This window comes from Clostridium sp. AM43-3BH (genome assembly GCF_003479985.1).
Taxonomy (GTDB): Bacteria; Bacillota; Clostridia; order Lachnospirales; family Lachnospiraceae; genus Otoolea; species Otoolea fessa.
On the sequence record NZ_QUIH01000002.1, the window covers coordinates 345,877 to 403,547 of the forward strand.

Genomic DNA, 57,671 nt, shown 5'->3' on the forward strand with positions numbered 1-57,671 from the left:
ACCGGTCCCGGCGAAGTCGCCTTTATAAGAATCGCCGTCACCAGCATCACCGGTGAAAACAGGATGAGCGCCATCATGCCGCCGACCAGATCCATCGTCCGCTTCATCGTTGCGTTGAGCAGATTCGTGAGCGGCACATGGCGGATGTGGATCACCGGAAGTCCCTGCAGATCCTCCATAAACGGACGGGTCGGGATAAAGTTATAATAATCCGGGATAAATTTCGTATGCACACCCGATTTTTCACAGCCTGCCACGATTTTTTCCAGTTTTCCATACTCCTGGATGCTCAGGGTGATCGCGATCTCATCCAGCGTATTGAGCGCCAGAATCGTATCCAGATCGTCAATTTTGCCGATCACGCGCACTCCCTTATATTCTTTGCCCCACTCCTCATGGTCATCCAGAATACCGCGGATTTTATAGCCCCACTCCGGGTTGACATTCACACGGTCAATAAATCCTTCCGCTGCCCGGCTGTAACCGACCAGAAGCAGATGCTTCTGGTTATATCCCTTCGACCGCATCGACCGAAGCGCTATCCGCAGGATATTCCGCATCAGAATCTCAGCAAAGAGATTGATGCCAAAAAACAAAAATACCATCGGACGGGAGAAGTTGTGGAAATACTCATTTTTACCGCCCAGGTAAAGCATCAGTGAGATCACCAAAAGACCGATGATGTTCGCCTTAAAAATATTGGCTAACTCCACCCGTCTTCCCTGAACCCGTTTGGGCGTGTAAAGATGAAAAAATGCGTATAAAATCAAATAAAACGGTACAATAAGAACGCCAGCCGCCAGATAGACGACTGCCATTGCGCTCTTATTATGCCCTGTTACATTAAACCACGACGTTCCATTGACGATAAACCACGCAAGTGCGTAGGCGCATGCAATGACACATGCGTCCAGCACTACGTGGAAATGGTTCAGCCGTTTCTGGTTATCTTTTATCATAGTATATCACCTGAATTCAGATTAAGCTCCCGGACCTGCCGGACCGCCGGGGCCTGCTGCATCGCTGTTTCCGGAATTCCCCGGATCCTGAATCTCTGTGACCGGGCTTTTCACACCGGAATTATCTGATGCACCCGGAGAAGTCTTTTCACTGGATGCCGCTGTCTCTGCCGCTGTCGTGGTTGTAGATCCCGGTTTTGCAACGGAAGACTTCGTCTCCGATGTGCTGCCTGGTCCGGATAAAGAATCATCCGCCTCGGTTGTCTTATCCGTATGATTTTTCTTGCCGGGAGTCGTCGTTGTTCCTGGTCCCTTACTGCTGTTGCTCTTCGACTCTTCTTCCTCCCAGTCAATCCAGTCTTCATCCGGATCAAAGATCTCGTCCAATCCGATCGAGCTCTCGCTCTCGCCCTTCTTGGTCTCATCCCCGCTCTCGTCATCCGACTCGTCCGAAGCACTCGTCGATGACTTCTTAGCGGCATCCTTCGCCGCTGCCTGCGCGGCAATACGGCTCGCCCGTTTCTTGATAAACGTCTGGGCGCTGACACCCTGATCGACCGGAACATGACCAATCAGCTTCGCATTCGTCGTAAGCCCCGTTACCTGCGCGATATGGCTGCTGTACTCCTTAACATTAGACGGAACCTGATAATCTTCCTCATCAAACAGGAACTTATGAAGCTCTTTTACGTTGTACTCCAGTGTCTGCGGGATAACGCAGTCACCGATCTTTCCAACATCCTGCTCACCTCTGGCTGCCGGGAATCCGGCGGTCTCACCAATATGGAACTTCGCGATATTGCGTGCCAGCGGAATCAAATCCGTAATATCAACATTGGTTGCAAGCTGCGGCATGATCGTCTGAATCAGACAGTTGAGTGTCGCCCAGTCTGCATTTTTTGCCTTATCAAAGGCTTTCTGAAGAATAATTCTCTGACGCTCGGTACGCGCATAGTCCGTATCTGAATAACGGATACGTCCGTATGCAACTGCCTGGATACCATCCAGATGTACATTGCCCGCATGGGTCAGCTGATGAGAACCGATACCAGTCTCCTTTACGGTCTCCGTGATGAAGGCATTGATCCAGGAGAACTCTGCATCACTCAGCTCGACATCTACACCGCCCAGAATGTTGATGGCATCCGCAACCGCTTTCCAGTTGAACGTCGCATACTGGGTAATGTTAAGACCCAGGTTCTTATTCAGCGCCTTAACTGCCTGCTCCGGACCGCCCTGTGCGTAAGCGGCGTTGATCTTATTATAAGAGTTTTTATCGTTGATATTCAGATAACTGTCCCGGAATACCGATACAAGGCGGATCTCACCCGTCTCCAGATTGATATTGGCAATCATGTTGACATCCGCGTTCGTACCTTTTCCGACATTCATCTGCCCGTGCTCACTTCGCGAATCGACACCGAAGCACGCCACGGTCATGTAGCCCTTCATATCATCGATCTGTTCCTGGGACAGATTGACGTTCTTAACCTGGTCCTCGTTGAAATCAATCTTCTGCATAGAACCGAAGGTTCTGTGATACATATACCAGAACGCACCGCCCAGAATCATCAATATAATCACGACAATCTCCGCCGCAATGATCATATGCTTTCTGTGGCGCGCCGATTTACGGTAATGGCTGCCGCGGCGTCCCGAACTCTTTTTTCCACTTCCAGCGCTCTTAGGACCGCTGTAGCCGGAACGTACTGAACTGCTGCCCGCCTCACCTTTTCTCTGGCTATTTTCGACTGTACTGCTGACTCTTCTGCGGCTGGTGCCGGAAGCAGAACTGCCGCGCGAAGAATACCCTGCCTGACTGGCACGGCTGCTTCTGCCCTCGCGGCGCGCCCTCATGCGCTCCAGCTCATCATCCTCATAATTCATAAGCTACCTCATCTTTCACTTGCTTGCTGCCGCTCAGACATTGTCTGATAAGCAGCCTTTCTCCGTGTTGCATCTGCTAAACCATGACCGTTCACACATCGCGCAAACTCTAAGTTACTGTCCACACATACGCGCCCAGTAACAACTCTAACCTTTTCCTCACGATTTATCAGATGCTGCTTTTTTCTCGATCTGTCTCACAGCAAATTCATAGACATAGAGAAATGTCCCAGCTAAAAGTTCCAGCTCTATTGCCAGATAATTTTTAAGCCGTTCCGGGCGGTACGCCACTTTTTTACACTTCTTTGCCGTCCGTATGCCTTCTTTCAGACCTTCCAGATAATCTTTTCCAAACCCGAGTTTCCTGAAAAATGAATATTTCACGAAAATCCCCGCTGCGATCGGAATCGCATTTATGATAAGCTGTAAGCACGGCATATTTTTATAATTCAGATACACATTGTTGCGTGCCGCCAGCTTAACCTTGAATGAATTGTACTTGGAACCGCTGGTTCCGCTTCCGACGTGCCATACCAGCGCCGCCGGGCAGTATATATTGTCATAACCCGCAATCCGGGCTCTATAGCCCACATCAATATCTTCCAGATAGGCAAAATGCATCTCATCGAAATAGCCTATCTCCTCAAATACCTCTCTCCTGTAGATCGCTGCGCCCGCGCACGCCGAGAATACCCGGCTTGAACGGCGGTAATGCGTAAGATCCCGTCCCACGCCGCGCTGGTACGCCCAGCCAAGCAGGGAATACATATCGCCTGCATCATCCAGCCTGTCTGGATGGTACATCTGGATCATCCGGCTGCTGACGGAAAAGATGCGCTCCGACTGACCGATCGCACGCACCATCTCCGCCACGAAATACTCGTCCACCCGGACGTCATTATTTAAAAGCAGCACATACGGTGTGTCTGCCGCCTTGATTCCGACGTTGACTGCACCGGAAAATCCCGTGTTTTCCGGCAGGAAAATCGTATCGATCTGATGTTCCTTCAGCCACTCCACACTTCCGTCCGTCGAACCGTTGTCCACCACCAGTGTCCGGAAATTCGGATACGTCTGTGCATTCAGTGAACGGATGCATTCGTCCATAAATTTCAACCCATTATAATTGGGAATAATAATTGTCGTTGTAATCTCCATCCCGGGTTATACCTCCAGATGATACGGTTCTCCGATTTTCTCTTTTTTCAGATCCCTGAGGGCGAAATTGGACTTCCGCAGCGTCAGGTTCGGATTGTAGTAAGGATCTCCATCTTTAAGGATCTCCGGCCAGCGCTCCGAGAAAATCTTGATCTCCCTGTTAAAACGTGCCACCTTCTCCGGCGTATCCTCCAGTCCTCTTGACTTCGACTCATAATGATACAGCAATGCGTACGGATTGTAAACCACTAAATGATTTGATGCCCGCACTTTCATGCAATAATCGATATCGTTAAATGCGACCGCCAGCTTCTCCGTAAAGCCGCCGACCTCATCAAAGAGTGCTTTCTTTGTCATCAGGCACGCCGCCGTCACAGCGCTGTAATCCTGTGTACTCATCGCACGGTGGAAATAGCTGTTTTCCGCCTTATGAAGCCCTATAAACGTATGCCCTGCGATGCCGCCGAAACCAATCACGACGCCCGCATGCTGGATCGTATCATCCTGATAGAGCAGTCTCGCGCCAACTGCGCCGACGTCCTCACGCTGGCACAGTCCCAGCATCTCCTCGATGAAATTCTCCGCAATCAGCTCGGTATCATTATTTAAAAACAGCAGATATTCGCCCTTTGCGAAGGTCACGCCGAAGTTGTTGATCGCCGAATAGTTAAACTCGCGCTCCCAGGTTACCACATGGACATTGGAAAATTCCTTCTGAATCTTTTCATAGTATTCAAAGGTTTCCTTCTCCGTGCTGTTGTTCTCTACAATGATAAACTCAACATTGCGGTACGTTGCCCGCGTCTCAATCGCCCGCAGGCATAGATCCAGATCCGTATGGTGATCCTTGTTCGGAATGATGATCGATACCAGCGGTTCCCCCTGAATTTTATATACAGAGTGATAAATGCCGTAGTCCACACCTTTTTCCACGCGCTCCGCCTCGATACCGACGCGTTTATAATGATCCATGATCGCGCGCGCACCCGCATCAAATGCGTACAGCTTGCTCTCCGGGTTGCTCGCTGTCGAATCCTTGTGGCAGCGCCAGTGATACAGCACCTTCGGGATATGGCGAATCTCCTTCGCCTTCTCCGTACAACGGAAAATAAAGTCATAATCCTGCGCTCCGTCGTATTCCTGACGGAAGCCGCCCACCTGCGCTGCCAGATCGTGGCTGACGACAAACAGATGGCAGATATAGTTGACGCTGCAGAGCAGATCGATATTGAAATCCGGCTTAAAATGCGGATCAAACAAAGCGCCGCCGTCCATATCCAGCTTATCCTCATCCGAATAGAAGCAGTCGCATCCCGGATGTTCCTGTAACAGTTTCGCACACTCATAGAGAGCATTCGGTGTCAGCTTATCGTCATGGTCCGCCAGCACAATATAATCGCCGGTCGCCATATCCATTGCTGCATTCGTATTGCCGGAAATGCCCTTATTTTCGCCTAAAATTACGTATTTAAAGCGGCTGTCCTTCTTCGCATACTGCTCCAGCACCCGCTCGCAGCTTTGTCCTGCCGGACTGCCGTCCGCCACGCAGACCTCCCAGTTTGCGTATGTCTGTTCCGCGATCGAATCCAGCATTTCTCGCAGGAATCGCTCCGGTGTCTTAAATGCCGGAATCACGATCGAGAATTTAACCGGCGCGTCAAACACCTTTTTCCTCTGCTCCTCCAGCTCCTCCGCCGTCGGCTTCGTCAGTGAATACCACTCGCCGTAATCGTAGTCATTGTCAATTCCCTGCAGTTTGTGCTTGGATTTTACCAGCAGGGCTTTCAGACCATTTTCCTTCCAGAAATCCAGACAGACCCGCACAGTCTCCATGTTCATCAGATCGCGGATCTTCTGCATCCGCTTGTGCGCCACACTGCTGCGCTTGCGGATCAGTTCTTCATTATATTTAATGCGGATTTTGCGGCCCTCGCCTTTTGCGATCAGATAATAATCTTTTCCGCGCTCATACGGGAACTGGATATCAAATCCAAGCTCTTTTTCTACCGTTCGCCCAAAATAAATCTGGCTGACGTCGTCGCGGCGGGTCGCCACATACTGAAACCGGATCGGCTGATGTGCCCCATCTTCAACCTGATAGGTGATCTCCGTTTCCGGCGTCTTTCCGATCGCCCAGCCATTGAGCTGAATCGAATTTTCACGAATCCGAACTACATCGACATTACATTTCATGCTGTTTGCCCCCAACTTTTTTTACCGGTGTATCAAAATTCAGCCGCTCTTCCTCCACTACCAGTGGACGCTTCATGACTCTCGAATTGATCGATAAAATATACTCTCCCACCAGACCGATGAAAAAGATCTGAACCGACCCTAAAAAGCACATTCCAATCAGAACCGGCGCCATACCAGCCGGAAAATCATACCAGTGAAGCAGTTTCATCACCAGATATACAATCGCCACGATCATACTGATCGCCGCGCAGATACTTCCAAATATCGTCGCCAGGCGCAGACCGACCTTCGTATAGGAGGTCACACTGAGCATCGCAGCATCGTAGAGCCGGTAAAAATTGTTGTGTGTCTTGCCTGCGCGGCGCTGCGGCTGGATATATGGGATCTCCTTGCGCTTATAACCAAGCTCCGCCACGATTCCGCGCAGAAACGGCGTCGGATCGTCAAGCTCCCGCAGAATCTCAATAAAATCGCGGTCATACAGACCCGAACCGGTAAAATGCTCAATCTGCTCGACATCGGAGAGTTTCTTTATCATCTTGTAATAGCAGCTCCTCAGCGCATACATGATCGGGTTTTCCTTGCTTCCCGTCTTGATGCCGATGACAATCTTGTAGCCATTTTCCCACTCATGGACATATTTCGGGATCATATCGACCGGATCCTGAAAATCTGCCACCATGCTGATCACGCAGTCGCCGGTACACTGTAACATTCCATAATACGGGGAATTGAACTGTCCAAAGTTTTTGGCATTAAAAATTGCCTTGATCCGTGGATTCTCGCTGCAGATCTTCCGAAGAATCGGGCGCGTCTGGTCCGTCGAATCATTGTCGATAAAGACAAGCTCATAGTCATATTCCGGCAGATCGCGCTCCAGCGTCTCCACAACCGCCTCGCTGATCGGACCTACATTCTCTTCCTCGTTGTAGCAGGGAATTAATATACTGATTTTTTTCATACTTTTCTGATTCCTATTAATTTGCTTTTTGTTTAAACTCTTCTGTTTCGTTCCACCAAATTTCGAACACAAAAAAAAGAGAAAGCCGCTTCGGCTATACTGCCTTTATTTTAAACGTCTTTCTCTCTTTTGACAACCTACAATTTTCTTAACGATTTTTGGCTGCTTCGCTATTTACTTGGCATAAACTGATAAAATATGTCCAAATATTTACCATTCTCTCCCGTCACTCTGCACAGAGGGCAGAAAAATCATTTCTGAAAAGCTAGAATTCTCTTCATTCCTTCTTCAAAATATACCTGTGGCTTCCAGCCAACCACCCGCTCCATCTTGCGGATATCCGGGATCAGATTGACGATTCCCTCTGCATTCGGCGGGCGGACGCCAAATTCCATGCTGCCCTGCCTGCCGCACAGCTCATAGACCGTCTCGACAAACCCGCGCAGCGGTCCTGTCTCATCCATCGGACCGCCCAGATTGTAGACACATCCGTGATCCGTGAGATTTCCCGCATATTCTGCCAGATCCGCCAGAGCGCGCCCCGCATCGTCAATATACATGAAGTTCCAGAGCTGCGTGCAGGCGGTCATCGTCATCTTCTCCCCTGCCCGGAAGGCCCGGACACAGGAGGAAAGAAGCGACCACGGATGATCGCCCGGTCCATACGTGCTGAAAATCCGTGCATGCCCGTAATCCAGTCCCAGTTCCCGGCAGAGCACTTCCGCCTGCTGCCGGACTGCCAGTTTCGCGCGTCCATACGGGGAGGTCGGCTCGCAGACCGCCTCCTCGTCTGTCAGCTCACTCTTGATGCCATACTCCGCCTGCGAACCTGTAAAGAGAAACCGCCGGCACCCGAGGTCTTTCGCCACGCGGACGGCATTCAGCGCGTCCTGCACGCTCTCCTCCTGGACTGACTCATTTTTCCGTGAATCACTCCCTGCACCGCGCCAGCCCATATGGAGAAACACATCGCATCCGCCCGGAATCCGTTCCGGCAGTTTCGAGAGATTCCCCAGATCCTCCTCCAAAATCGTGAGTCCCTGCGGAAATTTTCCATTTTCCCGCAGCAGATCCGCTTTCGTCGAATGCTCCCGCAGTACGGCGTATACCTGATGTCCGCGATGTAACAGCTCGCGCACCGCCCCCAGACCTACAAAGCTGGTGGCGCCTGTGACAACTATCTTCATTCTATCGTTTCCTTTACTATTTTTTAATACGCGGAATCAGCATGATACGGTCCATCTCCTCGTCCGGCAGGAATGGGGACAGATCCTCCAGCGGCGGCGATACAAGCGTTCCGTCCGGCAGTCTCTTCGCCGCGGACTTTGGCTCAAAGTTCTGATCCAGCGTTACAAATACCTCGCAGATCACCGGACCGTCCATCGCCAGCGTTTCTTCTACCTTCTCGCCCAGCTCCTTGTTTCCATGAATCGCTACATATGGGAATCCATACGCCCACGCCAGCTTTTCCATACTCGGGAATCCAAGATCGCCGCTGTCCACGCCGATACCGATGAGCGGCTCGCCGAAGAAATTCTTCTGGGTCTGGCGGATGGAATGGTAACCGCCGTTATTGATAATGAAGATCTTGATCGGCATCCGGTGGCTGACAACTGTCTCAAGCTCCTGTAAATTCATCTGAATACTGCCGTCTCCGGTGATCAGGATAATATCCTGGCTGTGATCTGCCACGCACGCGCCGATCGATGCCGGAAGTCCGTAGCCCATCGAAGCGATGCCGGAGTTCGAGATAAATCTCTGTCCCTTTTTCACAATATTTGCGTGTCCACACACAACATTTGCAGATCCATTCCCCACAACCACGATCTGGTTCTCATTTAAACGGCGGCTCATCTCATACGCAAATGCATATACGTTTGCCTCTGTCTCCGTGCCGCCGTTCATGTGCTTCGGCAGAACCACCGGATAATCATGCTTCCAGCCCTGGCAGATACGCAGCCACTCTGCCTGCGCGTCCTTGTACTCCTGCGTCATCGAAGCCGCGCCGTCCGCTTTTCCTTCCTCCGAAAGAACCTCGTCCATCACGGTCAGAAGATCCTTCACATCCGCGTGAACCGGCATGTCCACATGCAGAGTAGGCTTTTTCAGCTCTTCTGCATCGATATCATTCACAATCACATACGCCTCGCGCGCCCAGGTAGTAAAACGGTAACCGACCTGGCGAAAACTCAGACGGCTTCCGAGCGACAGCACCAGATCGCTATTCTGGATCGCGAAGTTGCCCGGGCGATCGCCGACGTTACCGCCTTTTCCGATGTACAGCGGGTGTTCGTCATAAATACAGTCGATGCTGTCCGCGCCGGTCACAACCGGGATTCCCAGCTTTTCAACCACGCGCATGAAAACATCGTGCGCCGCGCCGATACGGATACCATTTCCGGCATTGATCACCGGACGTTTGGAGGTGCGGACTTTCTCGATGATCGCACGCGCCGTCTCCTTCGTCACACGTGCCGGAAGTTTTGCACGAAATTCACCTTTTCCGGCGGTATCCTCCGGAATCTCGGACGCGCTCTCTGCCGCCCAGCCGGTTCCGCCCGCCTCATAATCCTCCGGATCAAAGCCGATCAGATCGTCTGTCTCGATCATTGCCGCCTGCACATTCAGCGGAATATCCAGCCAGGTAGGACCCGGACGACCGTTGTAAGCCAGATACAGGGCTTTTTCCACACAGAAGCGGATACGCATCGGATCGATCACCATCTCACAGTATTTTGTCATATTGGCAACCGATTTGGTGATATCATACTCCTGATCGCCCATCGCGCGCAGGTGAAGTCCCGTGCTGCGCGCTGTCGTGTCATAACGCACCTGTCCGGAAATGACAAACATCGGGATTGAATCCAGAAATCCGCCCGCAACGCCGTTCATCGCATTGATGCCGCCAGGTCCCGTCGTCACGCACACTGCCGCAATCTTGTTGTGGATGCGGGCATACGCCTCCGCTGCCATCGCACATGCCTGCTCATGATGATTGTAGAGGCAGTGAAGTCCTTCCTGATGCCCCAGCGCGTCATCCAGATGCATCGCGCCGCCGCCCGTGATCATAAACACATCCGTGATGCCGGATGCGAGAAGCTTTTCTGCTATATAATTAGAAAGTTTCTGTTTCATTTTGATTTCCTCCTGAAAATACCTTGTCAAGTGGTCATATTATACCACACATATTTCTTTTTTCATAGCCGACACGGCATTTTCCCAACTCCTTACATTTTTCTTATGCTATCTTGTATTTCTCCTATTTCTTTTCTATAATAAAGGTCAGCATCCGGTTCACATCGGTATGCCTGAATCGTTACGGTTCAGTTTACTTTATGTAACTGCTTTATCATACAGAGGAACGTCTTATGAATCGATTAGCACAGGAAAAAAAGGTCTGCGCGCTGATTCCGGCGCGGCTTAATTCGGTTCGCTTTCCGGGAAAGGCATTGAAACAGATTGATGGGATTCCAATGGTTGTGCGGGTTCTCGCGGCGGCGCGGAACAGCGGTGTATTTGATGCCGTTTACGCTGCGACCGACAGCCCTGAGATTGCTGCTGTTTGCCAGACATATGGATTTGAGGCGGTTTTCACCTCCCATTCCCATCAGAATCCGACCTCCCGCATTCAGGAGGCGGTGACGATTCTGGAAGATTCCAAGTCTGCTTCTTCGCAAAAATTTGATTTTTATGCGATGATCGGCGGGGATGAACCGCTTCTGACACCGGAGATTCTGCAAAATTTTATGGAGCAGGCGCTTACTGTTATTACCTCAAAAGAAAATGTACAGCGTCCATTTCTCATCAATGCCATGGCAGATATCCCGAACGATGCCGAGACAGCCGATCCATCCAACATAAAAGTAGTCTGCCGCCCGGACGGCACAGGGCTTTACATTTCCCGTGCGCCAATTCCATTCCGCAAGGGGACGCTTGACGAACCTTCCCGGAAATTTGTGAGTATCGGGCTTTATACGCGGGAATCGCTCGATTTCTTCTGCCAGAGCAGACCGGGCATTCTGGAACAGATCGAGGGCGTGGATTTGCTGCGTTTCCTCGAATATGGGAAAACGATCCTATTTCTTCCCATCTGCGGATATACGCTTTCCGTAGACACCCCCGCCGACCTTGAAACAGTACAGGCGATTTTACACAGGAGGACTAGCACCCTATGAATAAGAAAACATACCGCGGCGTGATCTTCGACCTCGACGGCACGCTGCTCGATACATCCGAAGGCGTCTTTGCGAGCGTGCGTCACACGGTAGAAGCACTTGGAAAACCTGCCCTCGACGAGGCGACACTCCGCACCTTTATCGGACCGCCCGTCAAGCTGTCGCTCATCCGCCTCTATGGACTGGACGAGGACGCCGCGAACCACGCAACCGAGATTTTCCGCACCCAGTACAAGGATCACGACCTGCTGAAAGCCGAGCCATACGCCGGTATCAAAGACCTGATCCGCGCACTCCGCGCACAGGGCTGCAAGATCGGGGTTGCCACCCTGAAACGTGAAGATTATGCGCTGACTCTGCTGGAACATTACCATTTCACAGAACTCTGTGACTCCATCTGCGGCAGCGATTTTGCCAGCAAAATGACGAAGGCTGACGTTCTGCACAAGTGCTTAAAAGCTTTGGAGTTGTCTCCATCCGAGGCAGTTCTTATCGGTGATACCTCTTCCGACGGAAAAGGTGCCAAAGAGGCAGCTGTCGATTTTATGGCAGTCACCTACGGCTTCGGACCAGATACCGCGGAGGCATGGCAGGAATATGCGCCAGTTTATACGGCAAAGGATACGCATGATATCGGGGCGTTTCTGGGAGTCAATTTTTAAAATTACAAACATAACAAGAGGACAAACATCATGAAACAAGTCAAATTACTCGACTGCACTCTCCGCGACGGCGGCTACGTCAACGACTGGGAGTTCGGTCACGACAATATTGTTACTATTTTTGAACGTCTGATCAGCGCGGGCGTGGACATTCTGGAAGTTGGTTTCCTGGATGACCGCCGCTCCTTCGACCGCAACCGCACGATCATGCCGACAACCCAGTGTGCCGATCAGATTTTCGGCAAGCTGGACAAGGGAAATACAATGATCGTCGCCATGATCGACTACGGAACCTGCGATATTTCTAATTTAAGCCCGTGTTCTGATTCCTACATCGACGGCATCCGCGTCATTTTCAAAAAACATGTGATGCATGAGGCGATCCAGTTCTGCCACGAAGTCAAAAAACTGGGCTACAAAGTGTTTGCACAGGCGGTTTCGATCACCAGCTACTCCGACCGTGAGCTTCTGGATCTGGTTGACCTTGTCAACGATCTGGAACCGTATGCGATGTCCCTTGTAGACACCTACGGTCTGCTGCATCAGGATAACCTGCTGCACTATTTCCAGCTCTTAAACTACAACTTAAAACCATCGATCGCGATCGGCTACCACTCCCACAATAACTTCCAGCTCGCATACTCGAACAGCATGGAAGTCTTACGCGAACCGGCAGACCGCACCGTTTTAGTTGATGCCACCCTGTACGGCATGGGAAAAAGCGCCGGAAATCTTCCGATCGAACTCATTTCCATGTACATGAACACCGTATTCGGACGCAATTTCAATGTCAGCCAGATGCTCGAGGCGATCGACATCAGCATCATGCCGTTCTTCCGCAAGAGCCCATGGGGATATAACCTGTTCTTCTATATTTCCGCCTCCAACAACTGCCATCCGAACTACGTCCGCTTCCTGATGGATAAGCACACCCTGTCGCTTAAATCCATCAATACGATTCTGGATGCGATTGAGCCGGAGAAAAAACTGCTCTACGACAAAGATTACATTGAAACACTGTACCGCAGGTATCAGAGCACAGAATGCAATGACGAAGCCGATATTCAGGCATTGAGTGCTTCCTGGAGCGAGCGCCCGCTTCTGCTGCTCGGTCCGGGAAAGAATCTGGAACTGGAAAAGGAGGCAATTCTTTCCTATATTAAGGCGCACAATCCGATCACAATCTCCGTCAATTTTATCCCGGAGGGAATTCCTATCGATTATGCGTTCTTAAGCAATTCCAGGCGGTATGTCCAGCTCAACAACCGCCTGCTCGAGCACGCCGACGCCCAGGGACGCCCGGTGCGCGTCATCGCGACCTCGAACGTGACAAATGTCAAAGATACACATTTTGATTATACCTTAAACTATAATTCCCTGATTGACCAGAATGCAGAGATCATCGATAATTCCTTTGTCATGCTGCTGAACGTCCTGACCAAAACAAGCGTCCACCACGCCGCCTGCGCGGGATTCGACGGATATACGGTCGATGGAGACAACTACTATAATTCCGCGATGGACTACCGGATCGCGCGGGAAAAATCACAGAGTATTAACCAGTATGTGATAGATACGCTGGAGAGGCTGGCAGGAACGCTGACGCTGGAGTTCCTGACGGATTCGAAATACGTAAAATAAAAAATTATATTTTCATATAGAAAAAGGGGTGTTCCAGCTGGTTCACCCCTTTTTCCACATCTCTCCACCCTTTCCAGCAACGCACACTATCTTTTTACGCATAATCCCCGTATAATAAGCCCCGTAATGCAGCGATGGATTTTCGCATTTTCAAAAAGGAGAGATTATACCATGCGTAAGCAAACTAAAACTTTAGCTGTTTTATCCGCTGCGGCTTTGTTCGCGGCTGCTGCACCTATAATGACAAATACGGGAACTTACAGAGTTCTGGCGGCTCAGAGCGGCTGGACAGAGGAAGATGGTCGTCTTTATTACTACGATGAGGACGGCTATAAAGAGACAAACACATGGAAAAAGCGGAATGGCGACTGGTTTTATCTCGATGAGGAAGGCGAGATTGCTACCAATCAGAGAGTCGATGACTATTTCGTCAACGATGAGGGGCACATGGCAAAGAACCAATGGGTTTCGGCTGAAAATGAGATCGGCTACGACAGCCCGGATTCTCCGGACGGCGGCTCCTGGCTCTATTTTGGCAAGGACGGCAAGATTGTAACTGCCAAATGGATGAGCATCAACGGAAAAACCTACTATTTCGACGAGGACGGACTGATGCAGACCGGGCTTCTGGAGCTGGACGGACAGACCTACTACCTCGGCGAGGAAGATGACGGCGCCAGAAAAACCGGATGGATTCTGCTGGAAACCATCACGAAAGACACCGACGATGAAGATATCTGGTGCTATTTTGACACCGAAGGACGCATGATCGTAAGCCAGATGGACCGCAAAATCGACAATGGCTACTACACATTCATCGACGGCCAGATGCAGACAGGCTGGATCAATGTCGCGGAAGCTGGCTTTGTAAGCTCCAGCACACCTTCAAACGAAGCAGCAACAACGGACAACTCTGCCACAGACACTGTCAGCTTAAACGATTTCCGCTATTACGATCCGGAAAATGGCGGACGCCGGGCAAGCGGCTGGTACACCATTGAAGGGGCACCGGGCATCAGCGAAGAAGAAGAGCCATTTTCCTTCTTCTTTAAAAACGGAACTGCTTACTTTGCCGAGAAGGATCTTGCTATTTTCACCATCAATTCCGAGCGCTACTGCTTCAACGAGCGCGGTGAAATGCAGACCGGGCTTCAGAGCCTGAAACAGGCGGATGGCAGCTTCGCCTCCTACTACTTCGGCGACGACGGCGTGATGCGTACCGGCAAGCAGACTATTTACAATGATGATTTAGAAGAAAACCAGATCTGGTATTTCCAGACCAAAGGTTCCCTCAAAGGACAGGGCTACCATGGAGAGCGCGATAACCAGGTTTATGTAAACGGTCTTTTAAAGAAGGCGGATCCGGAACTCCGCTATGAGCCGGTTTCCATCGGTGAAAAACGCTACCTGGTAAACACCAGCGGCACCATCCAGAAAGCAACCTCTTCCTCCTCTTCCGCTTCCCGTCCGGAACTCGGAAAAGGGTTCAAGGATATCAAAGACAGCAATGATACTGCCTGGACAGTTGACACATCTGGAATCATCCAGTAAAATATAATATTGCATCCGTTCAAATACCGCAGGACACTTTTGTGACACCGCGGTATTTTTTCTGAAAGATGTCTTTTTTTATCGTTTTAAAAATTTTTTTGGAAATTTTTAAATTTTTTTCTAAAAACCAGTTATAATGTTCCCGATTAAAACGTATTATAATAAAGGGGATGTTTTCATTTTTCTCCCAATGACTCAACTCTTACTTCTACGGAGGCAACTCTATGCGTGGTTTAAATGTTTATTGCTGTCCAAACTGTGGACATTATGGATTCTTTCAGCTCGTTGCCAATGCGGTGTGTCCGCATTGCTCAATCGCCATGACTCCTCTTCCCATTCCGTATCAGGATTTCATGGACTTAGACTATCCACAACGGCAGATCCTGATTTCCAGACACATGATTAATGCGGCAAGCCCTTTGGATTCTAAAGCCAAACAGGCGAACAAGGCTAAGGCACCAGGGCAGACAAAGCCATCCGGCCGGAGCATATCACCGGATGATGCAAAATCGTCGGATCAAAATGCAGCACCTGATAACACCAAATTGATGACAGATCATTCTGCAGCACCGGGTAAAACAAAATCATCTTCCACTTCCTCGAATCTCCATCCGGATATCTCAAAAGATTCCGACAAGGAAACTCTCTATCAGGAAGTATTGGCGCTAAGAGAGAAAAACGAGCAGCTGGAGCAGACTGTCTCCTGGATGCATGATTTAATCTGGGAATTGACGCGCCGACTACATATTACACAGAGTAGATAAAAAATGCCGCATGATTCATTCTGGTTTGATAACATACCTTCTGAATCATGCGGCTTTCATATTCGATCTACTATTTAATTTTTGATTTGATTTTTCACCTGCTCCATCTGGTATAAATGAGCCTCTTCTTTTCCATCTTATCCAGGCTCTCCGCTTATCCCGCCTTCTCCGTCTTACAGAGTATGTAGTGGTCAATCATCCGGTTTAAGCTTTGATTCATCTGATCCAGAGTTTTAAATAACTCCCTCAGCTCACGCTTTAATTCTTCATTTTCCTGCTCTAAAACGACCAATTTTTTAGCTTCATCCATAAACTCTCCTCCTTTTGACTGCCTGTTCTTCCATTCAGATGACCACACTGCATAACGCAGCTCTGCCAGGCGATCCTATCGTTTTTTCTTTTCATATTATTTATAAACCGATTTTAAGAAAAATAAAAGAGTCTATCGATCGCAAATTTCGACACGGGTTACTGTGCACACATTACTTTAAATTCTAAATCGACAAAGTTCGTCATTTCGGCTTTTCCGCCGAATCTGCCCGGATTTGCTGTCTATTTAATCCGTTCTGTCTATTTGAGCTATTCTGCCTGTTCTGCTTTCTCTCTTGTGAGTGCAAGCCCAATCGCCAGCATAGCCCACATAATCGGTGTCGCGATCGGGAGGTTGATATTAACAACTGCCTGTGCTCCATAGCAGAGCACCGCCAGAACAGGCGCCAGGATCCAGGCGCACTCTTTCCATTTTTTGCACATCTGCACGCAGGTGCCGCCCAGAAACGCAAGATAAGATACAAGCGCAAGCGGTCCCATTGTAACAAGGTACTGGAAATATTCGTTGTGGGCGCTCTCATAGAAAACTCCATACCGATCCAGCGCATCCTGCCTGAAATCCCAAGTCAGAATTCCATATGTGTCTGGTCCAAAACCAAACAACTGATGCAGGAACGGCAGCTCGCGATAGGACTGCCAGCCAATTCTCCAGCAATATCCCCGGTTCGTCCCCCAGTCATCATCAAAAACAAGATACTGGGACAACGCGCTGTACCGTTCCGCATGTCCTCCCAGATTTGCATCATAGAGGACAAATGCCACTGCCAGGCATCCAAGAATCAAAACGGCACACCAGCCACGCCAAATCCATCGTCCCGGTTTGCTCTCTGGATTCGTCTGTTCCATCTTCCGTTTCCAAACACAGAGAATCCCCGCCAGAATCCAGAATAAAACGACGATTCCCTCCAGATAACGATAGCGCACCAACACGCCAAACACACCGCCCAGACCGATGACCTGATCGGCATATACTTTATTGACCGTATCTACTACCTTGATCACGGTCATAAACGTAGCCGCCAGAATACCATAATCTGCGATGCCCCGCCATGTCGTAAATAAAAACAGCGGCATCACCGCAAACAGCATTCCAAGTGATAAATATGCATTATCACTCTGTCCGGTAATCAATGCAAAAAAGACCAGCGCCGAAACCAGATAATACCAGATACGGCGTCCCACTTTTCTCTCACTTACAAAACAGCCGCAGGCAACCGCCATCGTAAGCGCCACAAACGCCGTATACGTGTTGATATTTCCCAATGTAGATACAAACAGGTTTCCCTGTTCATTGCTCACGCCCTTTTTCCATCCCAATAAATCCATCTGGAAATAATCTGTGATTCCAAACAGGCAGACCAGAACGGACGATGCCAAAAACACATCCAGGTACCATTTTCTCATCCGACCATACTTGCTGCTCACAATCGTTCCCAGCACATACAGCGTAATCAAAAAAAATCCGCTGAATCGTCCTTCATTGCCCCAGAACGACTCATACACATAATCCGACAGCACCGTCGATATCAGTGCCAGTCCCCAGAAAACTGCCAGTGCCTTATAGGCAAATGGCTGCTTTTTTAATTCAGTCAGTCGAAACGCTCCCAAAAAGCGCCGCACATGCGCCCCGCCAAACCGCTTTAAGTCCATGCACGCAAATACTATCGCTGCGATCAGGCATGACGCCAGCATCGCAACCGTGCTGAGCCAGTAAAACTGATATTTCGATACCAGAATATCATAATAATAATTATGGAAATATAGCGGAAATGCCCCAAACACCACACACAGATACACCGACACAATCCATGAAAAAACCTTTCGGACTTTTCCCTCCCATGCCTGCTCTGCCAAAATGGATGCAGTCGGAGCTCCCTGCTCTCTTGCAATCTCTGTCTGTTCCATCACATTCTTCTCCTTTTCTTATTCGTAAAACCAGAGAAACGGCTTGTATCAGTATAGCATTTCGTTTTGTGGATAGCAAGGAAGGAAATCTTAAATTTCCCCTATTATCTCGTTACTGTTCACGCATACGTGCCCAGTAACGGAATTTGCCGTGGCTTCGCATTTAAATACGGCAAATTCCTGCTGCCACCACGTTTTCTTACGGCACTTTCGGTTCCAAAAGTGCCTACCTGTGAACAGTAACATTATCTCTCCCTTTTTTTGCAACTTGCGATACTTTTCCATATCCGAAGTATAATGACCTGGTAATGCAGTTAGGATTTCGAGAAAAATATTTCAAAAAGTAAAAGGAGAGTGCATTAATTATGAGAAAGCAGACTAAATTAGTTGCAGTACTTTCTGCAGCAGCTTTACTCGCTATGGGTGCTTCCATGACTTCTTTCGCAGCTGGTTGGCAGAAAGATGACGCTGGTGTTTGGCACTACTATGACAGCGACGATGATATGGTAACAGGCGAGTGGAAAAAAGATGGTGGTAAGTGGTTCTACCTTGACGAAGACGGCGATATGGCTGTTGACCAGTGGATCGATGATGAGTACTATGTAGGCGATGACGGCGCTATGCTGACAAACGCTTGGAAGTACACCATGTCTGATGATGATCAGGATGATCCGGACGAGGATGGCGAGAACTGGTACTACTTCAATAACAAAGGTAAAAAAGTTGCTGACGAGACCAAGAAAATCAATGGTAAAACATATCTCTTCGATTCCGATGGTAAGATGCAGTATGGCTGGCAGTATGAAGGCGGCAATATGTACTACTACGGTGACGAGATGGACGGCGCTAGAACAGAGTCTCAGTGGTTATGGTTGTCTAAGTCTGGATCTTTAGACAGCGATGAGACTGATGATCAGGATATCTTTCCAGGTTGCAACGACAACAACGGTGAGATGTGTGATGATGAAGGTTGGTACTGGTTCCAGTCTTCTGGTAAGATGTATACCGGCACTGCAAAGAAGAAAATCAACGGCAAATTCTACATGTTCAATGAACATGGTCAGATGCTGTACGAGTGGATCAATAATACAAATACTGTAAAATATGGTTCCAACGCTGAACTTGATGGAAGCCATAAGAAACAGGCTACTGCAAGCAATATGTTCTACTACAATGCTGTAGAAGAAGGTTGGAGAGGCGATGGCTGGTATGAGATGGATGGTTCCGAGGATATGGGAACTGACAGCGATACCGACTGGTACCTGATCGATGACGGTGAAATCACTTACGCTAAAGCTAGTGACTTCGCTGGTGTAACAGATAACGATAACAAGAAGATTTATGTCATGAGAAAGAAAGTAAAAGTAAGCGGAAATAAATACTTTGCTTTCAATGAAAAAGGTCAGATGCAGGATGGTCTTCAGTTCATCAAGAATGATGGTGGATTCTTCTACTTTGATGAAAATGGCTACATGAAGACTGGTAAAGTTGCTTCTGTAGAGTGTGACGATGATGACTACACATTCTTCTTCACTACCAAGAATGGTAAGAACGGTATTGGTTACACTGGTGAGAAAGATGGTTACCTGTACTACAATGGTAAGAGACTGGAAGCAGATGATGATTACAGATTCTTCTATGTAGAAGGTAAAGTATATCTTGTAAACAGCAAGGGTAAAGTTCAGAAAGCTACCGGTACAAAGGGTAGAGACTTCGACGATATTGAGAACAAGAGCTTTGTAAACGTTGATGACGTTACTGTAATGACTAACAAGAACGGTGTTGTATCCAGCATTGATGGTAAAGCCGTTAAAGTTTATACAGATGCTGTAGAAGCTGCTGTAGCTAAAAGTAATAATTTTGATGCTGAAAAGCAGAACTTAGATGTTACCGTTCCGTTTATCTCTCTGTACGATAACGTATACACATATGAGTCTACTACAGATGCAGCTGGAAAGGTTACTGTAACTTCCACTTGGAGATAGTATTAATTCTTTAGAGTTAGTTTATAATTTCTCTGAATAAAATGAAAAGGGTTGTGCGCCATATGGTGTAACAACCCTTTTTTGTTAGGGCAACAAAGTTCCTTTCTTGTAGCGACAAGCAACCTTCAATTTTTATTCATAAAGTTCTGCCAATGTGTATCAGCGAAAAATTTTGGATGCGAAGATAACAAGAAAATCGTGCCTCTGTATGCTGTTTTTTGTATATAAAATACTTTTTACAAAGATAACCAGAAATTTTATGTATTTTTCACAAAAGGAACACATCTTTGCGTTACACTAAAGCCATCAATTCAATTTGAAGGAGGCAATCGAGTATGACAGCTAATACAAAAACAACCTGGAGTGTCTGGGGAATCCTTTTTGGCATGGCGATTGTGCTGGGAATCGGAGTGGCATTTTTAGCATTTACTTTAACCAGAGATCCACAGATTCTGGCATTTTTATATGATAAAATCACAGTTCCGCAGAGCCTGCACTTCATTACCAATTTTAAATGGCTTTTTAATCTGCTGGTTGTCTGTGTAACAGCAATTCCGGCCGCAGCCGTACTTTATGTAAGCGAGTGGGGATTCAGCCGCTGTGTGCAGCCAAAAGAAAAATAAAGACAGATAAACAAGAAGAGGTGTCGCTTAATCATTATGATTGAGGACACCTCTTTTTCAGATAAATTATTTTCTTTAATACAGAATTTTTCAGATGATTGATTCGCTATTCCGTTACTCTCCTGTATAATAAACATTTTTTCCAGAACCATTTATATGCAATTTTCCAGCACTGGATAATTCCTTTAAGATCCTATACGCTTTTGTTGTACCTATATTTAAAAGCGCTTCGGTTTCTTTTCTTGTTATTTTTTTATGCTCTGCTACATATGAGAGAATTTCAGCTTTTTCAGAAGATAGCGGCTGTCGGTAAACTGCTACCAGACGTTTCCTTGGTTTTGACAGCTTTTGTATTCCTTCGTTTCTATTTGGAAGTGTAACACGGAAAACACCTTTTGCTGTTTCAAAAAAAGGCTTTTTTTCGTTATCTCCATAGGCTCGTTGAATTTTTCCAATTCCTGTACCATAACTTTCTATTAACATCATGCGATAAAAAATAGCTGCCAAATTAGGATTCCTTGGCTGCGATACACCCAGAAAAATAGAATTTAATTCCAGTCCGGAAACCAATCCTCCCAATGAGACAATTTCTATACGATCGTCATAAATATTTATAATATTACTTCCACTAAACGAATAATCTCGATGAACGATACTATTTAAAAGCGCTTCTCTGATTGCCTCTTCTGGGTAATCTTTTTTATCAATACGGATTAAACCCGAAAAACTGGCTTGCGTTTTATTGTTTAAATCAATAAACTGATAAACGTCTTCCAATTGTTTTAAAATAGAACCAGAAAATTCCTTTCTATCTCTGAAAACCGCTTTATCTGTTCCTTGAAAAAGAGCCACTTTTGTTGTTACTTCACATTGATCCGATAATAGCAATGCAAGATTTGTGTATAAATGATCATCACCTATCAGTTTTAATGTTTGCATCTGTGATCTTCCAAACGCAATTTTTCGTTTGTGCATCTCATTTTCAAAATACTCAAATGTCAAATCCTGATTCATGCTTCGGCTTGTTTCATAGGAACATCTGCCGCTTTGAATGATCATTTCCCGGATGCCCTCATCTGTCATGGGTTGTGAAGAACTTCCTTTTCGAACATATACACCACTGGGCTTTAGACCTTTTTCCCGAATATAATATGGACGATTCGTTCCTGTTGCAATATTAATTTCAACGACCGTTTTTCCGTCAATTTCCACAGTTTTTATATTGACAAAAGGCATAATATCAGGTGCGATAGAATCTTTTAAAGAACCTGCAACCTGAAGCATGATTGCATCTGGATCATCTACGCCAATAATTGCTCCATCTTTTCTAACACCAATCAAAATAGTACCTCCAGAAGCATTTGCAAAGGCAATTACTTCTTTTCGAATCTCAGGTACATATTCTTGCTTAAATTCCACCTCTTGATTCTCAAACGAAAGCATACTATTCACCTTTCTTTCTTTCTTTCTTTCTTTCTTTCTTTCTTTCTTTCTTTCTTTCTTTCTTTCTTTCTTTCTTTCTTTCTTCTATTGTATTTGGGAAAGAAAGAAAAGTCAACGAAAAAAAGAAACGAAAAATCGACAAATCCCACCTCCCGATACTTTTCTATATCCGAAGTATAATGACCTGGTAATGCAGTTAGGATTTCGAGAAAAATATTTCAAAAAGTAAAAAGGAGAGTGCATTAATTATGAGAAAGCAGACTAAATTAGTTGCAGTACTTTCTGCAGCAGCTTTACTCGCTATGGGTGCTTCCATGACTTCTTTCGCAGCTGGTTGGGAGAAAGATGACGCTGGTGTTTGGCACTACTATGACAGCGACGATGAGATGGTAACAGGCGAGTGGAAAAAAGACGGTGGTAAGTGGTTCTATCTGGATGATGACGGCAACATGCTGACAGATTCTTGGGTAGACGATGACTACTATGTAGCTGAAGATGGTCATATGCTGACTAACGAGTGGAAGAAGACCGTGTCCGATGACGATCAGGATGATCCGGACGAGGATGGCGAAAGCTGGTACTACTTCGGCAGCAAGGGTAAAAAGACCACTTCTGATGATAAAAAGATCAATGGCAAGACTTACTTCTTCGATGAAGATGGAAAAATGCAGTATGGTTGGTATGCTGATTCTAACAACAACGTATACTACTTAGGCGAAGAGGATGACGGTGCTAGAACCAACTCTTCTTGGCTGTGGTTAGCTGCTCCGGATTCCGAAGATGATGATGAGAAAGATGCAGCAGATGCCGTAAGCCATGATTCTCAGAATGATGATGATCCGTGTGATGAAGAAGGTTGGTACTGGTTCGGTAGCGACGGTAAGATGTACAAAGACGCTAAGCAGAAAAAGATCAACGGTAAATACTACTACTTCAACAATCATGGTCAGATGCTGTATGAGTGGATCAATGGTGTTAAAGCAAACGTGGCTTCCAATGCAAAACTGGATAGCGATTCCATCGAAGCTACCGCTTCTGAAGTACGTTACATGAACGTAGTTGAAGAGGGCTGGAGAGCTGATGGCTGGTATCAGATCGATGGTGCTGATGCACTTAAGGCAGGCGATGATACCGATTGGTATTACTTCAAAGACGGTAAGGCTAAGAAAGCTGATGACGGTGAGAAGAACAATACTGACTTAACTGATGACGGTGCTAAAGTATATACCAAGAAGATCAAGATCAATGGCAAGAACTTCTGCTTCAATGAAATTGGTCAGATGCAGACTGGTTTACAGATGATCGATAAGAAATTCTACTACTTCGACAATGATGGTTATATGAAGACCGGCAAGATTGCTAATGTTGAAGAAGAGGATGATAACTACACCTACTACTTCGAGACCAAGAATGGTAAGAATGGTCAGGGTTATACAGGTGAGAAATCCGGTTACCTTTACTGGAATGGCAAGAGACTGGAAGCAGATGATGATTACAGAATCTATGTTGTAGATAAGAAATACTATCTGGTAAACAACAAAGGTAAACTTCAGAAATCTACTTCTAAAGAGTATGATGTAGAAAATTTTGGTGATGACGTTAAGTTTACGTTCAGAAACACATACGAGATTGCCTCTTCTACTAAAGATGGTTCTGAGGGCACCTATAAGAACGCCGCTACATTACCGAAGATTGAGCTGTTCGACAATGCAATTTATCAGGATGCACTGGGCGTTACACACTACGAGAATACAGATGCTTACGAGGCAGCACAGAACGCTGTAGCTAATAAATAATCTATATCTCAAATAACATTTAAAGAAGAGCTGTTACACAAACGTGTGGCAGATCTGAATAAAATGAAAAGGGTTGTGCACTTATATGGTGTAACAACCCTTTTTTGTTAGGGCGATTCCCAGGGGACTTTTTCTATCTTTTCAATCTCTTTCTCCACCTTGTTTCCCCCAGCCTTTCATGATATGATAATAAAAACAGCCTGATTTTTCGAAAGGAGCGATGATTCTATGACGAATCTTAATATTCCGGTTGGCGTCTCGGATTTTTCTCAGATACGTGAAAATGAATATTACTATGTGGATAAAACGGGACTCATTTCGGAATTATTAAAGAAAAGCACAGCAAACGTCACGCTGATTACTCGCCCCAGACGATTTGGAAAGACGCTGGCTATGAGTATGCTGGAACATTTTTTCGATATTCGACATGATAACCATTCGTTATTTCAAGATTTGGAAATCAGTCATGAATCAGCTATTTGTCAAACATGGATGAATCAGCGTCCGACTCTTTTTATTACCTTTAAGGATGTAGATGGGATTACATTTGACAGTGCTTTTGATATGCTGAAATTTGTCATATCCCAGATATGCATCGAATACTCTTATTTGGAGCAAAGCGATGCCGTCAGCGATGCATATAAAGAGATTTTTAAACGACTAAAAAATCAGACTGCATCTGCAACAGATGTAAAGGGTTCTATCCTGATTTTGATGAAAATGATGCAGGCTTATTATGGGAAGACAGTTATTCTTTTGTTGGATGAATACGATGTTCCCGTTGCGAAAGCAAGCAGCAATGGGTATTATCAGGAAATGCTGGAAATCATGAAAGCAATGATGAGTACCTCATTAAAAGATAATTCCAGCCTCTGCTTTGCGGTTGTGACAGGATGCTTGAAAATTGCTAAAGAAAGTATCTTCACTGGAACCAATAATTTTGTTTCGGATACCATCACAGATTCTCGATTAAATGAATATTTTGGCTTTACACAAAACGATGTAAATCAGATTTTAAAGGAATCCAATACTGCCGAATATTCGGATGAAATTAAAGCCTGGTATGACGGTTATCATTTCGGATGCTTTGATGTATATTGCCCGTGGGATGTGATGAATTATCTTCGGGATCTTCAGCATAATCCTTCCATGAAGCCTGAGAGTTATTGGAAGAATACAAGCGATAATGCAATTATTCGCTCTTTCATTGATTATGCTGGAAGCAGTATCACAATGAAATTGGAAAAATTATTGTCCGGCGGATATATTTTCCAAAAGATTGAAGAAAATTTAACCTATGATTATCTTCATTCTTCCGAGGATAACTTATGGAGTATTTTATATTTAACCGGTTATCTGACGCGCGTTCGAGAGATGGATATTCAAGAAACTATTCCAGATGGAACAACCGCGTTGATGATTCCGAATAGGGAAATCAAAGATATTTTTGAGTCAACAATTATAAAATGGTTTAACGAATCAACGAAGCATTGGAACCGCACAGAATTATTTCATGCGGTATGGGATGGAAACAGCGACAGGATGACGGATGAGATGAATAAACTTTTAAGAAAAACCATCAGTTATCATGATTACCGAGAAGACTTTTACCATGCATTTCTGGCAGGTATTTTTACTGGTGCCGGTTATGTGGTGGAGTCGAATAAAGAGCATGGAGAAGGACGAAGCGATGTGATTGTCTACGACTCTGAAAATGGACAATTGGCCCTTTTTGAAGTGAAATATTCCAGCACGCTTGACCAGATGAAACAATCCTGCCAAAAAGCACTTGCCCAGATCGATGAAAAAATGTATGCAAAAGAATTTGAGGATTCCTATGATAAAATTTTGTGTTATGGAATTGCTTTTTTTAAGAAACGCTGCCTGGTATATTTGAAAGATTGAATTAGTAAACGGTACAACGTTCGACCTTGACAAAAAGAGGACTCCGCCACCTCAGACTTCTCTGAAGTGACGGAGTCCTCTTATATCAAGCTATCAGCTTAATGATTCAGATTTGAATTGGATGTCAAATCACATCGGCCGCAAAAAGAGGATTTCTCAATCAACATCTCTTTTTACTGCCGCCGTGACAAATAACTTGCTTTTCATTTTTTAAATTCTAAAATTTTACATTCATGTTTTCGCGTCTTTAAATCATAATTGATTCCAACCAGCAGCATATTTCCTGAATAATCTTCCAGATTCTGGAAATATTGTTTTTTTAATATCTGGTGAATTGCGCCTTCGGCCGATTTGTTCCATTTTAGTTCGACAATCAAAGCTGGCTTATCCGGAAATTCTTTTCGCGGTAAATAAACTATATCTGCAAATCCAGATCCCGATGGAAATTCACGATAAACCTGATAAAAGTTTCTGGCAGCGTAGAGTGCCAGTGATACAGTATAACTCAGTGCATTTTCATTATTATACTGTAAATGGGATGTTTCAAAATGAGCCTGTTCCATATAGACAGCTACTTTTTCTTCATCTTTTCTCCAGATAGCATTAAGTAAATCAGCTGAGTTTTTCAATGCTTTCGAGACCTCTCCCCATTGAGAAACCGAAACCGCATTTACAAACTCTCCACGGATTTCATTATTCGGAATAAAAACTGATTTATGGCTGAAATCGTATCCAAGATATCCCAGATGAATCAGCAAAGTCAGGACATCATCCTCGCTGTGAAATGTCGTCATATCATTGCTGAAACTGCCTGTATTGACCGGTACCATTTCTCCGGCCATCATGCTGAGAACATCGTCTTTCAGCCCATCAAAATTCATGTCAATATATCCGCGCAGTGCCTCAAATGTTTCGGTCTGGTTCCAATAAGAATCGCAGATACCAGAAGTCATAGCAGCCACAACCGAACGCGGACTGTAAATAGAAGAGGCTTTTTCAAAGCGATATCCATCATACCATTCTTTGATTTCTGCCAAATCCATTTGATAATCTGAGCAGAGGCAGCGCACCTCATTTTCTGTGAAACCGACATATTGCGCCAGAACACCTGGATTTGCCATCGAGAATTCATCAAACATATTGAGCGCAGAATGGGTACCGTATTTTTTTATTGGCAATATTCCTGTCATATATGCCAGATGTATATGTGCCTTATCCTTTAGAAAATCACGAAGAAAATCCAGATATCGTTCCTGAGCCGCTTTATCTTCTGCGTATTCCCTAAAAATACAATCCCATTCATCAATGATTATAATAAATGGCTCATTTGTTTCAGCATAAATTTCCTTCATATTTTCCGTCAGATCTAATTCATCATAAAAATCAATCGTTGGATATTCACGGCGAATTTCTCTCATGAGTGAACGCCGGATCCGCTGAATCAATTCTTCTACATTAGAGCTTCGACTTAAAAATTCCTGGATATTTAAAAATATAGTTGTGTAAGTGTTTAAATATTTTTTATAATCTTTTGAACAGCTGATTTTTCGGTCTTTAAATAAAGTATCAGACTGACATCCCTTACTATAATAAGCAGCCAGCATATTGGCTGTAATGGATTTTCCAAATCTCCTTGGGCGGCTGACGCAGATATTTTTCTGGTTTGTTGCCAGCACACTGTTGGTATAAGAAATCAGCTCTGTTTTATCTACATAGATCTGAGAATGCACCGCTTCTGAAAAAGCTGCGTTTCCGGGATTTAAATATATACCCATATGGCTCCCTCTCTTTTTAATAAAACTGCACGTTTATCACACATCATGATAATTTGTTGTTTTTATTATCATATCATGAAAGAATCAGTGAAACAAGACTTGGAAGATATGCTTAAACTCAAAATGATAGTACTGCAGAGAGTTTTGCATATTCTATTCTTTAACTGACAGAGGGCAAATGCAGTCATACAGACAGGCTTCATTTACATTGCGACCACATAAAAAACTCCGCCATCTCGAAACACTTCGAGGTATCGGAGCTCTTTTTACTAAAAAAGAAGCGGCATTCCAGGAAATATCCTGAAATACCGCTTCTCAATTATCCTAGGTCAAATGACTAATCGAATAAAATTCAGATTAATTATTTGTTTAATCCTAACCAACCTTCAACAGCCTTAGTACCAGCCAGATTTGTGTAGGTATAAATATCGTCATCATACAGCTGGATGAACGGTACAGATACGATCTGATCCTCTGTAACAACATCTTTACCAAACTGAGCTTCTGCATCAGCAATCAGATCCTCAGCTTTGATTGTCTTACCGCTAGCTAAAGTAACGGATACAACTTTCTTGCCGCTGATCTCTACTTTTACATCATCCTCAGCGATGCCCTTGTTCTCGATGTCATACTTCTTGGAGGTCTTCTGAACTTTACCCTTGGTATTGGTCAGATAGATGTCTCCATCATAGTAGTACAGTCTGTAGTCATCATCTGCATCCAGTCTCTTACCGTTGAAGTACAGATAATCATCTTTCAGACCATTGTAGCCAAGACCATTCTTACCATTCTTGGTGTTGAAGTAGAATGTGTAATCATCATCGTCGTTCTCTACAGATGTTACGCGACCAGTCTTCTGATAGCCGTTGGCATCGAAGTAGTAGAATCCGCCGTCAGCCTGGCAGTACTGTAAGCCATCCTGCATCTGACCTTTTTCGTTGAAGGAGAAGTATTTACCTTCAATTTTGATTCTCTGAACGTATACAGCTCCGTCATCATCGTAAGTAGCGAAGTCTTTGGAACCGCCATCAGCGTATTTAACTTCACCGTCATCGATGTAGTACCAGTCTGTATCACCATCAGCATCCAGATCCTCAGCGCCGTCGATCTGATACCAGCCGTTACCTCTGGAACCATCTTCAACTTCGTTGTAGTATCTCATTACGCTGGTTGTAGCTAATTCGCCCTTAGCAAGGTTACCATCAAGCTGTGCGTTGGAACCCTGTTCAACAGCCTTACCATCAATCCACTCGTACAGCATCTGACCGTGCTCGTTGAACATATAGTATTTGCCGTTGATTTTCTTCTTGCCTGTGTCATGATATGCTTTACCAGAAGACTGGAACCAGTACCAACCCTCATCATCACAGTTGTCATCTTCAGAACAATCAAGAACTACTTCCAGATCATCATCATCATCCAGATCGTTCTCATTGTTACCGGATTTCTCAAGCCACAGCCACTTAGACTCAGCTCTCCAACCTTCGTCCTCAGTACCTAAGTAGTATGCGTTGCCGTCTTCCTCGTGCCAGCCATACTGCATCTCACCATCTTCGTTGAAGTAGTAGGTCTTGCCATTGATCTTCTTATCTGTATCGGTAACTTTTTTACCTTTGTTGTTGAAGTAGTACCAATGCTCGCCGCCGTCTTCCGGATCATCTTCATCCTCATCAGCCATGGTCTTTTTCCACTCGTTGGTCAGCATATGACCATCTTCAGCTACATAGTAGTCATCATCTACCCATGTATCTGTCTCCATCTCACCATCTTCGTCAAGATGGAACCATTTGCCGCCATCTTTCTTCCACTCGTCGGTTACCATCTCATCATCGCTGTCATAGTAGTGCCAAACTCCAGCGTCATCTTTCTCCCAACCAGCTGCGAAAGAAGTCATGGAAGCACCCATAGCAAGTAAAGCTGCTGCAGAAAGTACTGCAACTAATTTAGTCTGCTTTCTCATAATTAATGCACTCTCCTTTTTACTTTTTGAAATATTTTTCTCGAAATCCTAACTGCATTACTAGGTCATTATACTTCGGATATGGAAAATTATCAATAGTTTTTTTACAGAATTTCCAACTTTTTATTTTGAAGTGGAATATTGTCTGTATTTCCTATGTTTCTCTTCCCTGTGAAGTACTGCCTTTCTCCGATACATTCACATTATAATACACGTTTTTCCAAAATACCATAACATTTATCTGTGCATTTTCTTACGGATTTTTTACGAAAATTCTTTATGGTTTCGTAATTGTATTTATATTTGTACAATCCTGTTTTAACCGCCAAAATGCCTGTATTTCCAGTATTTTTTACATTTCTTATTTCCCACAGACCACCTTATCAAGCCTTTCGTCACTATTCACGCATACGTGCCCAGTAACAGTCTTTATTCTCCCCCCGCAGCATTGCTTTTTCCGTTTACTTTCTCTGTGTTTATGCTATAATGTTCATATATCACTTTTAATTTTATTTTTTGAACACACAACAGCTAGAACCTATTTTCACTCTTATCCATCTATAATGATGACGAAATACGTGAATATATAAGAGAAAAATAAAAGAATTTAATAATTCAGGAGGTTTTATATGGATCGCTATGGACTGATCTGCCGGAGTTTCTATGAGAATCCGGATGTAACCCAGCGGGAGCTTGCTTCGATTTTGAATCTTTCCCTGGGGACTGTGAATAAATTGCTTGGGGACTGCCTGGAGAAGGCATTTCTCATGACGGATATGGATACGGGGAAATATCTGCTGACCGAACAGGGGCTTAAGTATCTGGAACAATTTAAAGTGGATGGCGCCGTCATTACCGCCGCCGGGTTTGGCTCCCGGTTTGTGCCGCTGACGTTTGAGACACCGAAGGGGCTTCTGGAAGTGTTTGGCGAGCGGATGATTGAGCGCCAGATCAAGCAGCTCCATGAAGCGGGGATCACGGATATCGCAATTATCGTCGGTTATTTAAAGGAAAAGTTTGAATATCTGATCGACAAATATCAGGTCAAACTCCTCTATAACCCGGAGTACGCCACCAAAAATAATCTGGCTACGATCTACCATGCCCGCGAGCTGTTCCGCGGCCGCAATATGTATCTGCTTGTCTCGGACAACTGGATTCGAAATAATATGTACCATAAGTATGAGTGCGGCGCGTGGTACTCTTCCGTTTACATGGAAGGTGAAACGTCAGAGTGGTGTCTTTCTTCTAATAAAAAGGGGCGTATCACATCGGTGCAGGTCGGTGGGCATGATTCCTGGGTCATGTATGGACCTGCGTTCCTCTCGCGTGATTTTTCCAACCAGCTCATTCCGCTCATTGAGGAAGCCTATCATCAGCCTGGCACAGAACAATGGTACTGGGAACAGGTTGTCGTCGATCATATCAAAGAACTGGATTTTTCGATGAACTGCCAGCCGGCGGATCAGGTCTATGAGTTTGAAAACCTGGAAGAACTGCGCCTGTTTGATCCGAAATATCAGAATCATTCGGACAATGCCGCCATGCAGCTGGTCGCACGCGTTTTCAATGTAAAAGAGGAAGCGATACACAACATCCGCTGTCTCAAATCCGGCATGACAAACCAGTCGTTCCTGTTTGAACTGGATGGAAAACATTATATCTGCCGCATTCCGGGTCCGGGAACAGAATTTCTGATTAACCGGAAAGAGGAGGAGGCTGTTTACAAGGCGGTCACACCGCTTGGCATTACCGAACATATTTTGTATTTTGACGGAAAAACCGGCTACAAGATCGCCCAGTATTATGAGGGCGCTCGGAATGCGGATGCAAAGAACCCGCAGGAGATGGCCGCCTGCATGGAGATGCTGCGGAAGCTGCATCTTTCCGGCGTGACGGTTCCGCACACGTTCCGCATCCGGGAACGGATTGATTTTTATGAGAGGATCTGCCGCGGACATGAGGAAATACTGTTCGAGGACTACCCGGCGGTCCGCACTCGGATGAATGAACTGATGGATCGGCTGGATACACTGGAACGTCCTTGCTGCCTCTCCCACATTGACTCGGTTGCAGACAATTTCCTGTTTCTGCCGGACGGCTCCCTGCGTCTGATCGACTGGGAGTATGCAGGCATGTGCGATCCGCTCATTGATATTGCGATGTGCAGTATTTATTCATATTATTCACAGGAAGAGCTTGACCACCTTCTGGAAGAATACCTCCAGCACGCCCCATCAGACGAGGAACGCTTTGTCACGTATGCCTATGCGGCGCTGGGCGGTTTCCTGTGGGCGCTCTGGGCGGTCTTCAAGAGTATGGAAGGACGCGAATTTGGCGATTACACGATCGTGATGTACCGGTATGCGAAAAATTATTATCGAAAAATTGTTTCCGAGGGCTTGTTAAAATTGTAATATTTCCGTTAGGTATTTTACATTTTTCTATGTTATACTTATAAAGTAATTTGATATGATACCAGGGTCAAAAGGTCAGAAGTTCGACACAAGCTTGCTTGCAGGAGAATTTTTGACCTTGGGACCCGCCAAAAACATGAGTAAGTAGCCATTTTTCAAAGAAAAATGAGCGAATTACGAATGTTTTTGAAGATTGCGGGAGCATATAGTGCGGAGCAATCTGGTATCAGAGGGGTCAAAATGCCTTTTGACCCCAACATCTTTGATATTAATTTCTACTGTAATCATAGATAACGATAAATCACATTGCAAGGGGGATACGCGATGCGGAAAAGATATGCAAAACTGCTTGGGCTTGCCTGCCTGATCGGTGCCATGGGGCTGCTTCCTTCTTCCCAGAGCCGTGCGGCCGGATGGCTGAAGGACGGAAACTACTGGTACTACATGACCGACGACGGTCAGAAGCATACCGGATGGGTACATATCGGAGAGAAATATTATTATATGGATGACTCGACCGGCAAGATGGTGACTGGATGGCGTCAGGATTCATCCACTTCCGCCTGGTATTATTTCAACCAGAGCGGCGAGATGATGACCAAATGGCAGAAAATCAACAACTACTGGTACTATTTTAACCAGTATGGTGTGATGCAGAAGGGCTGGCTCCAGCTTGATACGGTCTGGTATTACCTGGGTGAGGATGGACGGATGTTTACCAACTGGCAGAAGATGGACAACGGCACCTGGTACTATTTCGGCACGGACGGGGCGATGCGGACTGGCTGGCAGAAGGTAAACAGCACCTGGTATTATCTCGACGAAAATGGAAAACTGCTGACCGGTTGGCAGCTCATCAAAAATGAATACTACTATCTCCATGAGGGCAAGATGCTGACCGGCTGGCTCAATGACAGCAACGGAAACACCTACTACATGGATAAGACAGACGGCAATATGAGCCGCGGCTGGAAGCAGATCGACGGCACCTGGTACTATTTCAATGAGTACGGACACCGCCAGAAAGGCTGGATTAAGGTATCCGGCACCTACTATTATCTGGATGAGAACGGTAAGATGGCTTCGAACACAACCCTGACGATTGATTCGGTGAAATACACCTTTGCCAAGAGCGGTGCGTGCCAGAATCCACCGTCCAGCCTCTCCGGCATGAGCGACAGCTATTTTGACCCAAGTGCTTCACAGGGAACAGGGACTTCGTCTGGCAGTTCTTCTCCAAGCAGCACTTCGGGGCCAAGCGGAACGGCTTCGAACAATTCCAATTCAGGGACCTCCAGTTCAGGTAACACCAACAACTCGAATAGTTCCGATCATTCGACCAGTTTTACTGCACCGGGAAGTTCCAACAGCTCCAGCTCGTCAAATGGTTCTTCGTCGGGCACAACCGTTCCGATTCCTGGAAGCGGCTACAGCAGTTCCACTTCCACGCCGGGCGGGACTTCCAGTTCGTCAGGCTCTTCGAATAACCAGACAAGCAGCAGTTCCACCAGCAATACCGGCAATGTACCAAGCCGCATCTACAGCAACGGCACGACTTACACCGCACCGACGACATCAAGCTCCAGCTCGTCAGGCTCTTCGTCAAATTCGTCCGATAAACGGATTAACGGATTTACCTCCAATCAGGGCGATACGATTCAGGAGGGACAGACGCAGGGTCCTGGACGGAAATAAACCGTATTTGCAAAATATATAAGTGTTGTTAAAAAAAGATTTTGACCAACGATTCATAGCCTATATCGATGGTCAAAATCTTTTTAATTAAAATCATACCTTCTAAAAGCTGCCTACACCTCAAACACCAAATCCCCATAACTCGGGAACGGCCATAACTCTTTATCTACCAGCATTTCCAGCTCGTCTGCCGGTTTACGGAGAGCTGCCATCGCCGGGCATACCTCATGCAGATAGGCGAATGCTTTTTCTTTGTTATCCTTAATCGCAGATGCCTTTGCCAGGATATCTTTGAGTGCCGCCAATGCCACCTTCATCTCTGAAAGTTTATCAGAGGTCTCTAAAAGCAGTTCTTTCTGGACACTGACATCGGCCTCCTCACAGGCAGTCCGGACGGCTGTCAGGGAGGAAGCAAGCTGAGTCGTATATTTGACAACCGCCGGGATGATCTGCTTGCCTGCCATGTCGATCATCGTCTTCGCCTCGATGTTAACAGTCTTGGAATATGCCTCATACTCGATCTCGGCACGGGATTCCAGCTCGGTCCGGGTGTACACGCCAAATTCTTCAAAGAGCTTGATCGCTTTCTCGGTCCGGATTGCCTCGACAGAATCGATACCCGCTTTCAGGTTCGGGAGTCCACGGCGCTCTGCCTCTTTAACCCATTCCTCAGAATAACCATTTCCGCTGAAAATGATACGGCGGTGCTCTGCAAACAAACGCTTGATGATATCATGGACTGCGCTGTCAAAATCATCGCTGTTTTCCAATTCGTCCGCAGCCTCTTTAAACGCTTCTGCCACGATCGTGTTGAGCACGACGTTCGGGGATGAAACAGAATCCGAAGAACCAACCATACGGAACTCGAATTTGTTACCGGTAAACGCAAACGGTGAAGTACGGTTGCGGTCGGTTGCATCCTTGACGAAATCCGGAAGTGTCGCTACTCCCGTCTGAAGTACCTCGCCTTTCTTAGAATGTGCGGCTTCGCCCGTGCTGCACAGCTGATCGATAACATCCTCCAGCTGCTCGCCCAGGAAAATAGAGATGATCGCTGGCGGCGCCTCTGCCGCACCCAGACGATGATCGTTGCCCGGAATCGCGGTGGACTCGCGCAGCAGATCCGCGTGTCTGTCAACTGCTTTCATGATGCACGCCAGAACCAGAAGAAACTGTACATTTTCGTGCGGCGTCTCGCCCGGATTCATCATGTTGATGCCGTCGTCGCTCGTCAGGGACCAGTTGTTGTGCTTACCGGAACCATTGATTCCGTCAAATGGTTTCTCATGCAGCAGACAGGTCAGACCGTGATGTCCTGCGACACGCTTCATCGCCTCCATGACCATCTGGTTGTGATCGACTGCCAGATTGACCTGACAATAGGTTGGCGCTAATTCATGCTGTGCTGGTGCAACTTCGTTGTGCTGTGTCTTTGCACTGACCCCCAGACGCCACAATGTCTCATTTAACTCTTTCATGAACGCACCGACTCTCGGACGGATGCTTCCAAAATAGTGATCATCCATCTCCTGCCCTTTCGGCGGCATCGCGCCAAACAGGGTACGACCGGTGTAGATCAGGTCTTTTCTCTGTAAATATTTGTTCTTATCAACCAGAAAATACTCCTGCTCCGGTCCCACATACGGAATCACACGGTGGGAAGTCGTATTTCCAAACAGGCGGAGAATCCGGAGTGCCTGCTCGTTGATTGCCTGCATGGAACGCAGCAGCGGCGTCTTCTTATCCAGTGCTTCGCCGCGGTACGAACAGAATGCAGTCGGTATGTAGAGTGTCACGCCCAGCGTATCTTCCCGCAGAAATGCCGGGGAAGTACAATCCCAGGTTGTATAGCCGCGTGCCTCAAAGGTGGAACGAAGTCCGCCCGACGGAAACGAGGATGCATCCGGCTCGCCCTTAATCAGCTCTTTACCGGAAAACTCCATGATAACGCGTCCGTTGGAATCCGGTACGGAGATAAACGCATCATGTTTTTCTGCCGTGATGCCGGTCAGCGGCTGGAACCAATGGGAATAATGCGTCGCACCGCGCTCGATCGCCCAGTCTTTCATCGCGTGTGCGACAACATCTGCGATGGACGGATCCAGCTCAGCTCCGTCTTCAATGGTTTTCTTCAGTTTTTTGTAAACACTTTTCGGAAGGCGTTCCTGCATCGCCTTGTCATTAAACACATTTTTTCCGAAAATTTCCGGTACATTGATAATCTCGCTCATTCAATCCCTCACATTAATATGAAAACAGACCGGACCGCCGGTATGTATATCCGCGTTGCGAAATGTACATTCCTGCAGTCCGGTCATGAACCTTACTTATTCATCAGGCTTTTCCGATAGAACCGAACAGTTCCATCTTTGTCTTAACCGTCTCTTTGATCGCCTCAAAACCAGGTGCAAGAAGTTTACGCGGGTCAAATCCTTTGCCCTGCTGATCCTTACCAGCCTCGATATACTGGCGGGTTGCCTCTGCAAATGCCAGCTGGCACTCAGTATTTACATTAATCTTCGCTACACCTAAAGAAATGGCTTTCTTGATCATATCTTCCGGAATACCGGTACCACCGTGAAGAACCAGCGGCATATCGCCTACTTTTTCTTTTACGGCTGCCAGCGTCTCAAAGCTTAAGCCTGGCCAGTTTGCCGGATATTTGCCGTGGATATTGCCGATACCTGCTGCCAGCATATCAACTCCGAGGTCTGCAATCGCCTTGCACTCGTTCGGATCTGCACATTCGCCCATACCGATCACGCCGTCTTCCTCGCCGCCGATGGAACCAACCTCAGCCTCCAGGGAAATACCTTTCTCCGCGCAGACTTTGACTAATTCTTTGGTTTTCTCTACGTTCTCGGCGATCGGATAATGGGAGCCGTCAAACATGATGGAAGAAAATCCAGCATCGATACATTTGTAGCAGCCCTCGTAGGTGCCGTGATCCAGATGCAGCGCAACCGGAACCGTGATGTTCAGCTCTTCGATCATCGCTTTTACCATCGCAGATACTGTCTTAAAGCCAGTCATATACTTGCCTGCGCCCTCAGAAACACCTAAGATAACCGGTGAGTTCTGCTCCTGTGCCGTCAGTAAAATCGCTTTGGTCCATTCAAGATTGTTGATGTTGAACTGACCAACCGCATATTTGCCATCTCTTGCCTTCTGAAGCATTTCCTTCGCACTAACTAACATATACAAACCTCCTCGTTGTCTCTTTTTGATCTAACCAGAGTCTATTATATACCATAATTCAGTATTTGCCTAGCCTGTCAAAAAAATAACAGGCAATTATTTTAATATTTTGTAACTTTTACTGTAAAATCTCCGAAACGGTTTTCTCCATCTCCTCCGGCTTGCACTGGCGGTTGTGACGGATCTCTGCCTTGCGGATCTCCTCGATCGCCTGCGGGATCTTCACGCCGGATGCTTTCTCCATCTCGTCGATAAGCTCGAACTCGCCCTTGCCTTCTTCGCTGCCGAAGATTGCCTCCATGACGCTGCGGGAGAATTTATATGGGCTTGCCGTCGATGCGATAACTGTCTTCTTGGTATCGCCTGTCTCCTTCACATAGTTATGGTATACGCAGGATGCAACGCCGGTATGCGTATCGATCATATAACCGGTCTCATCATAGAGACGCTTGATCTCGGCTGCATTTGCCGCCTGATCAGCATAACCGCCGACAAAATCTGCCATGCGCGCACGCATCTCGTCGGTAACCGAATATTTGCCATCTTTCGAAAGCTCTTCCATGCGTTTCTTGGTCTCCTCCGCATCGCAGCCGGTGGAGAGATAAATCAGACGTTCCAGGTTGCTGGAAATCAGAATATCCATCGACGGGGAAGAGGTCAGGATGAATGGACGGTTCTTGTCATATACGCCTGTCTTAAAGAAGTCGTACAGAACTTTATTGTCATTGGACGCGCAGATCAGCTTGTCGATCGGCACACCCATCTGTTTTGCAAAATAAGCCGCTAAGATATTGCCGAAGTTTCCGGTCGGAACGGTTACATTGATCTTCTCACCGTTCTCGATCTCGCCGTTTTCAAGCAATTTTGCATACGCATATACATAGTATACAACCTGTGGTACGAGACGACCGATGTTGATGGAGTTTGCGGAAGAGAGCTGATAGCCTCTGCCTGCTAATTCTTTGGCAAATTCTTTGTCACCAAAGATTTTCTTGACACCGCTCTGTGCATCATCAAAGTTTCCGGAAATACCGACAACGCTTGTGTTCGCGCCCTTCTGGGTCAGCATCTGCAGCTCCTGCACACGGCTGACGCCGTCCTTCGGGTAAAATACGATAATTCTGGTTCCCTCAACGTCTGCAAAACCAGCCATCGCTGCCTTTCCGGTATCGCCGGAGGTTGCGGTCAGGATCACGATCGTGTTCTCCGCATGGTTCTTCTTCGCCGATACGGTCATCAGATGCGGCAGGATCGAGAGCGCCATATCCTTGAAGGCAATCGTGCTTCCGTGGAACAGCTCCAGATAATATGCTCCGTCTGCTTTGACAAGCGGCGCAATCTCTTCCGTATCAAACTTACTGTCGTAAGCGCGCTCGATACAGGTTTTCAGCTCTTCCTCTGTGAAATCAGTCAGGAACTGCTTCATAACTGCATAAGCTACTTCCTGATATGTTTTATGGGATAATTCTTCCAGGCTGCAATCTAACGCCGGGATATGATCCGGCATGAACAGGCCGCCGTCTGCTGCCAGTCCCTTTAAGATCGCCATCGAAGCCGTTACGTTGTTTTCACCGCCACGGGTACTGCTGTAATTGATTGCCATGATTTTCATCCTCTCTTTTTATCTTTCCCCGTCGTCCCCATCTTTGCAAAGGATGCCGGAGTCAAACTTTCTGCCATGTAAGTGTTCTGTGTGGTTTTGCAGTTCTCCCGCAAAGTTACGGACCCCCCTGCTCACTTTAGTTAAAAATTCTATCATACTTTATGGCACAGCGCAAGAAAAATTCCCCCTTAATACGTGATCTTCCAGCGCCCAAACAATCCCTTCTTAAAATGGGAAAACCGCCGTGAAGCACTCTCATTTCCCATCTCGATCGCCTTCTGGTAGCACTGTGCCGCCCGCTCGAGATCTTCCGGGGATTCATTTTTCCGTTCGTAGATAAATCCAAGCTCATAGAGTGCATATCCGTCACATTCCGTCTGTGCCGCCCGCTCAAAAAGCTCCTTCGCCTTATTTTCATCGGCGGTGCAGCCTTCTCCCTTCATATAGAGATAGCCTAACTTGGATGCAGACTGCAGGCTTCCGGCTTCTTCGCACCGGTTCAGCCACTCAAATGCTTTTGCATAATCGCGGTCTACTCCCTCTTCGCCCTGGAAATACAGGCATCCAAGAATCTCCATGCACTCTGGATTTCCCTGCGAAGCGCCTTTTTCGTACCAGGAAACCGCCTGCTTCATATCAATCTCGCCGTTCAGACCATCCCGATAGATATTTCCAAGCGCCAGACTTGCCTGTCCGTCCGTCTCGATCCCAGCTGCCTCCCGCAGAAGTTTTTCTGCCCGGACGGTGTCCTGCTCGTCGGACGGGCGCAGATACAGGCGGGCTAACGGAAGCGCCGCCTCTTTGATGCCTGCCGCATATGCTTTTCCATACCAGTAAAACGCTTTTTCATCATCGCGCTCCACCAGTTCATCCTGATAGAACAGATTTCCAAGTTCTTCAAAGCTCTCCGCCTCGTTCCGCGCCGCGGCTCCTTCCAGCGCCTGGACGGCCGCCTGGATATCGCGCTCTGTGCCCTGTCCGTTTAAGTACATCTGTCCCAGATACAGCATGGCGCGGGAAGACCCCTGCTTTGCCGCCGCATAGTCATATTGGAATGCAACTTCCCAGTCTTCTTCCTGGCGATAATGTTCCCCCATCTGGAAGAGTCCCCAGACCTCCCCGCTGGCGGCGCACTGATTCGCCCAGCGAAGTGCCTCTTTTTCATCTTTTTCCCGGTATGTACCATTCTGGCAGCATTTTCCCATCTTAACCATCGCCGGGATAATGCCGCCGTCCGCCGCCCGTTCGTACCAGAAGAGGCACTGCTCACGGGCGCTCTCAGTCTGCGGCATATAATCGGCCAGATCTTCCCACTCAACTGCCTCGCCCATCTGCCACGCGGCATAGACATCGCCCATCTCAGCGGCATCCCGCACCTGACGGTAACTTTCCTCGATGGAATAACGTGCCGACTGCTTCATCTGTTCGTCATACTGACCGGCGCGCAGCGCTCCTAACACTGCCCGGGCACTTCCCGCCGAAGCCCCCCGCAGGTAACATTCATACGCTTTTTTCTCATTGAACCCGACAGCCCCGTCCCCCCAGCTGTAACAGTGTCCTAAAAAGAACCATGCTTCTGCATCGCCCGCATATGCCGCCTCTTCCAGCCAGGTAACTCCCTGGGCGTACATCGCATCGTTACACTGTTTCCAGATCTGGTCTGCACCTTTCTCACATAAGCCTGTCATCAGGATTGTCATATATCATTCATCCGCCTTCCACACGAAATTGTATCAATTAAAACTTTCTGCCTCCGCCGCCGTGCATCCTTCCGCTGCTGCCCTGATGTATGGTCGTCCTTCCAGCCGAACCGCCCGAAGCGCCCGGACCCGGATTTTTTGGAATCCGTCTGGTCACTACCGACCGGTTTACAAACTGCTCCTCATTTTGGACAAAATGCAGCGCACTGTCCGCTCGGTATGCCATATGGAAACCCAGCGACTGGCGGTGTTCTTTCTGCATCTTATACTGGCGCATCACCGAAAAGCACGGGAGTGCCGCCACGATCGCTGCCGCAACCGCCGCAAACAGCGCCTCATACCATTCCAGGGAATGTTTTTTCTCCTCGCGCACCTGCGTATATTGTCCCGCCGGAACGCCCATCTCCAGATAATTTTCGATGCTGTCGATCGCCCCCAGAGCGCCTTCCGCATAGTTTCCATCCGCCACGCTGTCATATGCCGCATCCAGCACCTTCTCTACCCGCGCATCCGTCAGCACCTTCATCGCATACCCGGTGGTAGAAACGTATATCTCCCGGTTGTCCATATCGATCGAAAGCAGAATACCACTCGCATCGTCCCCGACGCCCAGTCCGTGGGTGTCGTAAAAATCATCGGCATAGCTTTCCGCCGATTCTCCCTGTGCGTCCTCGACTGTCAGTACCGCCAGATCGGCATCCTGTGAATCACGCACCTCATCGATCCGTGTCTCCAGCTCCTGCACTTCTTCCGCGCTGAACAGTCCCGCCTCGTCGAAGACGCGCGTGCCTTCCGCCGCCCATATAGGGCTGACCTGTGAAAATGAAATAAATGCTGCAACGGAGAAGCATATAAAATCTTTCAGCCGTCCATATTTCTTCTTTTTCTGTGTGACTCCCGCATTTTGATTCTCTATCATATCAGGTATCCTCCCAGCAGCAAAAGTACAAACACAGGAATGAAAATCGTCAAAAACAGGCGCACCAGTTTTTTCGAATCAACCGGCAGGACGCCGCAGACCTTTCCATTTTCCCCATTCATCGCAAAATAGTACATCTGACCGCTCTTCGGATCCGGGTAGGTCATCATCCACACTGGAAGCATGGCATAGTTCCATTTTTCCCCCGTGATGGTCTCCCGGTGGTTCCGGATATCCACATGATCGTAGCCGGAGACGCTATTTTGCAGAGATTCTCTCGTATACTGCTTGATCTCCTGCTCAATCTCCTGTGTAAATTCTTCCTTTTCCCGGTCGCGCCGCTCCGCTCTAAATCCCAGAAAATAGCCTGCCTGAAACGGGCGCAGCTTCTTCATATCAAACGGAAGCACGGTCTCGGCAAGGCTGCGGTCCGCCTGCTTTAACGCGTTGCGCGCCACATCCTTGATGGGAAGCTCCGCCTTTTTCTCCAGATGGTAACGGCTCGTCTCGATATACTCGATCTCCCCCGCCACCGTCACGCGTTTCCGCAGCGCCTCCGCCTGCATCTCACCGGATACCTGGCAGCTATACATCCAATATGGATAATAAATTCCTTCCAGATACTCCATCTGACGCGGCGAGTAGAAATCATCCGGCACATACTTTTTCTTCTGAATCCAGTTTTTAAAGATTTCTTTTGCCTTTTTCTTGTCGATCTCAAACGGAATCAGACCGTCCGGGCGGTATTTACCGTCCAGACTTCCCGAAAGAACCACCGGATTGTGACAGTAACAGCAGTACGTGGATGCTGTCGTCTCCTGTGCCACAATCTCCGCGCCGCAGCTCGGGCAGGTATAGAGAACCATCTTAGACTCCGCCTGCTTCTGGCTCTCTATCTTTTCCGCTTCCGGCATTCCACCCGGCTTCGAAGCTTCCTCTGACTTTCTGGCTGCCTCTTCCATCTCTTTCAACGTCTCTTCCGTAAACGCTGAGAGGCAGTATTCACATTTAAATTTCTGCGTCTTCGGATCAAACACCAGTCCGCCGCCGCAGTTTGGACACTTATATGATTGTATCTCCATACGCCCTATGACCTCGGTTTTCCGCATTCGGAACAAAACTTACCTGTATTGACCGTTCCGCAGCTGCAGGTCCACGGACCGGCTGGTCTTGGCTTGCCGCACTCGGAGCAGAACTTTCCGTGGTTGACATTGCCGCACTCACAAGTCCAGGATTCTGCCGGAGCTGCCGCACTGCCCTGCGGCGCTGCGTTCTGTCCTGCCGGTTGTGCATAGCCGCCCTGTGGTGCTCCCGGCTGCTGTGCATAACCACCCTGCGGCGCTCCATTCGCCTGCCCCGGCGCATAGCCGCCCTGCGGTGCCGCATATCCCTGCCGCGCCGCCTGCTGCATCTGCATCTGCTGCAGGTTGGACGCCGATGCGGCGCCCATAAATCCGCCGCCGAAGTTCATGCCGGCGCCCATTCCCATGAAGCCTGCCATCGCACCGCTTCCGTTGGAACCGGCTGCCTCAAAGCCGCGTGCCATCGCGCCCTGCACATACCCCTCGCGCACCGACGGGTCGCCGAGCATCGCGCCCTGATTCCGCATATTGATGAGTTTCTGCGATTCTTCATCATAGGAAATGCTGGCGATACCGACTGACTGGATCTCCATGCCACGCAGACGGTTCCACTCCTCATCCAGCGTCTCCGCCATATAGCGTCCCAGTTCCCTGCCTTTGGAGGCTACAAAGGAAATCCGCACGCCATCCGCCGACATCTGGTTGATCGAGGTCTGCAGCGCTTCCAGAAACTCCGCTAAATACTGCTCATTGATGGAATCAATCTCCACCTGATCCTGATTTTTCGGAATAGCCTCCGCATAAAATTTCAGTGGATCCGTAATCTTGATGGAGTAAGTTCCATGTGCGCGCAGAAACAGCTCGGAATTATAGAATAAATCAAAATAGTTGATCGGCGTCCGTGTGCCGAACTTGATTCCCTTGATCTCCTGGAGATTAATATAGTAGACCTTCTGTGCATACGGCGTCTGTCCGCCATAACGCACACGGTTGAAGGATTCTTTCAGTGCATCGCCGAACTGTCCGTTAAACAGAGACGGCAGGGATGAATTCTGCACTGTATAATAACCCTCTTCCGCTGTATAATCAACGACCTTACCGCCGTCCACCAACATCATAAACTGATTCGGGTACACATGGATCACAGAACCATTGGACACCGTTTCCGGTGTTCTCTTCCGGTTCTCCCCGCGGCGTGTCTGCACACCCGCTGAAAATACGGTCTGTTCCCCCATATTTTCCGGTTCAATCACTTCCAGCCACTGATCTGCCAGCCCGCCGCCGACCGCGTGTGCCGCTGCTCTGATAATTCCCATACTCACTGCCTCCTTCTCCAAATTCATAGTTTCTCTGTTTTTCTGCTTTTTCTATCTATCGGTTATCATTCCCTTTATTTTTCCCATGCCGATTCCATTTTCCCGGCGTGATCGCCCATACTGCTGCCGCGATCAGCACCATCGCCAGCATACACTGCAAAATCAGGCTGCACGCCGTCCAGTGTGCTGTGATCGCATTGTCTGGAAATACGCCAAACAGTGGCTCGAACCATTTTCTCATGTCGCCGCTTCCCGCCTGTCCGTTAATTACATTATAAAACGAGACAGCCGGATTGAAAAGAAAGAGATAGCGTAAAATGCCGGAACTTGCCATTTCCGATGCATTGAGATTAGATGCATACGAATCTGCCGCCCGGAGCGCCATCCGGTATGCAAACAGATTGACCGCCATCGTTCCCGCCGTCAGCGCCACCACCGTCACATAGGAGCAGACGGTCGATACCGTCGAGCGGCGCAGCACCGATGAATAAAAGATCCCGATACTGCCCGTTAAAATTGCCACAACGCCGTGGCACAGGAACAGCATCCCGATGTCCTGCAGCGTAACGCCCCCGTAGACAAATACGAGCGCCTGTACCGGAAGCGCCGAGACCGCCAGCACCAGCATCGTCACCAGCGAGGACGCCAGTTTTCCAAGCACCATGTCACGCGGCTCCATCGTGGTCGTCAGCATCAGTTCCAGCGTCTGGCGTTCCCGCTCGCCGCTGATACTGCTGGCAGTCAGCGCCGGCATGATGAAAAGCAGCATGATAAATTCGATCGAGGAGACGAACGTGTAGAGATCCAGAAACTGCGAATACTGGATCTCCGCCGTCGTCCTGACCTGCTCCGCCACCGAATACATATTAAACAGCGCCACCGCCGCCAGAATACTGTTAAAAACAAACAGAATCGCCATCATGCGGATGCTGCGGCTCCCGACTGTCATTTCCCTCCTAAATACCGGATTCCATCTCATGTTTCAGCACCGCCCTCTCTTCTTCATGTTCTGTGATCTGCATAAACAGTGATTCCAGGCTTCCCTTCTCGCGCATAAAGCTGCTGACCATCACATCTGCATCGATAAGCTGCTGCAAAAGCAGCGCCTCATCCTGCCGATCCCCCAAAAAGCCCAGCTTGATCTCATCCCCCTGCACCGCGATCGTCTGCACGCAAGGATGGCTTTTCAGGATCGCAAGCGCCTTTTCTTTCTGGCTGAAAATCGAGATCAGAAGCGGATTGGACGAGTTGATCCGCGCAAAAATCTGATCCATGCTGCCCTGCAGAACCGTTCTTCCCTGCTCAATGATGCCGATCGAGGTACAAAGCTCTGACAATTCCGATAAAATATGGGAGCTGACGAGCAGCGTTTTTCCCTGATCGCGCAGTTCTTTCAGAATCGCCGTATACTCCACCCGGGTGCGAGGATCCAGCCCGGAAGCCGGTTCATCCAGGATCAGAAGATCCGGATCGTGGATGAGCGCCCGCGCCAGACATAGGCTCTGCTTCATACCTCTCGAAAGCCCGTCCACGAAAAAGTCCTCTTTATCTTCCAGCCGCACCTGTTCCAGAAGCGTATGGCAGCGCGTCCGCGCCTGCAGCCCCGTAATTCCGTAGCAGGATGCGAAAAATTCCATATATTCCGATACTTTCAGGTTATCATATACTCCGAAGAAATCCGGCACATAGCCGATCCGCCGCCGGAGTTCTTTTCCGTCTGAGTAAACATCCAGTCCGCCGATCTCCACCTCGCCCTCGTCGGGAACGAGAAGTCCCGCAAGAATCTTGAGCGTCGTCGTCTTGCCTGCCCCATTGGGACCCACGAATCCAAAGAGTTCCCCGTCCGCGACCTCCAGATTCAGCCCATCCAGCGCTTGAAAATTGCCATATCGTTTTCTGAGGTTTTTAATCGTCAGCATCACTCTCTCCTCCCTACGACATAGATTCTTGGAAGCTGGCTTTCCCAGCCATACTCTCCCGTCTGTTCCGGCACATATTTGACGGTCAATGTGTTCGACGGAGACAGGTACGGCGAAAGCTCCTTTGCCGAATACTCTGATTTCAGCTCAATCCGGTCATTGCGCCCGGTCTCATAGTTATAGAAATACATACTTCCGGAGAAGGATGACATATACGGATAGAGCGGATTTTCCGAAAATCGCGGTGACAGAGTCTCAAACGTAAGCTTTTCAATGACAAGGTCACTTCCCAGCGAATATTCGACCGTCGCAGCCTCCGCTGTTTCCCCGCTATACATTGTGTTGTACGCCGCCTCATAATTTCCGGCGAGCACCGTTGGATCTTCCTCAAGCGCCGAACGGTAAAGTTTTCCGTCTTTTTCACGGTTCAGCGAGATTGACTCGGTCACCATGCAAAATCCTTCCCGAAGTGTCCTCGCATCCGCCAGGAAATCTTCCTCTCCCTGGAGCTTCCGGGTTGAAAATGCCACCAGGCACGCCTCAGACGGATTGCGCCCCGCGCCGGAATCCAGATAAAAGCTCAAAAGTCTCGTCCACTCCTGCGCCTTTAAATAGTCCGGATCCTCAATCTCCGCTTTCTCATACTGATCCGCCCCGGTCACCATCTGTGCTGCCGCATACGAATAGCTGACCGGATAATCGCAGCTCTCCTTTCCATCCAGAGAAACCGTCTGCCCAGGCTCTAATCTTCCCAGCAGCACCGCTTTCCCATTGATGAGCAGAGCCGCATTCTCCAGCGGTTCCTCAAAACAGTTTTTTACCGTTCCCGACACCACGCCGTCAAAATAGGAAATATTTCCCTGAACGCCCATCGCGTCCGTTTTCTCCAGCTCACGACGCAGGGTAAACAGATTCGGTGAAAATGCGACCGTATCCCGCATTTTAATTTCGACCCGTTCCGGCTGATAAACAAAGTTTGTATGATACTCTTCCTCACCGGTAAAGCGCACCGCCGAAACCGCATCGTAATAGTAACTGCGCGTCATCGGGCGCACCTCATAGCCCGGCTTTAAGCTCACCGAATACGGCTTGTTATAAGGGCTTCGGATGTTCATATAAGTGGCTTCTTCCGCCTCTTCTCCCGAGGTATCCAGAATCGACGCATACGTCACAAACGGCTCCCGGAAGCGTGTCTTTACGCCCAGCGCATAAATAATGCCGGTAAACAAAAACGCCCCCAGTGTCACCGCCGGCAGATAATACCGGTAAATTCCCCGCTTTTTTAAGTAGAAATAGATGCCCGGACCGATCAAAAGCAGATAGACCACCACGATCACCGTATATGCCGCAACCTTCGGAAGCCGCCCCGCATTGCCGGTGTTGACCAGCCCCTGTACGCTGAAATACGAGCCCGAATAACCGTAGTAATCCTCCTGTGCCAGCTCGTCCACGGTATCACTTCCCAGCACCAGCGTATACAGCTTTTCAAATGAGGATGGATTGGCCAGACACAAATCGCTGATCGCATCCATCGAAAAGGCAGCTGCCACGATCCGCCCCTGTTTGCAGTTCGTATGGGATAACAGCGGGAACACTTCCCCCGCCAGCAGAGTGCTGCCGTTCTTCAGGTTCACATCGACGCATTCTGCCTGGATCTCCCCCGTCTGCTCGCCCGGTGCCGTCTCCCCGCCCAGACTGACCGGAACGATTACCGCATCCAGATACGGCGGCTCCAGCACCTTCTCTGCAAACCTGCCATAATTTCTCGCACAATCCACACCGCCGCCAAAGAGGATCGTACCGCCGTCTTCCACCCAGCGCCGCAGCGCCTCATACTGGACATCGCTGAGCGAATCCAGGTCAAATCCAGACACAATTACCAGATCCAGCGGATCGTAACCCAGCCGGTTATCCGGCGCCTGCTCGGCATCAAGAAAAACCGCCCGCGTCCGAAGCGTCCCATACCGGATGCCCGCGCCGTCTAAATAAGAAAGTGCCTCCGGCGTATCCGTCAAAATTCCGATATAGCTCTCCGCAACGTCCTCCTCAGAACCAAGTTTCAGACGTTTCCGGATGACCGTTTTCCCGCTTACATCCTGTACCGATACAAACATCTGATCTGCCCGCACACCCAGCGGGATATAATATTCTTGTTCAAACTTCTCCCCCGCTGCCAACGATACCGGATAAGAATACTGGTACGCCTCCAGACTGGACTGTGCGGTCAGAAACTCCAGCGTTCCCTCAAACGGCGCTGTATCATTATTCAGAAGGACCGTTACCCGAAGGTAACGGTCACTCTTTGCCGTATTGTCAAATCCATAGGAAACATCCATCGACAGCGGCGCATCTGCTTCCTTCTGTGAGGCATATGCGTACCCTGCAGGAAGGCAGAATAGTGCCATCCATCCGATCAATATCGCAAAAAAGAACTGTATTCCCCTCTTTTTCTGCATCCTTTCTCTCCCTATCTGTAACTGTTCACGCATACGTGCCCAGTAACGGAATTTGCCGTGGCTTCGCATTTAAATACGGCAAATTCCTGCTGCCACCATGTTTTCTTACGGCACTTTCGGTTCCAAAAGTGCCTACCTGTGAACAGTAACCAAAAATCCATTAAAATGTCTATCAGATTCTTTCCCACACTCGCCTTTACGGCGTCTGGAAATTTTCCCTGTTGATGTCAAAATTCGTCCGCAGGCGCACCGTAAAGACCGTTCCATTCAGATCGCTCGTTACCTGAATCGTGCCGCCGTGCATATCGACGATATTTTTGGCGATCGCCAGACCTAACCCTGTGCCGCCCGTGTTGGTCGATCGCGACTGTTCCACGCGGTAGAATTTATTAAATAAGAGAGGCAGCTCGTCTGCCGGAATCACGTAACCGTAGTTCGTCACCGAGACGGTCACGACCTCTTCCTCCGCATGAATCTGCACCAGCACCCGTTTTCCGTCCGCACCGTACTTGATCGCGTTATTGATCAGGTTGTCAAAAAGGCGCGCCAGAAGATTTCCGTCTGCCGTGATAACCTTGCCCGGGACATTGCTCTGCAGCTCGTAGGAGAGGTTTTTGTCCTTGAAGCTCGGATAAAATTCCTCCAACAGCTGGCTGAGCAGTTTGACGATGTCCACCTTCGACACGTGCATTGCCACTTTTCCATAATTCATTTTGGTAAAACCAAACAAATCTTCGATCAGTTTTTCCAGACGTTTCGATTTTGCATAGGCAATATCAATATATTTTTTCTGCATTTCTGCAGGAATCTCCACCTTGCCGGACAGAAGTTCAAGATAGCCGGTGATCGAGGTCAGCGGTGTCCGCAGATCGTGTGCCACATTGGTAATCAGCTCGTTCTTCGTGCGCTCCGCCTCGCGCTCCTTGTCCATCAGATTCCGGATATCCCCGACCATCTTATTTAAATTGACCGCCATCGCCGTAAACTCGTCATCGCCCCGCACCTCGATCGTCGTATTCAAATCGCCCTCGGAAATATTCTGAATCGCGGACGAGATCCGGCTGATATAGCGCATGGACCGCTCCTGGAGGGCAAAAAAAGTGACTGAGAAGATCGCGATGCCCGACAGAAGATAGACAAATGCCATCAGTGTCTCTGTCTCCGTCAGGCGCAGGAAAAAAGAATCCCGGTACCGCGTCTCCCGCAGATAGCTGCTGATCATCGAAACATTGGCAATCAGAAACACCTCCACCAGGCATGCCACCACGGTGCTGTAAACGATGTTCATGACCATCCGTGTCCGGAACCGGCGACTCATATCTTTTTTATTTTTCAATTTTGTATCCTACCCCCCAGACCGTTGTAATGATCTTGTTCTGTCGGGTGTCCTCCTTCATCTTGCCGCGAAGCCGTCTGATATGTACCATAACCGTGTTATTTGCCTCGTAGACTTTCTCATTCCATACCTTCTCAAAGATTTCATCGGTGCTGAAGACCCGCCCCGGATTGGATGCCAGCAGATACAGAATGTCAAATTCGATCGGCGTCAGCTTGATCTCCTCGCCGTACACCGTCACTTTATGATTATCTTTGTTGATCGTGAGCCCCTTGATCGAGATCTCATTTTTAACCTGGTTTCCTGCACCGCTCTGCGGATTTAACTGCGTATAGCGGCGAAGCTGTGATTTGACGCGCGCCGTCAGCTCCAGCGGGTTAAATGGTTTCGTCACGTAATCATCCGCGCCGGTTCCCAGTCCCAGAATCTTATCCAGATCCGCTGAGCGCGCGCTCAGCATGATGATCGGGATATTGTTCGTCTCCCGGATCTTGCGGCACATCTCCAGACCATCCATTCCCGGCATCATGATATCGAGAAGCACCAGATGAATCGTCTCCTTCTCCAGAATCTCCAATCCCTCTAACGCATTGGATGCCTTATATACTTTATAACCATCACTGACCAGATAAATCTCCACCAGATCGGCAATCTCTTTCTCATCATCCACCACCAGAACGTGTATTTCAGACATAAAAAAACCTCCCTCATATGTAATGCAGGTTCCCGGTATCTCTATGCGAAATACCAGACGAATATACCTGTTTCCAGTTTACCATATGGGGAGGATTTATGCTTTAAAAATTTATTACATTTTTGGAGAATTTTGCTTATCTGCGAACTACAATTTCTTTATTGTTCCAGCGGAATAAATACCCTCATCGCCGCCGGGTCCTGCTTTTTTCCAGCTTCCTTCGCCGCCTGCACTGCCTCCGCACAGAAGGTATCCTGCGCGCAGACCGGCTCTTTGCCGCGGCGGTTGCGTTTAGCGTAGGTTCCATCCGGTCTCAGGTACTGCGCCTTGACATTGTCGGCAAGCTGTACCTCTAAGATGTGACAGATGCGTGCTTTCAGCTTCTCATCCTCAACCGGGAAGAGAATCTCCACACGACGGTCGAGGTTTCGCGGCATCCAGTCGGCACTTCCCATGAAAATCTGCGGTTCACCGTCGTTCTCGAAGTAGAAAATACGGCTGTGCTCAAGGAAATTTCCAACGATCGAGCAGACCGTTATATTCTCGCTTAATCCCGGAATCCCGGCGCGCAGACAGCAGATGCCGCGGACGATGAGTTGTATTTTTACCCCCGCATTGGACGCCTCATAAAGACTCGCAATGATCTCACGGTCGCACAGGGAGTTCATCTTTGCCACGATCCGCGCTGGAATACCTTCGCGGGCGTTGCGCGTTTCCCGCTGGATCAGGCGCAGAAAACGTCCGCGCAGCCACAGCGGCGCCAGCGACAGCTTGTTCCAGCCAAGCGGCTCCGAATAACCCGACAGCATGTTAAAGACTGCAGTCGCATCCTCACCGATCAGCGGATCACAGGTTAAAAGACCGCAGTCGGTGTAGAGTTTTGCCGTCGAATCGTTGTAATTTCCAGTTCCCAGATGGACGTAGCGGCGGATGCCCTCTTCCTCGCGGCGCACCACCAGCGTGATCTTACTGTGTGTTTTCAGCCCCAGCAGACCGTAGATAACGTGGCAGCCGGCTTTTTCCAGCATCTTCGCCCAGAGAATATTGTTTTCTTCGTCAAAACGGGCTTTCAGCTCAACCAGAACCGACACCTGTTTTCCATTGTCCGCCGCTTCGGCGAGCGCCGCGATAATCGGGGAGTTGCCGCTGACACGGTAGAGGGTCTGCTTGATCGCCAGCACCTCCGGGTCGCGGGCAGCTTTCTTGATAAAATTGACGACCGGCTCAAAGGTCTCAAACGGGTGGGTCAGCAATATATCGCCTTTTCGGATATTGGCAAAAATATCATCCTCATTCATCAGCGCCGGAACCGGCTGCGGCGTATACGGCGGTGTCTTGAATTCATCAAAGCCCGGCAGACCGAACACCTTCATGAGGACGGTCAGATCAAGCGGCCCGTCAATCTCATAGATCGCGTGCCCGCCGACGTGCAGCTCCTGTTTGAGGATGTCTAAGAGGCGCTTGTCCGCCTTTTTCTCGATATCCAGGCGAATGACCTCGCCCCACTGGCGTTTCTTGAGCTTCTGCTCGATCTCCTTGAGCAGATCCTCCGCCTCATCCTCGTCGATGCTCAGATCGGCATTTCGCATGACACGGAACGGATGGCAGCTGATAATATCATAATTTAAGAACAATTTGTCGATGTTCCGCTCGATGACTTCTTCCAGGTAAATGATAGATTTGCCCTCCTGGCACGGCAGCTCCACCACGCGTGGAAGCCCGCCCGGCACGCAGACCATCGCAAATTCCAGCTCACCGTCTCCTTTTTTCTTGCGGACCAGCGCGGCGATATTTAACGATTTATTGTGAATAAGCGGGAACGGGCGGGAGGAATCAACCGCCATCGGCGTGAGGACCGGGTAGACCGATTCCTCAAAATACCGATCAACGTACACCGCTTCTTCCTTCGTCAGCTTCTCATGCTCAGTGACCACACGCAGACCGTGCTGTTTTAAGAGCGGCAGAAGCATCCGGTTATAGATCCGGTACTGATTCTCGACCAGCTCATGCGTTTTTCCATCGATCGCATCCAGCTGTTCCTGTGCCGTCATACCCGCAATATCCCGCTTCGTATAATTGGCGTGAACCATGTCCTTGAGGGATGCCACGCGGACCATGAAAAACTCATCCAGGTTCGACGCCGTGATACTTAAAAATTTCAGACGTTCAAACAGCGGGGTCGTCTTGTCACGCGCCTCACCCAGAATCCGGTAGTTAAATTCCAGCCAGCTCAGTTCACGGTTTACATAATTTTCAGGTTCTCCGTATTTCAACACTGCATCCGACATCCTTATACCCCTCTTTTCTGCCTGAGTACAGGCCGTATTCCAAAGACTTCCTCAAAGAAATCTGCCTTCTGGTCAAATGAATACTGCTCCAGCACGATACTCTCCGGACAGTCCGTCGTAATCACCAGACTGCCGTTCCGCACAGCGATGCGGCTGTCGCTCAGCTTCTGGCGGTGGCTGCGGTCCATCGAATTGGCCAGACGCAAAATTGCCGTCAGCTTCGCAATCAGGATCGTCAGCTCTCTCCGGGAGGTTCCAAGCCCCGCATACTGGGACAGATCCGACTCCAGGATGACCTCATCGTAGGCATATTCCTGAATGTTGTAGCGCACAATATTGGCTACAACCTCGCGCTCCAGATGGGAAATTCCGATGATCTCCGTATCCATGATGATCTGGTACGAGCTTTCCGAACCGCGCGTGATGCTGACAAACTTGCCGCAGTCATGCAGGGTCGCTGCGATCTTTAAAAGCAGGCGTTCCCGCGCTCCCAGACCATGGTATTTTTTCGTTGCATCAAAAATCATCTCCGCCGACCGCTCTACCTCGCGCACATGTGCGCCGTGGCAGCGGTAGCGCTTCGCCATCTGGCGCGCCGTTGAGAGGATATCTGCCTCAAAATCATGATGGAAGCGGACCAGACGGTTTTCCTGTGCGTACTCTGCCGCGATACCATCGCAGAGTGTCGTCCCCGGTGCCCAGATATAGGAAGCACCCGTCATGTCTAATACCTTCCGGTAGAGAATCGCACTTGGAATCAGCACTTCTGCGTAATCCTGCGGCAGCTCATAGCGCTCCTGAATCTCCTCCGAGGACATTCCAATCAGCTTCTCGCAGAACACGCCAAATTCCTTTGCCGTGAACCGCGCCCCGCCTTTTTCATGCATGCCGCGGCTGATCATATAGTTCATTGTCTCGCCGGTCGCAATCAGCGTCTCGATCTGATGCTCTTTTAAAAATATCTTCCGGAATGTGTATAATTCATTTTCTACCAGCTCGTCGATGATCGCCGGGATCTTTCGGTAATCGACGCGCCAGTGTGCTGACATTTCGCTTAAGCGCAGCACGCCGAGCAGAAGGTTCTGCGTCGATACCAGTACCTCCTCATCAAAGAGGGAGATCTGGGTGCTTCCGAATCCGACATCCATCAACGCCGCGCCGTTTTTCACGGTGCGCTGGAATTCTTCCTCCCTGGCTGCAACAGCTTTATAACTCTTAAAACGCAGCTCCGAGTTGTTCATCGTGCGGACCCGGAGTCCGGTACGCACCAGAATCCGGTCCAGTACCATCTGGCTGTTCCGCGCCTCCCGAAGCGCACTGCTCGCAAATGCCCGGTAATCCGATACCCGGTATGTTTTCATCACTTCCCGGAACTTATTCAGGACCTCGCACATTTCCTCCACGATCTCGTGGCTCAAACGTCCGTCATTGTACGTGTCTTTGCCAAGCGCCAGCGCATGGCGCACATGATCGATCTCGCGGATTCCGGCGGAAGCAGAAATCTCGAAAATTCCCAGCTCCAGTTCGAAGGAACCCACATCAATAGCGGCAAAGGTTTTAACGGTCATATTACTTGATCTCTCCTTTCAGCTTGCTGCGTAAGTTTGCAATAAACTGGGTGGCAGTACGTCCGGACAGCCCGCCGTGGCTTAACTCCCACTTGTTGGCTTCCAGAAGCAGATCTGCCTCCGGCATATGGATGTGGTATTTGTCTGCCAGCACGCGAACGATGTTCTGGAATTCTTTCTTGTCCGGTGAGCCGTAGTAGATCGTGACGCCAAAACGCGCAACCAGGGACAGTTTTTCCTGCACCGTATCGTTGGAGTGCAGATCGTCGTCCAGCTCGCGCTTATCACTGAATTTTTCGCGGATTAAGTGGCGGCGGTTCGATGTCGCATAGATCAGGACATTCTGCGGCTTGATGCCGAGACCGCCTTCAATGATTGCTTTCAGATATTTATATTCCAGCTCATATTCCTCAAAGGAAAGGTCGTCCATATAAATGATAAATTTATAGTTGCGGTCTTTGATCTGCTCCAGGACGTCTGACAGTCCGCGGAACTGGTGCTTATACACCTCGATCATGCGGAGTCCGCGGTCATAATACTGATTTAAGATCGCCTTGATACTGGATGATTTACCGGTACCGCTGTCACCGAAAAGCAGGCAGTTGTTTGCCGCGCGCCCCTCGATAAATGCCTCGGTATTCTCAATCAGCTTGGCTTTCTGCAGCTCATAGCCTACCAGATCGCTCAGCTCGATATGTTCCACGCGCGTGATCGGCTCGATATCGACCTGTTTTGCCTCGTCATCCATGATAATATGGAATGCTTTGTTAAGGCCAAACTTGCCAACACCAAATTCTTTATAAAATTCGGTCACGATATCCTGAAATTCCTGATCACTCTCCGCATTCTCCAGGGAAACCGATAATTCAACGATCCGATCGCGGATGCGGTGGTTGAACGCCTTGCTGTTTTCCAGCGCATTTTCGTAATGCTTCATCTCCGACCAGATGCCGTTCTCAGTCTCGTCCAGACGGGCAATATCCAAGGAAAAAAGCTCTCTGACCTGTGCAAAATCGTGGCGTGCAAGCTCGCTCAAGCTGCCGCCGACCGGTCCGATGATCTCACAGGATGTGCTGTAGGCATTTTCATTGTTTGCCATGCAGAACGCCAGGAAACAATGCCACAGGTTTCCGCGGAATCCATAGGTCACTGCCAGATCGATGAGCTGACTCGCGCATGCATATGCATCCGGGCGTGCCTCGCCTTCTTCTGGTTTTAAGAGGCTGCACATGTCGTCAAATAACTGCTGATACCGCAGGTTGCGGTATAAAATCATCGTATTTTTTCTTTTTTCTTCCATTATTCTGCCTTTCCGGTTACCATCACATGCTTTTACGGCACTTTCAGTGTCAAAAATGCCTGCCCGTGGACAGCACCCCATTCTGTCTTGTCCTAAGCTAAAGAGTCTAGTAATTTCCTAATATTTTTACATTTTTCGCTTCGCGCATGATTCCGTACAGTGCATTCTGCACACCGGCATCCTCCAGGTTTCCCTCGATGTCCACGAAGAAGCGGTACTGCCAACTCTCCTCCGGGATCGGGCGGGACTCGATCATCCGCATATTGACGTCATTGAAAATAAAATTGCCGAGCATGCTGTACAGCGTACCGCTGCGGTGCGGCAGCTCGAAACAGAGGCTGATTTTCTCTGCGCCCGCCTGATAGACGCGATCCTTCGCCAAAATCAGGAAACGGGTCGTGTTGTCCGGACAGTTGTTGATCGGACCTGCCAGCTTTTTGAGCCTGTAAATCTCACCTGCCACCTCACCTGCCACTGCCGCCTGTGACGGATCCTTCTCATCGCGTACCTTCTGTGCCGCCACAGCATTATTTTCCATGCTGAGCTGCTGCCAGTCGTGCTGGTTTAAGAAGTCGCTGCTCTGCATCAGCGCCTGCGGATGTGCATAAACACGCTTCACATCGGAAAGTTCCGCATCCGGTGTGCCAAGCAGGTAGTGGTGTACCGGCAGAAATGTTTCCGCCACAATCACATTGTCGTATTTTAAAAGCAAATCATAGTTGTCCGTCACAGCACCGGCGGAAGAATTTTCAATCGGAAGCACCGCAAAATCAGATTTTCCCTCCTGAATCTCCACCATCATATCCTCGAACCGGCGTACATGATGGATATCCGCGTCTTTTCCAAAGAACTGCAGCGCCGCCGCATGACCGTAAGCGCCCTCTAATCCCTGGAACACCACGCGTTTTCCGGCTGTTTCAAGCTTCTCCACCTTATGGAAGCCCAGATCCGGACCGCCGACGCGCCCTGCGATCGTCTGATACTGATACCGGCGGCTCAGCGTCATCATCTGCAAAAACAGCTCGGCAACCGCCTGCTTGTTGAACTCGCCCTCTGCCATCGCCTGAACTGACTCGATCTTCTGTTTCTCACGCTCGGCATCGTAAACCGCCTTTCCGGTCGCGATCTTATACTCTGCCACCTCGCTGCAAAGGCGCATTCTCTCCTCAAATAACTTTTCTATCTGGGTGTCAATCTGATCCAGACGCCCTCTTATCTCCAGCAAATCCATCTCTTAGCTGTTCTCCTTTTCCATCTCTGAAAGCATCCCTGCGATCTTTTCTCTCGTATATGCGCCGACAAACTTCCGGTTCTCCGGATCCAGCTCTTTCACGATGAACGGCTCGCCGAACTCAATCACGACATGGCTCGGACAAATAAGTGGAATATGCTTCTCAAAGACCTCCGCTGTTCCCTTGATCGCCACTGGAACAACCGGACAGCCAGATTTCTCTGCAATCTTCAAGCTTCCCTCTTTAAATGGAAGCAGATCTGAAAGCTGTTCATTTTTATTGCGGGTTCCCTCCGGAAAAATCCAGACAGAAACGCCGCGGCGCACCTTCTCGATCCCCGCCAGAATCGTTTTTAAACCTTCTTTTATATTGTTCCGATCTAAAAACAGACAGTTGACATTGAGCATCCATTTTGACAAGAGCGGAATCTTCTCCATCTCTTTCTTTGCCACAAATCCCATCAGTCCCGGAACCGTCGTATAGCCAACCAGGATATCAAAATAGCTCCGGTGGTTTCCCACATAGAGCACCGGGCGATCCTGCGGAATATTTTCATATCCGCGCACCTCTACCGTCACACCTGCCATTTTGAGCAGTTTTTCAAAAATATTACGCACCATCTGGGTGCTTTCTTCCTCCACTGCGACCGGATCTACCTGTCCCTGTTTATCCATACGGTGCAATGTGCCGATGGAACCAACAAGGAAGCTGACGATCGTTCCTACTATCTTTATCGCGCGAAACATACTGATACCTCTCTTTTCTCTTGTATCTGTCCGAAACCGTCTGGTTTTTATCCTGCTATTTTCATTTCCAGACAGACTGCTTTACTGTCTCATTATATAGAAAGAAGCAGGGTTTTACAAGACTTTCCTTGTAAGACATCCTGCCTCTGTTACTGTTCACGCATACGTGCCCAGTATCGGAATTTGCCGTGGCTTCGCATTTAAATACGGCAAATTCCTGCTGCCACCACGTTTTCTTACGGCACTTTCGGTTCCCAAAGTGCCTACCTGTGAACAGTAACCTGCCTCTCTATTTTTTATGGATTCACAATCTCCGTCTTTCCGCTGATCAGCGCTTCCACCTCGATTCCACCTATCTCGCACAAGATTCCCTCATAGCTTTCCAGTGTATCGCTGTAATACACGCTGTAGATAGACACATCCTCAGAAATCTCTCCATCCAGATAGTTTTCCAGCGGATTTTCTCCCAGTTCCCGGAAAGAACCACCCAGATCCATCATCAGCTCCCAGCTTTCCGGATGAATGT

At 48.4% G+C, this 57,671-nt stretch carries 42 protein-coding genes (2 of these 42 only partly in view); 11 read left to right on the forward strand and 31 right to left on the reverse strand.

The window, feature by feature from the left end; genetic code table 11:
* The 7 genes from DW931_RS05010 to DW931_RS05040 all read right to left on the reverse strand — a co-directional run.
* Positions 1 to 959: the 5' portion of an undecaprenyl-phosphate glucose phosphotransferase gene (locus DW931_RS05010; protein WP_107001458.1), read on the reverse strand. 463 nt of this gene lie to the left of the window's left edge; only the first 959 of its 1,422 coding nucleotides appear in the window; its start codon is at positions 957 to 959; its stop codon lies off the left edge, out of view.
* A gap of 21 nt (positions 960 to 980) precedes the next feature.
* A complete protein-coding gene (locus DW931_RS05015) occupies positions 981 to 2,846 on the reverse strand; it encodes an LCP family protein (protein WP_107001457.1) in 1,866 nt (621 codons plus the stop codon).
* A gap of 159 nt (positions 2,847 to 3,005) precedes the next feature.
* Complete coding sequence (locus tag DW931_RS05020; protein ID WP_022359149.1) at positions 3,006 to 4,004, reverse strand: glycosyltransferase family 2 protein; 999 nt, start codon at positions 4,002 to 4,004, stop codon at positions 3,006 to 3,008.
* 6 nt (positions 4,005 to 4,010) lie between these two features.
* The gene (locus DW931_RS05025; protein WP_107001456.1) at positions 4,011 to 6,197 is read right to left on the reverse strand and encodes a glycosyltransferase family 2 protein; all 2,187 of its coding nucleotides are present in this window, start codon (positions 6,195 to 6,197) and stop codon (positions 4,011 to 4,013) included.
* Complete coding sequence (locus DW931_RS05030; RefSeq protein WP_107001455.1) at positions 6,187 to 7,161, reverse strand: glycosyltransferase family 2 protein; 975 nt, start codon at positions 7,159 to 7,161, stop codon at positions 6,187 to 6,189. Before DW931_RS05030 ends, DW931_RS05025 begins: the two co-directional genes overlap by 11 nt.
* Positions 7,162 to 7,412: 251 nt before the next feature.
* Positions 7,413 to 8,348, reverse strand: a complete 936-nt coding sequence (locus DW931_RS05035; RefSeq protein ID WP_118482335.1) for an NAD(P)-dependent oxidoreductase — start codon at positions 8,346 to 8,348, stop codon at positions 7,413 to 7,415.
* A 16-nt stretch (positions 8,349 to 8,364) separates the two neighbouring features.
* Positions 8,365 to 10,296, reverse strand: a complete 1,932-nt coding sequence (locus DW931_RS05040; RefSeq protein WP_118626917.1) for a thiamine pyrophosphate-binding protein — start codon at positions 10,294 to 10,296, stop codon at positions 8,365 to 8,367.
* 233 nt (positions 10,297 to 10,529) lie between these two features.
* Between DW931_RS05040 and DW931_RS05045 the strand changes: the two genes are divergently transcribed.
* The 5 genes from DW931_RS05045 (at position 10,530) to DW931_RS05070 (ending at position 15,954) form a co-directional block, all read left to right on the forward strand.
* The gene (locus DW931_RS05045) at positions 10,530 to 11,336 is read left to right on the forward strand and encodes a 3-deoxy-manno-octulosonate cytidylyltransferase (RefSeq protein WP_118482334.1); all 807 of its coding nucleotides are present in this window, start codon (positions 10,530 to 10,532) and stop codon (positions 11,334 to 11,336) included.
* Complete coding sequence (locus DW931_RS05050; protein ID WP_022359155.1) at positions 11,333 to 11,998, forward strand: HAD hydrolase-like protein; 666 nt, start codon at positions 11,333 to 11,335, stop codon at positions 11,996 to 11,998. The genes DW931_RS05045 and DW931_RS05050 overlap by 4 nt, the downstream gene beginning before the upstream one ends.
* A 30-nt stretch (positions 11,999 to 12,028) precedes the next feature.
* Entirely contained in the window at positions 12,029 to 13,639 is a 1,611-nt protein-coding gene (locus DW931_RS05055; protein WP_117796037.1) for an aldolase catalytic domain-containing protein, read from the forward strand.
* Positions 13,640 to 13,810: 171 nt separating this feature from the next.
* Positions 13,811 to 15,190, forward strand: coding sequence for a cell wall-binding protein (locus tag DW931_RS05060; RefSeq protein ID WP_118482333.1), 1,380 nt, complete (start codon positions 13,811 to 13,813; stop codon positions 15,188 to 15,190).
* Positions 15,191 to 15,414: 224 nt separating this feature from the next.
* Entirely contained in the window at positions 15,415 to 15,954 is a 540-nt protein-coding gene (locus tag DW931_RS05070; protein WP_118626918.1) for a hypothetical protein, read from the forward strand.
* Positions 15,955 to 16,108: 154 nt separating this feature from the next.
* Here the strand turns inward: DW931_RS05070 and DW931_RS15875 are convergent, their stop codons facing one another.
* Together DW931_RS15875 and DW931_RS05075 are read right to left on the reverse strand one after the other, a co-directional pair.
* Positions 16,109 to 16,264 (reverse strand): hypothetical protein, encoded by a 156-nt coding sequence (locus tag DW931_RS15875; RefSeq protein WP_182427968.1) that lies wholly within the window; start codon positions 16,262 to 16,264, stop codon positions 16,109 to 16,111.
* Between the two features lie 269 nt (positions 16,265 to 16,533).
* Entirely contained in the window at positions 16,534 to 18,189 is a 1,656-nt protein-coding gene (locus tag DW931_RS05075) for an O-antigen ligase family protein (protein ID WP_118626919.1), read from the reverse strand.
* A 365-nt stretch (positions 18,190 to 18,554) separates the two neighbouring features.
* On the opposite strand from DW931_RS05075, the gene DW931_RS05080 reads away from it, so the two are divergent.
* Positions 18,555 to 20,174 (forward strand): glucan-binding protein, encoded by a 1,620-nt coding sequence (locus DW931_RS05080; protein ID WP_118481945.1) that lies wholly within the window; start codon positions 18,555 to 18,557, stop codon positions 20,172 to 20,174.
* 335 nt (positions 20,175 to 20,509) lie between these two features.
* Positions 20,510 to 20,797 (forward strand): hypothetical protein, encoded by a 288-nt coding sequence (locus DW931_RS05085; RefSeq protein ID WP_118481944.1) that lies wholly within the window; start codon positions 20,510 to 20,512, stop codon positions 20,795 to 20,797.
* Positions 20,798 to 20,911: 114 nt separating this feature from the next.
* Here the strand turns inward: DW931_RS05085 and DW931_RS05090 are convergent, their stop codons facing one another.
* Together DW931_RS05090 and DW931_RS15880 are read right to left on the reverse strand one after the other, a co-directional pair.
* Positions 20,912 to 22,240 carry an RNA-binding domain-containing protein gene (locus DW931_RS05090; protein WP_118481949.1) on the reverse strand — a complete coding sequence of 443 codons (1,329 nt, stop codon included), beginning with the start codon at positions 22,238 to 22,240 and terminating at the stop codon, positions 20,912 to 20,914.
* Position 22,241: 1 nt separating this feature from the next.
* Entirely contained in the window at positions 22,242 to 22,382 is a 141-nt protein-coding gene (locus tag DW931_RS15880; protein ID WP_182430020.1) for a hypothetical protein, read from the reverse strand.
* Positions 22,383 to 22,488: 106 nt separating this feature from the next.
* Between DW931_RS15880 and DW931_RS05095 the strand changes: the two genes are divergently transcribed.
* Positions 22,489 to 24,036 carry a glucan-binding protein gene (locus DW931_RS05095; protein ID WP_118468350.1) on the forward strand — a complete coding sequence of 516 codons (1,548 nt, stop codon included), beginning with the start codon at positions 22,489 to 22,491 and terminating at the stop codon, positions 24,034 to 24,036.
* Positions 24,037 to 24,264: 228 nt separating this feature from the next.
* Positions 24,265 to 25,941 carry an AAA family ATPase gene (locus DW931_RS05100; protein ID WP_118468352.1) on the forward strand — a complete coding sequence of 559 codons (1,677 nt, stop codon included), beginning with the start codon at positions 24,265 to 24,267 and terminating at the stop codon, positions 25,939 to 25,941.
* A 203-nt stretch (positions 25,942 to 26,144) separates the two neighbouring features.
* On the opposite strand, the gene DW931_RS05105 is transcribed toward DW931_RS05100, so the two are convergent.
* Positions 26,145 to 27,716 carry an AAA family ATPase gene (locus DW931_RS05105; RefSeq protein WP_107001442.1) on the reverse strand — a complete coding sequence of 524 codons (1,572 nt, stop codon included), beginning with the start codon at positions 27,714 to 27,716 and terminating at the stop codon, positions 26,145 to 26,147.
* 361 nt (positions 27,717 to 28,077) lie between these two features.
* On the reverse strand, positions 28,078 to 29,676 hold the full coding sequence (locus DW931_RS05110; protein WP_118468355.1) for a glucan-binding protein: 1,599 nt from the start codon (positions 29,674 to 29,676) through the stop codon (positions 28,078 to 28,080).
* 629 nt (positions 29,677 to 30,305) lie between these two features.
* On the opposite strand from DW931_RS05110, the gene DW931_RS05115 reads away from it, so the two are divergent.
* A complete protein-coding gene (locus tag DW931_RS05115; RefSeq protein ID WP_118481942.1) occupies positions 30,306 to 32,093 on the forward strand; it encodes a phosphotransferase in 1,788 nt (595 codons plus the stop codon).
* A gap of 324 nt (positions 32,094 to 32,417) precedes the next feature.
* The gene (locus tag DW931_RS05120; protein WP_118481941.1) at positions 32,418 to 33,788 is read left to right on the forward strand and encodes an N-acetylmuramoyl-L-alanine amidase family protein; all 1,371 of its coding nucleotides are present in this window, start codon (positions 32,418 to 32,420) and stop codon (positions 33,786 to 33,788) included.
* Positions 33,789 to 33,901: 113 nt separating this feature from the next.
* On the opposite strand, the gene DW931_RS05125 is transcribed toward DW931_RS05120, so the two are convergent.
* The 18 genes from DW931_RS05125 to DW931_RS05210 form a co-directional block, all read right to left on the reverse strand.
* Entirely contained in the window at positions 33,902 to 36,019 is a 2,118-nt protein-coding gene (locus tag DW931_RS05125; protein ID WP_118472619.1) for a glutamine synthetase III, read from the reverse strand.
* 103 nt (positions 36,020 to 36,122) lie between these two features.
* On the reverse strand, positions 36,123 to 36,986 hold the full coding sequence (gene fba, locus DW931_RS05130; protein ID WP_022360285.1) for a class II fructose-1,6-bisphosphate aldolase: 864 nt from the start codon (positions 36,984 to 36,986) through the stop codon (positions 36,123 to 36,125).
* A gap of 118 nt (positions 36,987 to 37,104) precedes the next feature.
* Entirely contained in the window at positions 37,105 to 38,589 is a 1,485-nt protein-coding gene (gene thrC / locus DW931_RS05135) for a threonine synthase (protein WP_118481948.1), read from the reverse strand.
* A gap of 188 nt (positions 38,590 to 38,777) precedes the next feature.
* On the reverse strand, positions 38,778 to 40,289 hold the full coding sequence (locus DW931_RS05140) for a sel1 repeat family protein (protein ID WP_243015227.1): 1,512 nt from the start codon (positions 40,287 to 40,289) through the stop codon (positions 38,778 to 38,780).
* A 37-nt stretch (positions 40,290 to 40,326) separates the two neighbouring features.
* Entirely contained in the window at positions 40,327 to 41,208 is an 882-nt protein-coding gene (locus DW931_RS05145) for a TPM domain-containing protein (RefSeq protein WP_118626920.1), read from the reverse strand.
* Entirely contained in the window at positions 41,205 to 42,290 is a 1,086-nt protein-coding gene (locus tag DW931_RS05150) for a TFIIB-type zinc ribbon-containing protein (RefSeq protein ID WP_118481938.1), read from the reverse strand. Before DW931_RS05150 ends, DW931_RS05145 begins: the two co-directional genes overlap by 4 nt.
* Positions 42,291 to 42,295: 5 nt before the next feature.
* On the reverse strand, positions 42,296 to 43,606 hold the full coding sequence (locus DW931_RS05155; protein ID WP_118481937.1) for an SPFH domain-containing protein: 1,311 nt from the start codon (positions 43,604 to 43,606) through the stop codon (positions 42,296 to 42,298).
* A 55-nt stretch (positions 43,607 to 43,661) separates the two neighbouring features.
* Positions 43,662 to 44,555: an ABC transporter permease subunit gene (locus DW931_RS05160; RefSeq protein ID WP_243015226.1), complete on the reverse strand. Its 894-nt coding sequence runs from the start codon at positions 44,553 to 44,555 to the stop codon at positions 43,662 to 43,664.
* Positions 44,556 to 44,562: 7 nt separating this feature from the next.
* The gene (locus DW931_RS05165) at positions 44,563 to 45,525 is read right to left on the reverse strand and encodes an ABC transporter ATP-binding protein (RefSeq protein ID WP_118481935.1); all 963 of its coding nucleotides are present in this window, start codon (positions 45,523 to 45,525) and stop codon (positions 44,563 to 44,565) included.
* A complete protein-coding gene (locus DW931_RS05170) occupies positions 45,525 to 47,981 on the reverse strand; it encodes a hypothetical protein (protein ID WP_118481934.1) in 2,457 nt (818 codons plus the stop codon). The genes DW931_RS05165 and DW931_RS05170 overlap by 1 nt, the downstream gene beginning before the upstream one ends.
* A gap of 196 nt (positions 47,982 to 48,177) precedes the next feature.
* On the reverse strand, positions 48,178 to 49,299 hold the full coding sequence (locus tag DW931_RS05175; protein ID WP_118293426.1) for a HAMP domain-containing sensor histidine kinase: 1,122 nt from the start codon (positions 49,297 to 49,299) through the stop codon (positions 48,178 to 48,180).
* A gap of 7 nt (positions 49,300 to 49,306) precedes the next feature.
* Entirely contained in the window at positions 49,307 to 50,011 is a 705-nt protein-coding gene (locus tag DW931_RS05180; protein ID WP_022360295.1) for a response regulator transcription factor, read from the reverse strand.
* Positions 50,012 to 50,169: 158 nt separating this feature from the next.
* On the reverse strand, positions 50,170 to 52,299 hold the full coding sequence (locus tag DW931_RS05185) for an RNA degradosome polyphosphate kinase (protein WP_118472613.1): 2,130 nt from the start codon (positions 52,297 to 52,299) through the stop codon (positions 50,170 to 50,172).
* 2 nt (positions 52,300 to 52,301) lie between these two features.
* Positions 52,302 to 53,867, reverse strand: coding sequence for an HD domain-containing protein (locus DW931_RS05190; protein WP_118293389.1), 1,566 nt, complete (start codon positions 53,865 to 53,867; stop codon positions 52,302 to 52,304).
* A 1-nt stretch (position 53,868) separates the two neighbouring features.
* Complete coding sequence (locus tag DW931_RS05195) at positions 53,869 to 55,167, reverse strand: ATP-binding protein (RefSeq protein ID WP_182430021.1); 1,299 nt, start codon at positions 55,165 to 55,167, stop codon at positions 53,869 to 53,871.
* A gap of 106 nt (positions 55,168 to 55,273) precedes the next feature.
* Positions 55,274 to 56,398: a bifunctional chorismate mutase/prephenate dehydratase gene (locus tag DW931_RS05200; protein ID WP_118468371.1), complete on the reverse strand. Its 1,125-nt coding sequence runs from the start codon at positions 56,396 to 56,398 to the stop codon at positions 55,274 to 55,276.
* Positions 56,399 to 56,401: 3 nt separating this feature from the next.
* The gene (locus DW931_RS05205) at positions 56,402 to 57,145 is read right to left on the reverse strand and encodes a lysophospholipid acyltransferase family protein (RefSeq protein ID WP_107001428.1); all 744 of its coding nucleotides are present in this window, start codon (positions 57,143 to 57,145) and stop codon (positions 56,402 to 56,404) included.
* A 296-nt stretch (positions 57,146 to 57,441) separates the two neighbouring features.
* Positions 57,442 to 57,671 carry the 3' portion of a type II secretion system protein gene (locus DW931_RS05210; protein WP_118468373.1) on the reverse strand. 214 nt of this gene lie beyond the right edge of the window, so 230 of the gene's 444 nt are visible here — the last part of the coding sequence; its start codon lies beyond the right edge, outside the window; the stop codon is at positions 57,442 to 57,444.

Excerpts from the sequence above, each read along its gene's own strand:
- DW931_RS05045 (WP_118482334.1), top strand. The coding sequence starts at position 10,530 with ATGAATCGATTAGCACAGGAAAAAAAGGTCTGCGCGCTGATTCCGGCG.
- DW931_RS05015 (WP_107001457.1), bottom strand. The coding sequence starts at position 2,846 with ATGAATTATGAGGATGATGAGCTGGAGCGCATGAGGGCGCGCCGCGAG.
- DW931_RS05070 (WP_118626918.1), top strand. The coding sequence starts at position 15,415 with ATGCGTGGTTTAAATGTTTATTGCTGTCCAAACTGTGGACATTATGGA.
- DW931_RS05205 (WP_107001428.1), bottom strand. The coding sequence starts at position 57,145 with ATGTTTCGCGCGATAAAGATAGTAGGAACGATCGTCAGCTTCCTTGTT.
- DW931_RS05165 (WP_118481935.1), bottom strand. The coding sequence starts at position 45,525 with ATGCTGACGATTAAAAACCTCAGAAAACGATATGGCAATTTTCAAGCG.
- DW931_RS05160 (WP_243015226.1), bottom strand. The coding sequence starts at position 44,555 with ATGACAGTCGGGAGCCGCAGCATCCGCATGATGGCGATTCTGTTTGTT.
- DW931_RS05050 (WP_022359155.1), top strand. The coding sequence starts at position 11,333 with ATGAATAAGAAAACATACCGCGGCGTGATCTTCGACCTCGACGGCACG.
- DW931_RS05125 (WP_118472619.1), bottom strand. The coding sequence starts at position 36,019 with ATGAGCGAGATTATCAATGTACCGGAAATTTTCGGAAAAAATGTGTTT.
- DW931_RS15875 (WP_182427968.1), bottom strand. The coding sequence starts at position 16,264 with ATGGATGAAGCTAAAAAATTGGTCGTTTTAGAGCAGGAAAATGAAGAA.
- DW931_RS05090 (WP_118481949.1), bottom strand. The coding sequence starts at position 22,240 with ATGCTTTCGTTTGAGAATCAAGAGGTGGAATTTAAGCAAGAATATGTA.
- DW931_RS05195 (WP_182430021.1), bottom strand. The coding sequence starts at position 55,167 with ATGGAAGAAAAAAGAAAAAATACGATGATTTTATACCGCAACCTGCGG.
- DW931_RS05060 (WP_118482333.1), top strand. The coding sequence starts at position 13,811 with ATGCGTAAGCAAACTAAAACTTTAGCTGTTTTATCCGCTGCGGCTTTG.
- DW931_RS05175 (WP_118293426.1), bottom strand. The coding sequence starts at position 49,299 with ATGAGTCGCCGGTTCCGGACACGGATGGTCATGAACATCGTTTACAGC.
- DW931_RS05150 (WP_118481938.1), bottom strand. The coding sequence starts at position 42,290 with ATGGAGATACAATCATATAAGTGTCCAAACTGCGGCGGCGGACTGGTG.
- fba (WP_022360285.1), bottom strand. The coding sequence starts at position 36,986 with ATGTTAGTTAGTGCGAAGGAAATGCTTCAGAAGGCAAGAGATGGCAAA.
- DW931_RS05035 (WP_118482335.1), bottom strand. The coding sequence starts at position 8,348 with ATGAAGATAGTTGTCACAGGCGCCACCAGCTTTGTAGGTCTGGGGGCG.
- DW931_RS05020 (WP_022359149.1), bottom strand. The coding sequence starts at position 4,004 with ATGGAGATTACAACGACAATTATTATTCCCAATTATAATGGGTTGAAA.
- DW931_RS05095 (WP_118468350.1), top strand. The coding sequence starts at position 22,489 with ATGAGAAAGCAGACTAAATTAGTTGCAGTACTTTCTGCAGCAGCTTTA.
- thrC (WP_118481948.1), bottom strand. The coding sequence starts at position 38,589 with ATGGCAATCAATTACAGCAGTACCCGTGGCGGTGAAAACAACGTAACG.
- DW931_RS05145 (WP_118626920.1), bottom strand. The coding sequence starts at position 41,208 with ATGATAGAGAATCAAAATGCGGGAGTCACACAGAAAAAGAAGAAATAT.
- DW931_RS05030 (WP_107001455.1), bottom strand. The coding sequence starts at position 7,161 with ATGAAAAAAATCAGTATATTAATTCCCTGCTACAACGAGGAAGAGAAT.
- DW931_RS05170 (WP_118481934.1), bottom strand. The coding sequence starts at position 47,981 with ATGCAGAAAAAGAGGGGAATACAGTTCTTTTTTGCGATATTGATCGGA.
- DW931_RS05080 (WP_118481945.1), top strand. The coding sequence starts at position 18,555 with ATGAGAAAGCAGACTAAATTAGTTGCAGTACTTTCTGCAGCAGCTTTA.
- DW931_RS05155 (WP_118481937.1), bottom strand. The coding sequence starts at position 43,606 with ATGGGAATTATCAGAGCAGCGGCACACGCGGTCGGCGGCGGGCTGGCA.
- DW931_RS05085 (WP_118481944.1), top strand. The coding sequence starts at position 20,510 with ATGACAGCTAATACAAAAACAACCTGGAGTGTCTGGGGAATCCTTTTT.
- DW931_RS05185 (WP_118472613.1), bottom strand. The coding sequence starts at position 52,299 with ATGTCGGATGCAGTGTTGAAATACGGAGAACCTGAAAATTATGTAAAC.
- DW931_RS05040 (WP_118626917.1), bottom strand. The coding sequence starts at position 10,296 with ATGAAACAGAAACTTTCTAATTATATAGCAGAAAAGCTTCTCGCATCC.
- DW931_RS05115 (WP_118481942.1), top strand. The coding sequence starts at position 30,306 with ATGGATCGCTATGGACTGATCTGCCGGAGTTTCTATGAGAATCCGGAT.
- DW931_RS05025 (WP_107001456.1), bottom strand. The coding sequence starts at position 6,197 with ATGAAATGTAATGTCGATGTAGTTCGGATTCGTGAAAATTCGATTCAG.
- DW931_RS05120 (WP_118481941.1), top strand. The coding sequence starts at position 32,418 with ATGCGGAAAAGATATGCAAAACTGCTTGGGCTTGCCTGCCTGATCGGT.
- DW931_RS05180 (WP_022360295.1), bottom strand. The coding sequence starts at position 50,011 with ATGTCTGAAATACACGTTCTGGTGGTGGATGATGAGAAAGAGATTGCC.
- DW931_RS05105 (WP_107001442.1), bottom strand. The coding sequence starts at position 27,716 with ATGGGTATATATTTAAATCCCGGAAACGCAGCTTTTTCAGAAGCGGTG.
- DW931_RS05075 (WP_118626919.1), bottom strand. The coding sequence starts at position 18,189 with ATGGAACAGACAGAGATTGCAAGAGAGCAGGGAGCTCCGACTGCATCC.
- DW931_RS05110 (WP_118468355.1), bottom strand. The coding sequence starts at position 29,676 with ATGAGAAAGCAGACTAAATTAGTTGCAGTACTTTCTGCAGCAGCTTTA.
- DW931_RS05055 (WP_117796037.1), top strand. The coding sequence starts at position 12,029 with ATGAAACAAGTCAAATTACTCGACTGCACTCTCCGCGACGGCGGCTAC.
- DW931_RS05200 (WP_118468371.1), bottom strand. The coding sequence starts at position 56,398 with ATGGATTTGCTGGAGATAAGAGGGCGTCTGGATCAGATTGACACCCAG.
- DW931_RS05100 (WP_118468352.1), top strand. The coding sequence starts at position 24,265 with ATGACGAATCTTAATATTCCGGTTGGCGTCTCGGATTTTTCTCAGATA.
- DW931_RS05140 (WP_243015227.1), bottom strand. The coding sequence starts at position 40,289 with ATGACAATCCTGATGACAGGCTTATGTGAGAAAGGTGCAGACCAGATC.
- DW931_RS05190 (WP_118293389.1), bottom strand. The coding sequence starts at position 53,867 with ATGACCGTTAAAACCTTTGCCGCTATTGATGTGGGTTCCTTCGAACTG.